Source organism: Phycisphaerae bacterium, assembly GCA_024102815.1.
In the GTDB taxonomy this organism is placed as follows: domain Bacteria; phylum Planctomycetota; class Phycisphaerae; order UBA1845; family UBA1845; genus JAGFJJ01.
This window is the reverse complement of record JAGFJJ010000069.1, coordinates 115,344-173,014: the sequence shown is the minus strand read 5'-3', so window position 1 is coordinate 173,014 and position 57,671 is coordinate 115,344. Positions and strand designations below refer to the sequence as shown.

Annotated in this window: 45 protein-coding genes and 1 riboswitch (2 of these 46 cut by a window edge); of the genes, 20 read left to right on the top strand and 25 right to left on the bottom strand. The window is 62.0% G+C overall.

Annotated elements, in window-relative coordinates; genetic code table 11:
- Positions 1–334, bottom strand: partial view of a hypothetical protein gene (locus J5J06_16910; GenBank protein ID MCO6438777.1) — the 5' portion only. 488 nt of this gene lie to the left of the window's left edge; the window shows 334 of its 822 coding nt (coding positions 1–334); the start codon lies at positions 332–334; its stop codon lies beyond the left edge, outside the window.
- A 315-nt stretch (positions 335–649) separates the two neighbouring features.
- On the opposite strand from J5J06_16910, the gene J5J06_16905 reads away from it, so the two are divergent.
- From J5J06_16905 to J5J06_16875, 7 genes are all read left to right on the top strand, one after another.
- Positions 650–2,914 carry a DUF3352 domain-containing protein gene (locus J5J06_16905; GenBank protein ID MCO6438776.1) on the top strand — a complete coding sequence of 755 codons (2,265 nt, stop codon included), beginning with the start codon at positions 650–652 and terminating at the stop codon, positions 2,912–2,914.
- Positions 2,915–3,043: 129 nt separating this feature from the next.
- Positions 3,044–4,048 (top strand): DMT family transporter, encoded by a 1,005-nt coding sequence (locus J5J06_16900; GenBank protein ID MCO6438775.1) that lies wholly within the window; start codon positions 3,044–3,046, stop codon positions 4,046–4,048.
- Positions 4,045–5,196, top strand: coding sequence for a saccharopine dehydrogenase NADP-binding domain-containing protein (locus J5J06_16895; GenBank protein MCO6438774.1), 1,152 nt, complete (start codon positions 4,045–4,047; stop codon positions 5,194–5,196). The genes J5J06_16900 and J5J06_16895 overlap by 4 nt, the downstream gene beginning before the upstream one ends.
- A 123-nt stretch (positions 5,197–5,319) precedes the next feature.
- A riboswitch (cobalamin riboswitch) is annotated at positions 5,320–5,535 on the top strand.
- A 210-nt stretch (positions 5,536–5,745) separates the two neighbouring features.
- Positions 5,746–6,852 (top strand): hypothetical protein, encoded by a 1,107-nt coding sequence (locus tag J5J06_16890; GenBank protein ID MCO6438773.1) that lies wholly within the window; start codon positions 5,746–5,748, stop codon positions 6,850–6,852.
- 6 nt (positions 6,853–6,858) lie between these two features.
- The gene (locus tag J5J06_16885; protein ID MCO6438772.1) at positions 6,859–8,046 is read left to right on the top strand and encodes a hypothetical protein; all 1,188 of its coding nucleotides are present in this window, start codon (positions 6,859–6,861) and stop codon (positions 8,044–8,046) included.
- A complete protein-coding gene (locus J5J06_16880) occupies positions 8,043–8,858 on the top strand; it encodes a prepilin-type N-terminal cleavage/methylation domain-containing protein (protein ID MCO6438771.1) in 816 nt (271 codons plus the stop codon). Before J5J06_16885 ends, J5J06_16880 begins: the two co-directional genes overlap by 4 nt.
- A 114-nt stretch (positions 8,859–8,972) precedes the next feature.
- On the top strand, positions 8,973–9,752 hold the full coding sequence (locus tag J5J06_16875) for a hypothetical protein (protein ID MCO6438770.1): 780 nt from the start codon (positions 8,973–8,975) through the stop codon (positions 9,750–9,752).
- Between the two features lie 7 nt (positions 9,753–9,759).
- On the opposite strand, the gene J5J06_16870 is transcribed toward J5J06_16875, so the two are convergent.
- The 7 genes from J5J06_16870 to J5J06_16840 all read right to left on the bottom strand — a co-directional run bounded on the left by J5J06_16870 (position 9,760) and on the right by J5J06_16840 (position 18,140).
- Positions 9,760–10,254, bottom strand: coding sequence for an NUDIX hydrolase (locus J5J06_16870; GenBank protein MCO6438769.1), 495 nt, complete (start codon positions 10,252–10,254; stop codon positions 9,760–9,762).
- A 257-nt stretch (positions 10,255–10,511) separates the two neighbouring features.
- The gene (locus J5J06_16865) at positions 10,512–11,744 is read right to left on the bottom strand and encodes a hypothetical protein (protein ID MCO6438768.1); all 1,233 of its coding nucleotides are present in this window, start codon (positions 11,742–11,744) and stop codon (positions 10,512–10,514) included.
- Positions 11,745–12,541: 797 nt separating this feature from the next.
- Positions 12,542–13,333 (bottom strand): uroporphyrinogen-III C-methyltransferase, encoded by a 792-nt coding sequence (cobA, locus tag J5J06_16860; GenBank protein ID MCO6438767.1) that lies wholly within the window; start codon positions 13,331–13,333, stop codon positions 12,542–12,544.
- A gap of 16 nt (positions 13,334–13,349) precedes the next feature.
- Positions 13,350–14,147: a hypothetical protein gene (locus J5J06_16855; protein ID MCO6438766.1), complete on the bottom strand. Its 798-nt coding sequence runs from the start codon at positions 14,145–14,147 to the stop codon at positions 13,350–13,352.
- Between the two features lie 21 nt (positions 14,148–14,168).
- Positions 14,169–15,905, bottom strand: a complete 1,737-nt coding sequence (locus tag J5J06_16850) for an NADPH-dependent assimilatory sulfite reductase hemoprotein subunit (protein MCO6438765.1) — start codon at positions 15,903–15,905, stop codon at positions 14,169–14,171.
- A 49-nt stretch (positions 15,906–15,954) separates the two neighbouring features.
- Positions 15,955–16,671: a phosphoadenylyl-sulfate reductase gene (locus J5J06_16845; GenBank protein ID MCO6438764.1), complete on the bottom strand. Its 717-nt coding sequence runs from the start codon at positions 16,669–16,671 to the stop codon at positions 15,955–15,957.
- 362 nt (positions 16,672–17,033) lie between these two features.
- Positions 17,034–18,140, bottom strand: a complete 1,107-nt coding sequence (locus J5J06_16840) for a response regulator (GenBank protein ID MCO6438763.1) — start codon at positions 18,138–18,140, stop codon at positions 17,034–17,036.
- 381 nt (positions 18,141–18,521) lie between these two features.
- On the opposite strand from J5J06_16840, the gene J5J06_16835 reads away from it, so the two are divergent.
- Together J5J06_16835 and J5J06_16830 are read left to right on the top strand one after the other, a co-directional pair.
- A complete protein-coding gene (locus J5J06_16835) occupies positions 18,522–19,025 on the top strand; it encodes a chemotaxis protein CheX (protein MCO6438762.1) in 504 nt (167 codons plus the stop codon).
- The gene (locus J5J06_16830; protein MCO6438761.1) at positions 19,022–19,402 is read left to right on the top strand and encodes a response regulator; all 381 of its coding nucleotides are present in this window, start codon (positions 19,022–19,024) and stop codon (positions 19,400–19,402) included. The genes J5J06_16835 and J5J06_16830 overlap by 4 nt, the downstream gene beginning before the upstream one ends.
- A 99-nt stretch (positions 19,403–19,501) precedes the next feature.
- Here J5J06_16830 and J5J06_16825 read toward each other — a convergent pair whose 3' ends face one another.
- The 5 genes from J5J06_16825 to J5J06_16805 are packed head-to-tail and all read right to left on the bottom strand — an operon-like array spanning position 19,502 to position 27,361.
- Positions 19,502–20,290, bottom strand: coding sequence for an SIMPL domain-containing protein (locus J5J06_16825; GenBank protein ID MCO6438760.1), 789 nt, complete (start codon positions 20,288–20,290; stop codon positions 19,502–19,504).
- Between the two features lie 34 nt (positions 20,291–20,324).
- Entirely contained in the window at positions 20,325–21,344 is a 1,020-nt protein-coding gene (locus J5J06_16820; GenBank protein MCO6438759.1) for a MoxR family ATPase, read from the bottom strand.
- Positions 21,345–21,350: 6 nt separating this feature from the next.
- Positions 21,351–24,515 carry a VWA domain-containing protein gene (locus J5J06_16815; protein ID MCO6438758.1) on the bottom strand — a complete coding sequence of 1,055 codons (3,165 nt, stop codon included), beginning with the start codon at positions 24,513–24,515 and terminating at the stop codon, positions 21,351–21,353.
- Positions 24,512–25,522: an SMP-30/gluconolactonase/LRE family protein gene (locus tag J5J06_16810; protein ID MCO6438757.1), complete on the bottom strand. Its 1,011-nt coding sequence runs from the start codon at positions 25,520–25,522 to the stop codon at positions 24,512–24,514. Before J5J06_16810 ends, J5J06_16815 begins: the two co-directional genes overlap by 4 nt.
- Positions 25,523–25,552: 30 nt before the next feature.
- Positions 25,553–27,361, bottom strand: coding sequence for a hypothetical protein (locus J5J06_16805; protein ID MCO6438756.1), 1,809 nt, complete (start codon positions 27,359–27,361; stop codon positions 25,553–25,555).
- Between the two features lie 397 nt (positions 27,362–27,758).
- Between J5J06_16805 and J5J06_16800 the strand changes: the two genes are divergently transcribed.
- The 4 genes from J5J06_16800 (at position 27,759) to J5J06_16785 (ending at position 32,843) form a co-directional block, all read left to right on the top strand.
- Positions 27,759–29,663 carry a carboxypeptidase regulatory-like domain-containing protein gene (locus J5J06_16800; protein ID MCO6438755.1) on the top strand — a complete coding sequence of 635 codons (1,905 nt, stop codon included), beginning with the start codon at positions 27,759–27,761 and terminating at the stop codon, positions 29,661–29,663.
- The gene (locus J5J06_16795; GenBank protein MCO6438754.1) at positions 29,660–30,586 is read left to right on the top strand and encodes a hypothetical protein; all 927 of its coding nucleotides are present in this window, start codon (positions 29,660–29,662) and stop codon (positions 30,584–30,586) included. Before J5J06_16800 ends, J5J06_16795 begins: the two co-directional genes overlap by 4 nt.
- A gap of 212 nt (positions 30,587–30,798) precedes the next feature.
- Entirely contained in the window at positions 30,799–32,340 is a 1,542-nt protein-coding gene (locus J5J06_16790) for a menaquinone biosynthesis decarboxylase (protein MCO6438753.1), read from the top strand.
- Complete coding sequence (locus J5J06_16785; GenBank protein ID MCO6438752.1) at positions 32,337–32,843, top strand: DinB family protein; 507 nt, start codon at positions 32,337–32,339, stop codon at positions 32,841–32,843. The genes J5J06_16790 and J5J06_16785 overlap by 4 nt, the downstream gene beginning before the upstream one ends.
- 27 nt (positions 32,844–32,870) lie before the next feature.
- Here the strand turns inward: J5J06_16785 and J5J06_16780 are convergent, their stop codons facing one another.
- From J5J06_16780 to J5J06_16740, 9 genes are all read right to left on the bottom strand, one after another.
- Positions 32,871–34,082 (bottom strand): ABC transporter permease, encoded by a 1,212-nt coding sequence (locus tag J5J06_16780; protein ID MCO6438751.1) that lies wholly within the window; start codon positions 34,080–34,082, stop codon positions 32,871–32,873.
- Between the two features lie 27 nt (positions 34,083–34,109).
- The gene (locus tag J5J06_16775) at positions 34,110–34,904 is read right to left on the bottom strand and encodes an ABC transporter ATP-binding protein (protein ID MCO6438750.1); all 795 of its coding nucleotides are present in this window, start codon (positions 34,902–34,904) and stop codon (positions 34,110–34,112) included.
- A 31-nt stretch (positions 34,905–34,935) separates the two neighbouring features.
- Complete coding sequence (locus J5J06_16770) at positions 34,936–36,291, bottom strand: HlyD family efflux transporter periplasmic adaptor subunit (protein MCO6438749.1); 1,356 nt, start codon at positions 36,289–36,291, stop codon at positions 34,936–34,938.
- Between the two features lie 191 nt (positions 36,292–36,482).
- Complete coding sequence (gene ald / locus J5J06_16765; GenBank protein ID MCO6438748.1) at positions 36,483–37,595, bottom strand: alanine dehydrogenase; 1,113 nt, start codon at positions 37,593–37,595, stop codon at positions 36,483–36,485.
- Between the two features lie 227 nt (positions 37,596–37,822).
- A complete protein-coding gene (pckA, locus tag J5J06_16760; protein MCO6438747.1) occupies positions 37,823–39,463 on the bottom strand; it encodes a phosphoenolpyruvate carboxykinase (ATP) in 1,641 nt (546 codons plus the stop codon).
- Between the two features lie 159 nt (positions 39,464–39,622).
- Complete coding sequence (locus tag J5J06_16755; GenBank protein MCO6438746.1) at positions 39,623–40,036, bottom strand: acyl-CoA thioesterase; 414 nt, start codon at positions 40,034–40,036, stop codon at positions 39,623–39,625.
- Positions 40,037–40,086: 50 nt separating this feature from the next.
- Positions 40,087–41,925: a M20/M25/M40 family metallo-hydrolase gene (locus J5J06_16750; GenBank protein ID MCO6438745.1), complete on the bottom strand. Its 1,839-nt coding sequence runs from the start codon at positions 41,923–41,925 to the stop codon at positions 40,087–40,089.
- A 175-nt stretch (positions 41,926–42,100) separates the two neighbouring features.
- On the bottom strand, positions 42,101–42,367 hold the full coding sequence (locus tag J5J06_16745) for a hypothetical protein (protein ID MCO6438744.1): 267 nt from the start codon (positions 42,365–42,367) through the stop codon (positions 42,101–42,103).
- Between the two features lie 141 nt (positions 42,368–42,508).
- The gene (locus J5J06_16740) at positions 42,509–42,949 is read right to left on the bottom strand and encodes a YkgJ family cysteine cluster protein (GenBank protein MCO6438743.1); all 441 of its coding nucleotides are present in this window, start codon (positions 42,947–42,949) and stop codon (positions 42,509–42,511) included.
- Between the two features lie 293 nt (positions 42,950–43,242).
- On the opposite strand from J5J06_16740, the gene J5J06_16735 reads away from it, so the two are divergent.
- The 3 genes from J5J06_16735 to J5J06_16725 all read left to right on the top strand — a co-directional run bounded on the left by J5J06_16735 (position 43,243) and on the right by J5J06_16725 (position 47,459).
- Positions 43,243–44,571, top strand: a complete 1,329-nt coding sequence (locus J5J06_16735) for a S41 family peptidase (protein MCO6438742.1) — start codon at positions 43,243–43,245, stop codon at positions 44,569–44,571.
- Between the two features lie 114 nt (positions 44,572–44,685).
- Positions 44,686–46,194, top strand: a complete 1,509-nt coding sequence (locus tag J5J06_16730) for an asparagine--tRNA ligase (protein ID MCO6438741.1) — start codon at positions 44,686–44,688, stop codon at positions 46,192–46,194.
- Positions 46,195–46,508: 314 nt separating this feature from the next.
- Positions 46,509–47,459, top strand: a complete 951-nt coding sequence (locus tag J5J06_16725) for a hypothetical protein (protein MCO6438740.1) — start codon at positions 46,509–46,511, stop codon at positions 47,457–47,459.
- A 67-nt stretch (positions 47,460–47,526) separates the two neighbouring features.
- On the opposite strand, the gene J5J06_16720 is transcribed toward J5J06_16725, so the two are convergent.
- Positions 47,527–48,909 carry a PQQ-binding-like beta-propeller repeat protein gene (locus J5J06_16720; GenBank protein MCO6438739.1) on the bottom strand — a complete coding sequence of 461 codons (1,383 nt, stop codon included), beginning with the start codon at positions 48,907–48,909 and terminating at the stop codon, positions 47,527–47,529.
- A 32-nt stretch (positions 48,910–48,941) separates the two neighbouring features.
- A complete protein-coding gene (locus J5J06_16715; GenBank protein ID MCO6438738.1) occupies positions 48,942–49,634 on the bottom strand; it encodes a Crp/Fnr family transcriptional regulator in 693 nt (230 codons plus the stop codon).
- 128 nt (positions 49,635–49,762) lie between these two features.
- Between J5J06_16715 and J5J06_16710 the strand changes: the two genes are divergently transcribed.
- From J5J06_16710 to J5J06_16700, 3 genes are all read left to right on the top strand, one after another.
- Positions 49,763–50,185 (top strand): nitrous oxide-stimulated promoter family protein, encoded by a 423-nt coding sequence (locus J5J06_16710; GenBank protein MCO6438737.1) that lies wholly within the window; start codon positions 49,763–49,765, stop codon positions 50,183–50,185.
- Between the two features lie 215 nt (positions 50,186–50,400).
- Complete coding sequence (gene sulP, locus J5J06_16705) at positions 50,401–52,146, top strand: sulfate permease (protein ID MCO6438736.1); 1,746 nt, start codon at positions 50,401–50,403, stop codon at positions 52,144–52,146.
- Positions 52,147–52,233: 87 nt separating this feature from the next.
- Positions 52,234–52,926: a pyridoxamine 5'-phosphate oxidase family protein gene (locus tag J5J06_16700; GenBank protein ID MCO6438735.1), complete on the top strand. Its 693-nt coding sequence runs from the start codon at positions 52,234–52,236 to the stop codon at positions 52,924–52,926.
- Positions 52,927–53,240: 314 nt separating this feature from the next.
- Here the strand turns inward: J5J06_16700 and J5J06_16695 are convergent, their stop codons facing one another.
- Positions 53,241–55,136: a hypothetical protein gene (locus tag J5J06_16695; protein MCO6438734.1), complete on the bottom strand. Its 1,896-nt coding sequence runs from the start codon at positions 55,134–55,136 to the stop codon at positions 53,241–53,243.
- Positions 55,137–55,477: 341 nt separating this feature from the next.
- Here J5J06_16695 and topA point away from each other — a divergent pair, with 341 nt between their 5' ends.
- Positions 55,478–57,671, top strand: the 5' portion of a protein-coding gene (gene topA / locus J5J06_16690; GenBank protein MCO6438733.1) for a type I DNA topoisomerase. It continues 890 nt past the right edge of the window; the window shows 2,194 of its 3,084 coding nt (coding positions 1–2,194); the start codon lies at positions 55,478–55,480; the stop codon falls past the right edge of the window.

Genomic DNA, 57,671 nt, shown 5'->3' with positions numbered 1-57,671 from the left:
ATGAAAGTACAAGCACCGAAAGCATGGGCGCGACGCATACCAAGCTGATTTGCGCGGGCCCGTGGTAGCTCGGTCTACTGTAGAGGCAATAAAGGCCCAACCCGTACACCAGCGCGTTGCTCACCATCATCGTTGCTGTGAACCCCAAGAGCCGAGCGACCCACCGTCCACGAGGCGTGCGAAGAGTCTGATCAATGCTCATTCCGCACTCCGGGCAATGCCTCGACACCGGCAGCGTCTTGAGGTTGTACCCGCAGCCGATGCAGGGTGTATCCAACGCCACGCAGGCGTCGGGGGGAAGCTGGGGCTCATCGCTCATGGGCTTGTCGAGCATGGTTCGCCGATCCGCACGTCCGCCGATTCTACCTCGACCCCGGCAGCGTTTCCTCGCCGGTCCGCGGTTCCGACGGACGATGCTCCGCAGAACTTGCAGAATGCGCTTAGCCGCTGCCGCTCCTGCCCACACTTCATTGCACCTTGGCCCCGCTTGCAAGAACTTGTTTCCGCCGACAAGCTTGTACTGTCTCCGGACGAATCCATCGGGTAGATTTAACGGGTGTTGAAGAGAATTTGGAGCGAGGATCGGGTTCAGCTCGCACGTCAACGCTCGGTGCGTCGCAGCGTTTAACCATTGGAAGGACGGTTCATCATGTCACGTGCATCAACGGGTCTGCGGACAATCACATTGGCGCTGGTTGCGGCCATGCTTCCGCTCGGGGCGGGACCGGTCCAGGCGGCCGGTCAGAAGTTCACACTGCCGGAGGCGGTCCCGGCCGACGTCTTCCTGTGCGTCGCGGGGCGGACGGACAAGGAAAGCCAGTTCGTCGAGGAGTACTGGGGCGAAGTCTTCGAAGCCTTCCACAATTCCGGCATCCTCGAGGACCTCATGGGCATGATGACCGGCGCCCTCGGCAGCAGCCAGCAGGCCCAGGTCGACGAGTACCGGACCATGATCCACGACCTGATCACCGGCGTGGACTGGAGCGGACTCGCGGCCAAGGAAATGGTCTACGCCCAGCGGATGGCAAAGGTCCGGCAGCAAGGGGACAACATCTCCATGGGCCCGCCGGACATGCTCTGGCTGTTCCGCGGCGAGAGCGACAGCGTGGCCAAAAACGAGCAGGGCCTGAAGGCGATTCTCAAGACGCTGAAAGACGAGGTCGCCAAGCTTGCTCCGGACGACCCGATGGATATGGAAACCACCAAGGTGGAGGGAGCCGACGTCACCGTTCTGCGTATACGCGACATGCAGCCGCCGATGTCGATTTCGCTCGCCCGAAAGGACGATGTGATCGTCCTCGGCTTCGGCGACATCGCCAACGAGGCGCTGGCGCTAATGAACAAGAGCGGCGGGAAGTCACTCGCGGCAACCGACCGCTACAGGAAGGCCTTCGAGCCGCTCAAGCCCGCCGAGAGCGCGATGGTCTTCTTCGACATGCAGACCATGCTCGAGCCGCTGCGGGGTCTCGCGGAGAAGGTTGTCGCCATGCAGCAAGGCGGCGGCGAGGATCATCCCGTCAACGCGGAAATGAGCGAGGAGGTCAAGGAACTCCACCAAGCCGCCTTCGCGGCCTACGACGCCAAAGATTACAAAAAGGCGTTGGCGCTCACTCAGAAACAATACGACCTGGCTCCGAACAACTCCCTGGTCATGTACAACCTGGCGTGCTTCCACGCGCTGACGGGAAACAAGACGGAAGCCCTTCAATGGCTGCAAAAGTCGGTGGACGCCGGATTCTACGCCCCCAACCAGATTCGCAAGGACGAAGATCTTGCCAGCCTGCGCGGCGAAGAGGCCTACAAGGCGGCCATTGCCGCGGCGGAGCGCCAGTCCCAGCGTTCGGCGGTGGCCGGTGCATTTTCGGTTGCGGACCGTGTGTTGAGTGCCGTTGGCATCGTGGATTACATCGCCTCAACAACCTATTCCGAGGGCTACTCGGTGTTCGAGGATTCGCGGGCCGTGCTGGTCAAGAACGCCTCCGAGCGCGCCATCTACCCTGTTTTCGGAAAGCAGAAGATGATGGCGAAGTTCGATCGCTACGTGCCCAAGGAGACGGCATCATTCTCACTGAGCACGGGGCCGAATCTGAACAGCCTGTACGAGTTTCTGCGAAACACGGTCAAGTCGTACGGTCCGGAAGGCGAGGCCGTGCTCACACAATGGGAGCAGATGCAGCAGGGTCTCGGGTTCAACGTCCAGCGTGATGTGCTCGACTGGGTTCAGGGAGGATCGATCTCCCTTACCCTTTCCGAAGAGTTGGGCTCAGCCAACGTCTGGATGATGAAAGTGACGGATGAAGCCAAGGCCAAGGAGAAGATCGGCCAGGGTATCGCCGCGATCAGCTCGATGGTTCAACAGCTCGCCGCTCAGCAGCCCATGCTGGGAATGCTCCGCATGCAGGTCTCCCCGGAGACCTACGAGGGGCTCGATGGCTTCAGCCGGATCACGATGGCGATGTCTCCCGCGCAACCATTCGTCTGGGGAACGGCCGACGGCTTCGTCATATTCGGCACCTCGGCCGAGGGCGTCCATGCCGTGCTCCAGACGGCCAAAGGCGAGCATCCCAGTGTCGCGAAGAATGAACGCGTCATGGCGGAAGCCGTGCTGCCCAAGGGTGATTTCTGGTCGATGAGCTTCACGGATCAGCGGCGTCTCGGGTCGCAACTCGCGGACGCCGTCGGTGGCGCGAGCATGGGCTTGGGGATGGCCGCCATGGCCATACCGGACCCGCAGGGGCAGCAGATGGTCGGCAAGCTTGTCGGCATCCTTGGCAAACTCGGGCCGGTCTTGCGGAAGATCAACTTCTACCGGTCAATGGCCTCCACCAGCACTTTCGACGGTTCCGAATGGAGAACCCTCAAGGTAACCAATTACCAGCCTCCGGACGAGCGGAACGCCAAGGCCACGAATTAGTCTCCGCCCGGGATCCGATCCCGACAAAGAGCGGCCGCCGCCTCGCATGTCGAGCGGCGGTCGTTTTCTTTTGCCGCCACGGGGCAGGATCGGTTTACGATTTTGCAGTCACCCCGGTACGATAGGGGCATGCCGGCCGGAGCTGCATCACTTGCTGTTGACGATCATCTTGCCGAAACGCGCCGCCAGCGTATCGGTATCGTAGTCCTCTTTCTGGCCGGGCTGTTCTGGAGCCTCAACGGCGTTCTGATCAAACTGGTCTATGACGAAGGACGCGGCCCGGGCGGCGTGACCATCGCCTTCTACCGTTCGCTCTTTGCTGGGCTGTTTCTCATTCCGCTGGCCTGGAGAGGCTTTCGCACGTTGCGTCGCCCTCAGCGCGCGCAAAGCCAGGCGCAACCCCTGCTATCGCTCAGACCGGCTGCGTGGAGCTGCGTTCTTTATTTCACGCTCATGACCGTTTGCTTCGTCGTGGCCAATACGCGGACCGAAGCGCTCAACGCCATCATCCTGCAATACACCTCGACATTCTGGGTGTTCGGCCTTTCCCCATGGATCCTCAAGGAGCGCGCCGCCGGCCGCGACATCTGGATACTCGTTCTCGCCATCATCGGCGTGGGCATGATCTTCGGAGGCGGAGCAAGCGGCGATCTCTTCGGCCTGATGAACGCACTCGGTGCGGGGCTTTTCTTTGCGTTGCTGACGCTTATGATTCGTCGCATGAAGGATGCCAACTCCGCGGCCGTTACGACGCTGAACAACCTGGGGTCGGCACTTCTGATTCTGCCGTTCGCGGCATTGGTGGACGGGCTGGGCCTCTCCGCTCGGTCACTGCTCCTGCTCGTTCTGCTCGGTGTGATCCAGTTCGGACTCCCCTACTATCTCTACACACTGGGTCTGGCCCGCGTTCAGGCCTACCGAGCCTCGCTGATTACCATGGTCGAACCCGTGCTCGTCCCGGTTTGGACGTTTCTCGTCATCGGTGAAGTTCCGCCGACGTGGAATCTGGCCGGCGCCGGCGTTATCTTCCTGGCACTATTGATATTTCTGATTTCGGCGGGACGCGCGCCGCCCGCGCTGGCGCGGATCGCGGAGAGTCCGGTCCGGGCGAATGAACCAAAGGAACACCGATGAAGACCAGGGCAGTCGTGCTGGGTTGCGGGATGGTCGGAGCGACGATGGCTCGTGATCTTGCCGCCGATGCGGCGTTCGAGGTCACTGTGGCGGATGTCCGCGAGGGCAACCTGCGCCGACTCGGTCAAAACCCAACGATCCACACACGCTGTATCGATCTCGCTGAAGAGGCTCGCGTCCGTGAATTCGTGGCGGAGTTTGATCTTGTTCTGGGGGCCATGCCCTCCGCGCTCGGATTCCAGACCCTGCGCGCTGTGGTCGATGCCGGCAAGCGCTACGCGGACATATCCTTCATGTCCGAGAACGCCTTCGACCTCTCGGACCGCGCGAAGGCGAGCGGTGCCGTCGCCGTGATCGACTGCGGCGTCGCCCCCGGCTTTTCGAACATGATCGCGGGTTACGAGGCTTCTGTTCTTGATAAGACGCTCCGGGCCGACATCTTCGTCGGCGGGTTGCCCAAAGCCCGCATGCTTCCTTTCCAATACAAGGCGCCTTTCGCTCCGAGCGATGTCATCGAGGAGTACACGCGCCCGGCGCGCCTCGTGGAGAACGGTCAGGTCATTACCCGCCCGGCGCTTTCTGAATCGGAGCCGCTCGACTTCCCGGCAATCGGCACGCTCGAAGCCTTCAATACCGACGGGCTCCGCAGCCTGATCTTCACCATGAATATTCCCCACATGCGGGAAAAGACGCTGCGCTATCCCGGACACATCGACCTGATGCGGGCGTTCCGGGAAACGGGTCTCTTCGAGAAAGAGCCGATCGACGTCGCCGGCATCAACGTCCGGCCGATCGATCTGACCGCGAGACTCCTCTTTCCGAAATGGACCTATCAACCCGGCGAGGAGGAGTTCACCGTGTTGCGAGCGTACGTCGAGGGCGTTCGCGGAGGTCATTCGGTCCGCATCGCATATGACCTGTACGACGAGACCGACCGCCCCACGGGTACGACTTCGATGGCTCGAACCACGGCCTTCCCCTGCACGGCCATGGCCCGCATGTTGGCATCCGAGCGCTTTCACGAGCCAGGCGTCTGGGCGCCGGAGCAGGTGGCGGCACGTCCCGGCCTCTTCGAGACTGTCTTGCGGGAGTTGCGCGATCGCGGCGTTCGCATCTCGCGCGAGGAATCCGTCCTCCCGCACGGATGATGTCATTGCAGGATGCCCTCGTTCAGTGTCGGCCGAGCCGTGCACGCAGGATTTCTCTTGACGCCGAAACTCCACCGGAGTAGAGATTGCGATCGGCAGGGTGATCCCCGGCCGTTGACAATTGCATAGTTCGCGATGACTGGTGCGCCCGTGCTCGTCACGGGTCAAAAGGGAAGGTGGTGCAAATCCACCGCGGACCCGCCGCTGTAATCGGGTACGAACACCACGAACCGCCATTCGCAGGAGCCGGGCAGATATGGCCCGGGCATCCTTCGGAGAAGGCGTGGTCAGTAGGACGATCCGTAAGCCAGAAGACCTGCCGGTCGAAATCGCGTTGATGTGGTGCCTTCGGGGACTGAGGCGCCGCGTTCCGCGCTTTCCCTGGTGAGATGCAATCTCCACCCTGTCCGCAGGGGCTGAATGGCTGCTCCACATGGTGAAACGATGAACCCGGCCCTCGATCCGTCGAGACGCCGGGTTTTTTCTTTCCCTTGTTCGTCGCTCAGGCCGCGGGTCATCGGCCGCCCGGCGGAGAAAGGAGCAGATGCAGTGGACGTGATCTCGCGGCGACGCACGAGGCTTCGAGCGGTCAAGGCTATTCTCCTGGCGGGAATAGTCTGGTCGATCCGGACAAGCAGCGCGTTGGGTGGAACGTTCGATGGCTATCACCTCACCGGATCCTTTACGCTTCCGCCTGGTACGTCGACATTCGACGTGCATCCCGACGGGCGCATCTTCTCCCTGGCGGGCGCGACGCTGTACGCGGAATCGCAGGCCGGCTCCCGGCTGTTCAACCCGCTGGGTCAGTTGCCGCAAGCCGATATCAGCAGCTTCGGCGCGGGATTTCTTCGATTCTCCCCCGACGGCGAGGCGTTCGCAGTCGGCAACGGGGGCGGGTCGAGCTTCACCAACGATCAAGTCGGCGTTTTCGAAACGGCTACTCTCGATGGCCGATGGCTTTCGGCAAGCCATTTTGATGCCCAATGGTCGGATGCCAAGAATCTGGCACTTACAGCCGGCGAGTTCGGACAACCGGCCTACGTCAGCCTGCTGGACACCGCCAGCGCCGACCCCGTTCATCCCGTCAATCCCATCGTGGTGGAAGCAGTTGGCGGCGCTTCCGGCGGTATTGCCTTCGACACCGCGGGCAACCTCTACACGAGCAACGGCTTCGCGACCACGGGCCCCAGCGGCACGGGGGAGATTCGCTACTTCCCCTTCGCCGACTGGCAGGACGCGGTCGACGCTGGCAACCCGCTGGACTTCGAGAACGATGGGGCCACCGTCGCCGATACCCTCTCGGCCGCGCCGATGGTCTTCGACGGCGAGGGAAATCTCCTGATCGGGGGAGGCGACTACTTCGGAACCGATATCGATTTTGCGGCATTGATTCGCGGCGATGTCGTGCTGCGGGCCGCTTCGGGCGGAGCCCCGGCCGACCCGGCGGACGCAGGCGAACTTCGCCGGCTCGACCCCGATGACCTCTCCGATCTCAATGTCTACGATGTGAATTACAATCTTCCAAGGGGCGAACTGCTCCTTCGCGACGGCGACACGGTCTACGTCTACGCGGTTCCTGAGCCCGCCAGCGCTCTCCTCATCATCACGGGCAGCTTGGCGCTTTCCATCCGGCCTCGCGCGCGGAAAGGACGGTAGATTCCGATGAGTCGCTCCCACCGCGTGAGCGTATTCGCAACCCCTCCTGCCCGCAGGAAAGGCCGCCGTTGCGCTCTAACGCTCGCAGCTGTTGCTCTGCTTGCCGTCGAATCCTTCGCCCAGACTCCCTTCGCCGTCGAGGTGATCTCCTACGATCCGGCTCCCGGACAGTTCGTCAACGACCCGGAGCTGAATGATCCCTCCCTGGCCCTGGGCCCGCCCGAGGGCGGCGGGACATTCGCCCCGGCATTCAGCTCGTTGGTGACGCTCGGCGGATTCGGAGGATCGATAACGCTCCGTTTCGATCATGTCGTGCAAGATCATCCGCTCAATCCTTTCGGCATGGATGCGATCGTCTTCGGCAACGCCCATTACGTATCGGACAACGGCGAGCGCCGCTGGGCCGAATGCGCCACGATCGAAATCGCCCTCGATGCCGACGGAAGCGGTCTGATCGAAGCGGATCGCGGCGAACGATGGTACCTCATTCCCGGCTCCCACCTGCATGTCCCCGATGATCAACGCGCCGAGAAAACGTGGGACGATAACCCGGCTACTCCCCTGCCGCCGACACTGCTTTCCTGGATACCGCCCGGGCAAACCGGGGCGTGGGAGACCTCCGGGTTTCTGCTCCCCGCGGATATCTTCGCGATGCCGGTTGTCGAGAATCCGTCCCCCGACCCCGCGGTGGAGGGTATCTGGGGTTACGCGGAGTATACGCCAACACTCCTTTTGGGTGACCTCGATGGCGATAACAACGTCGATGACACGTCGATGACACCGGACGAGTTCTACACCGTTCCCGACGATCCCGGAAGAGCAGGTCTCAGTCCCCGCTGCGGCGGAGGAGATGCCTTTGATATCGCCTGGGCGGTCGACCCCGAAACCGGGGTATCGGCCAACATCGGCGGGTTCGACTTCATTCGCCTGACCAACGCCGCCGACATCGTCATTGAGGTTATTGGTGAGAAATCACCCGAGATCGATGCCGTTTCGGACGTCGCCCCGGACCGGTTCGGCGATTGCGACGGCGACTTGGACATTGACTTGGCCGATGCTGCGTGTTTTCAGCGCTGTCTGAATCATGCAGGTCCGATGAACGCGGAATGCCCATTCCTGGACGACGACAATGATGACATCGTGACCCTTGTGGACTGGTCTGCGTTCGTGCGGCGCCTCGGAGGACAGCGGTGATTCCTCGACCAATCCAGGCAGGCCTCCCCCGCTTCCGCGCGGCCTTCTCCCTCCTGGAGATGCTGGTCGTGATAGGGATCATTGGGGCCTTGCTTTCGATCCTGATCCCCGGCTTGACCTCCGCCCGGCGGCAGGCGTACAGAACCGTCTGTAGTTCGAACATCCGTCAATTGAATATCGCCAATGAGCTCTACGCCCAGTCCAGCCAGGGACGCTATTGCCCCGGCATGGCCGAACGCCGCAAGAACCTCCATCGCTGGCACGGATCGAGAAAGCGCGTCAATGATCCATTCGATCCGGCCTCTGGTCCGCTCGCTTCGTTTCTTGGGGCGGATGCGCTGATCCGTGAATGCCCGGCCTTTCCCGCCGAGGAAATTGCACGGTCCAGCGGCGGCTTCGAACGCGGCGCCGGAGGATTCGGATACAACTCGTCCTACATTGGAACGGAATCACGCTACTTCCCGACCGGTGAGGCCGTCATCGTGAACGATCGTCTGGGCGTGCTCCGAGACCGCGTTGCCCGCCCGGCCGAGACGCTCATGTTCGCTGACACCGCGTTCGCAGCCAATACACTCATCGAGTACAGCTTCATTGAACCACGCTTCCATCCGCAGTATCCGACGGCACGGCCCGATCCTTCCATTCATTTCCGCCACGCCGGCAAGGCAAATGCAGCCTGGTGCGACGGGCACATCGACGCTCACGAGCGGACGTTCACGTGGTCCAGCGGGTTCTATCCTGCCGACCCCGCGCGATGGAACATCGGCTGGTTCGGCGAGCGGGACGACAACAGCCTCTTCGACTTGAATTGACTTTTCCAACCGGCATAATGGCAAGTGGCGAATCGGAGCCGGCGCCGGACCAATTGGGACCGCGCGCGAGTCTCTTGCCGTTGCAGAAATATTGAAGCGAACCGGAGAATCGGAATGCTACCTTGGAGAGCGATTTGCGCAGCGCTTCCGCTGATGCTGACGGTCGTTGCCTGTCGGCAGGAGAGCGAGAAGCCGGCCGCTGCGGATCACCGGAATTCGGAATCGACGCCCGCCGTTTCAACCGAACCCGCAGGCGATTCGGGTTCCCGCGCGACAACCGCTGCTGGCTCGGAGGAGAGCAAGACGGAATCGCCCGCGAACACGCCGACGCCGAAGGCGCCCGAATCTGAATTCGCGGGGATTCAAACCGCCGAGGGCGAACAATGGAATGCGATCGCAAAGTCGCTGGCGGCAAGCGGCAAGCTTGCTGGGAATTCGACGGATGAGGCCGTGGCGATTCTCGGCCCGGCCTACAGGTACCTTCATCGCCTGATCTACGCTTTCCCTACCGTGGAGGGCTCACACGACCGGACACCTGAAATGCTCGTGAACCTCAATGTCGAGGGAAGACTCGAAGATGTCGGTTATGTCGGATACCTCAAGAACGTCCAATCGGCGCCATTTTCAGAAGAGAAATGGTCCACCGGAGGCGAACTGGCACGGTTCCACATGGCCATCGACCTATCCAACCGCAATCCCCTGAAAGGCAAGACGCGCGAGGAGGTGCTCCAGATCCTTGGAGAGCCCACACGAGAGATCGGTCCCGCGTTCTTGTACTACACCCCCGTTCGCTCCGAGGAGGGCGGTCTCACGCCGGATGAAATGGGCAGTTGTCTGCGGCTGGAAGTTGAGGACGGAAAGGTCTCGGAGGCTCGGTTTATCGATCGTTCCTGACGCGCGCTCACGCTATCGGTCCGGTACACGGCGCAGGCAACGGCGCTGACTTCCACTTCCGGTTCATCCGGCGCACCGACTCGTCGGTATCGAGAACGTCGATTTCCTCTCCGGTCATCCAGGCCAGGGCGAAAGATTCCTCGCTCCTTTGATAAGCCTCGCTCCCGGTTACGCGAAGAAGAAAACGCACGTCGAAGTGCAGGTGTGCGGGGCGGTCACCGCGCGCCGGAATTTCATGCACGTCCACGTCGAAAATCGCCGTGTGAACCGCCTCAATCCCCTGAATGCCCGATTCCTCCCGCGCTTCGCGCATGGCCACGCGAAGCAGATCGGGATCGCCGTCCGCGTGGCCGCCGAGCTGAAGCCATTTGCCCAGCTTGCGGTGCTGATGGAGAAGCACGCGCCGACCGTCCCGGCTGAGCAACCAGGCCGCACCGGTCATGTGCCCCACCGCGTTGGATCGCTCGAAGCAGCCCGGCGTCTCGCGCACGAAGCGGATCATCCGATCCAGACTTGCCCGCTCGGCGGCATCGAAAGCTGCATGCCTTTCGAGCAACTCCAGCAGCGGCTGTCGGTGCATCGCCAGCACCTCCCTGGGTAAATGAGCATGAAGCGCCCACGTCATGTCGCGCCTTCGCGCTGCGCCTTCCGGAGTATTATTTCCGCGTTGCCGCCTGATGGAAACCCGGTCAATAAAAAGAAAGGGTGCCGGCCGAGAAAGACTCGGCATCAGCACCCTCTCCATTGGTCGCGTGAACGTCAGCCGCCGAAGCTGATGGAAAGACTTCCGATCTGCTCCGCCGTCAGCGGCTCACCATAGAGCATTTGTGTGAGGTCGGCGCCGGTCTTGAGGTACTCCCACAGCGCCGGATCCGTATCCGGGATCGGCGTCATAGGATCGCCCGTGTAGTCCAGGAAATCCAGCAGAAGCGACGTCTCCCAATCCGGCGGAATCGGGATCACGCCCGACGGGCCCGTCAGCGTGCGCGTGTCTTCGTCCCACGACGTAACCGTGATCATGCCCGTATCGTTGTATTCCTGCACGGCCGCGTTCCCGTGGCAATCCCCGCAATTGACTTCGGCCGTCACCGTGTGGGCGTAGTACGGAGCGATTACGTAGAACGACTCGCCCTGATACGTCAGCGACTGGAACGTCGCGGTGTGAACCTTGTCGCGGAAATTGACCAGGAATTTGAAGTCCTTCCGCGGCGGCGTGAAGAACCGCTTCCCGGTGCCCACGACCTCGCTCTCGAAGTGGCAACTGTAGCACGAAATCACGGACTGCACGTGACACGCGGAGCAATCGACGCTCGCCGTGTGAATGGTGTGGGCCGAATTGGATGGCGGCGGATTGTGGCAGTTCTCACATCGCGTGACCATCGCCCCGTCATCCAGCAGCGAGTTGTACTCCGTCCCGTCGCCGTGCATTTCGCTCAGCGCGTGGCAGCTCATGCACGTGAAGCCCATGTCCCGGTGTACGTCACTATAGAGGCCTTGCTCGGCGCCCTGACGGGAGTGGCAGCCGAGACAGGTGCTGTCGGCCACCTCCCCGGGATCCCCCGGGTCGGCATGGCAATCCGCGCAGCTCGGAACGTACGTCTCGGCATCGACCGGCGTGCCGTCGGCCAGGGTGGCAGCGTGGCACGCCTGGCACTCCAGATCATCCATGGGAACTTGCGTGATCGTCTCGAACCCGCCGTTCTCCTCGGCATAGAAGTACGCCTTGCCGGTGCGCTGGAAGTGCAGGCTCGTCGGGAAGGTCTGCGCCGGACCCGGCTCCCCGTTGTCGTTGTCGTTGTCGTTCACGTTGGTGTTGTCGTTATCGTTCGTATTCGTATTGTCGTTCGTGTTCGTATTGTCGTTGTCATTCACGTTCGTGTTGTCGTTGTCGTTCCCGGGCGGCACGACAACGGGACAACCGGCCAGCACGACAAGTCCGACCGCACACAACATCACCGTCAACCACGTACTTGATGACTTGAATCGCGTCATGGCGGGCATCTCCTGAGCCGGTATGTCTTCCGCACCGCACCCATGAACGAAAGGCGCGGCCTCCTGCGCGCAAACCCCGACCGGTCTGCAACTTACATGGCCGGGCAATTGGCATGCCTGCCGCCGCAAACCCATCCGCATGCGACACTTCGTTCACCGCGACCGAAACGGCCAATGCACCCCCAACTTCTTCGTTATGCAACTTAAAGACCGACTTATCCTGTGAAATCTCCGCCAACAATTCCCAGGATACCCACCCGGATAATCCCCGACTTCTCAGAATTACCAAGTCCTCAGGGATGACCGCGCTTGCCAGCGCAGATTCTGCGCACCCGCTTGACGATTATCTCGCTGAAACAACGTACCGCGGATTCTCGGCGCAGAGAACGCATTCCCAGATCTTGGAACGCCTGTGTGTCGCGCAGGCCAGTTCCTTGACGCTCGGTTCCGTGTTCGGTGGCACTGCCACATGCTCGCCGAGACCCCTCTCGGCGGGCCTTCGATCTCTTCGAAAAGTACGGCCGGTCCGCGATGACCGGCCCATCGACCTCAACCGCTGAATCCGCCTTCAATTCGCCCCCCGGATCGCCGCCACTCGCAACGGAACTCGCCACGTTCTGCGCCTCGGTCTCGGACATGGAGTGGATACTACAGCCATTGGAACCCGCTTCACAATACTGCTACGCCGTCCCGGACGCAGGGCGCTCACTTCAATCGCGCGGCCGACTGAGCGCCCTTGCGCGTTATTTCCTGTAGAGGACATGCGGCGCGACGACCGGCGCCGCCCGCAGGTTCGATCACGGGGAAAGCGGGGATTGGCTGGACTGCTCGACCATGAACATCGCACAGACATCCTTGGCCTCTTCCGCCAGCGCCGCCACAGGACCGACCACGATGACCGTCGGAGAGGTGAGGCCTTCGCGATCGGCGACCGCCGGAAGGTCGACCAGCGTCGACACGATCACGCGCTGCTCGGGCGTCGTAGCACGTTCCACGCAGGCAGCGGGCGTGGCCGGATTCTTTCCGGCCTTGATCAGTGTCCGGGAGATGGCACCGAGGTTCTCGCGGCCCATGAGCACCACGAGCGTGTCCATCGACGCAAGCGCCGCAAAATCGATGGGCGGCGCTTCGGCGTCGGGCGAAATGCGTCCAGTGACGAAAGCCACCGTGCGAACCAGGTTGCGATCGGTTAGTGGAATGCCCGCGGCGGCCGGTCCGGCAATCACGCTTGAAACCCCCGGCACAACCACGCACGGAATGCCCGCATCGCGACAGGCCCGGACCTCTTCGAACCCTCTCCCGAACACGAACGGGTCGCCGCCCTTGAGCCGGACCACGGTCTGCCCCGCGGCCGCGTACTCAACGAACAACTCGTGGATGCGGCTCTGGCGCGTGGCGGAATCCGAACCGAGGGTGCAAACGGCGATGCGCCGAGCGTCACGATGGGCAAGCGCAAGAATCTCGTCCGTAACCAGACGGTCATGGAGAATCACGTCGGCTCGGCCGAGCAATTCAAGCCCGCGGACCGTGATCAAACCCGGATCACCGGGACCGGCTCCGACGATGTACACGACGCCCCTGCGAGGTATGGCTGACGTGTCTGCGTCAAACGGCATGGGGTTCTGCTCCACGCATGACCGGCGCGTCTATTCCCTCTCGAACCAGCGATTCGATGATCCCGAGGATGCCGGGATGCGTTCCGATCGGTGCGTCACAGACGACCTGACGCCCGCCGACGAGTCCGGAGAACGGCGGCACCGCACCCGGTTCCGACGGAAGTCCGAGCGCCGCCGGAACATCTTGAACGGCATGCGGCCCTGCGCCAATCAGAAACGGGATTGCAATGACATCCCGCCCCTCCGTTCGACCCAGGACCGACGAAATCGCCGGTTCATCGTCGATAAACGCGGTGATGACCTCGTTGCACCGCTGCCCTTCGCCCAGAAGTTGCGCGGCCGATTCCGTCGCCCGGCGGCTCGCCCGGTGTCGCGGAGTTCCGTGACCCACCAGTGCGATGACGGCTTCGCTCAACCGAATGTCGAATGCAGATGCCATTTGCCCGGCCCGATCCGCAATCAACGAAACGACATCGCGATGGGTGCCAACTGGCCGCGTGATACGTACGTCCATCGAACCGAATCGCCCATTCCTGGCCAGCTCGGCCGGCAGAAACTCGCTGGCAAAAAACCCCTCGCTCGTCATCACCGGTACGACCACGCCAGCCTCACCGCCGATGCCATCCAGCACTTCGCGGAATTGTGGCGAACCTTGGTGGAATGCAGCAAGAACTTCCCGGGCAACGCCGCGGTGGCGCAATTGACCCGCCCAGTCGCTGATCTGGGCATTGACGGCCGGCTCCGCGTAAGAGCCGTGAGCGGCGAGGATGACAGCCGTTGTACGCATTTGCAGCGCGATGTCGTTTCCTCAAAGAAGCGGGCGCAAGGTCTCCATCGTGGGCTCTTCGCCGCCGGTCAGCGTCGTGCGGATGTCCCTGCGCTGAAGGAGCCGCTGGTAAAAGTCCCCCAGCCCCTCGCCGGCGCTGCGGCGCTTCGCCCAGCTTTGAAGGAGCGGGCGAACGAGTGGAACAATCCCGTCCATCTCCACGTCGGCGGCGTACAAGTCGGACAGGCGATCTCCCGAGAGACTCCCGCCCACGTAGACGTGATAGAGCCCCGGGCGCCGTCCCACGAGTCCGATGTCGGCGCTGTACGGCCGCGCGCACCCGTTCGGGCACCCCGTCATGCGAATGGTAATCGGCTCTCCCTCGAGTCCCAGCTCGGCCAGCGCTTCCTCGAACTGCGACATGACGCCCGGCATGACCCGCTCCGAATCCGCCATCGCCAGACCGCACGTTGGCAGCGCCGGGCAGGCCATGGAGTCCAGACGGGCAAGCGGCAGTTCCCCGGCCGTCTTCATTCCGTTCGCGTGGAGAATGCTCTCAATGTCCGCGATTTGGGTTTCCGAAAGATCGGTCAAGAGGATGTTCTGCTCCGCGGTCACGCGCAGCCCCGGCTTGTGCCGGGATACAATCTCGCGAAGCGCCGTCTTGATGCGCGCGTGATCGAAGTCGCGGATACGACCGTTGTCGATATAGATGCCGTAGAACAGTTTCCCGCCGCCCTGCTCATGCCGGCCGAGGTGGTTGTGGAAACCCGGACGGGGAATCTCCACCCACGGCTCGAGCGGGAACGAAGCCCGTTTCCGGAATTCCTCGCGGAAGCGCTCCATGCCCCATTCGGCAATAAGGTACTTGAGGCGCGCGTGACGACGGTCCGCCCGGTTTCCGTGGTCGCGAAAGATGGCCGCGATCACGCGCGTCGCCTCCACGGCGTGCTCCGGCCCGACGAATCCCAGCGGCTGCGCGATCTGCGCGAACGTGTCGGCCTTGCCGTGGGTCATGCCCATGCCCCCGCCGACAAGCACGTTGAAGCCCCGCACGCGCGAACCGTCGAGCAGGAGCACGTGGCCCACGTCGTACGAGTAAATGTCGACACAATTGTCGTCCGCCAGGCCGACGCCGGTCTTGAACTTGCGCGGCAGATAGGTTTCGCCGTAAAACGGCTCTTCATCCGCCGAGGGCTCGCTCGTAAGGTGCTTTTCTCCGTTGAGCCAGATTTCATGATACGCGCGTGTGCTCGGCCGAAGGGCGACGGCGATTTCGCGCGAAACGCGGCGCAGCGTCTCGTGCGCGGCATCCGGCAGCGGTGCCGGGCAGGCCATGACGTTGCGCTCCACATCGCCACAGGCGGCAATGGTGGTCAAGAGGGCGTCGTTGATGCCCTTGATCGTGGCCTTGAGGTTCTTCTTGAGAATGCCGTGAAACTGAAAACCCTGCCGCGTGGTCGCTCGAAGCGAGCCGCCCCCGTAGCGCTCCGCCAATGCATCCAGTGCGAGATACTGGTCGGCATCGAGAACGCCGCCGGGAATGGCCACGCGAACCATGAACTGGTAGGCCTCCTCCAGCTTCTGCTTGCGTCGCTCGTGGCGGACGTCGCGGTCGTCCTGTTGATACGTTCCGTGGAACTTCAGCAGGGGCTCGTCCTGCTTGGCGAAGTGGGTCGCGTCGGAAGCGAGCGTCTCGGCGATCGTCCCGCGGAGGTGCCGGCTGGCCCGCTTCACCGCTTCGACCTTGGATTCCTTTTCCTGCGGGCTGTCGCTCATTCCATGGCCTCCCGATCAACGCCAATTCTTCCTGTCCGATTTCGCTTGCTCAGATACCGGCACCGCCGTGCAGACCGCACTCGGTCTTGCCCTGGCCGGCCCAGCGACCGTCGCGCGAGTATTCACCCACTTTCGATCCTTCGACCGGCTGCGTGCAATGCGTGCATCCCACCGTCGGATATCCCTTGAGATGCAATTCATTGAAAGGCACATCGTGCTTCTGAATATACTCCCAGATCTGCGGACGTTCCCAGTTGGCCAGCGGGCTGATCTTCAGGACATGGTACTTCCAGTCCCAGTCGATCAGCTTGATGTTCGCTCTCGTCGACGATTGGCTCCGCCGCAGCCCCGTGATCCAGACGTCCACACCTTCCATCGCCCCGAACATCGGATCGACCTTGCGGATGCGGCAGCAAAGGTCCGGCTGGCTCTTCCACAGGGCGGGTCCGAATTGCCGTTCCTGCTCTTCGGGCGTGAATTCCGTGCCCTTGTTGACGAGCGTCAGGTGCGGATAGCGCTCGGCCATCCGGTCACGAAGGCGATACGTTTCCTCGAAGAAAAACATCGTATCGAGATAGATCACGGTCAGGGGCCGCCCGTGCCGTGCATACATGTCGATCAGGGCGCATCCTTCCATTCCGAACGACGTCGTCATCACCATGTTCTGGCCCGCGAAGCGTTCCAGCGACCAGGCAATGAACTCATCGGTCGGCGTGTCCTCGTTGATGGACAGAATCGGGCGCGATTCTCGAAGCTCCATTTCCACGGCTCTTGCTCCTCTTTTCCCCCCGGCGGCGAGGCGACCCGGTCGCCCGGGTCGGTGTTCCGGTCGGCAACCCCGGATCCGAACACAAAAAAACCCGCAGGAACCATCCCGCGGGCCATTCGTCTAAACGCTCGATCGAATCTTCCAGCCTTCGGGAGGTTCCTTAAGCCCCATGACAACAACAGCAACAGGCGCAACGTCCCGCAAGGCGCTGGATATGAAGTTGGCGCTGGCTCGACATCGAAATCGCCCGATAACGCTACGGCCGGAATCCTGACCCGAAATCCGTCAACGCGGGATAGTACAAAGACCTACCGGGCGAGTCAAGCCGTCAGGGCAGAGGTTTCCGCGATTGGGGCTGTTTATTCCGCCCGGGTGCTGCTGCGGGCCTGCATGCAGAGTCGAATGAGCTGGGTGATGTCATCTCCCAGGGTCTGGAGTGCACTGCCCGCAAGAACCGCTTTCTCGATCTTGCCGGCGGCGTCTGTGATGGGATCGAACCCGAATCCACTGCCCTGCGCCTTGAGCATGCGGGCCACCTGCTTGACCCCTTCCAGGTCGCCGTGCATGCGGGCCTCTTCCAACACGCGGATTCGCCCCGGCAGACCCTGCACGAATTCGTCGATCAACGGTTCCATGCCGGGGCTGTCCATCAGGCTGCTGAACAGCGGCTCCTCGCGGAGCGATGCCATGACCGTGGCCAGCTCCGTTCTCGAAACAGGTTTGGCCAGATAGCGGTCGAACCCGGCGGCCAGGCAGCGATCGCGATCCTCGGGGGCCGTCAGAGAGGTCGCGGCAACCACCGTTCCGCTGTATCCCCTCTTGCGGAGTTCCTTGACGGCTTCGATGCCGTCCAGGTTCGGCAGAAGGATGTCCATGAGGATCAGATCAAACGTGTGACTCTGGACCATTTCCAAGGCCTGCTGCCCGTCGCCGACGATTTCGACTTTGGCATTGAGTTTCTGCAGGTGGAACGCCAGCAGCTTCGCTTCCGAAGGATCGTCCTCGACCACGAGGACACGGGAGTCCACGGCCTCGGCACAATAGACCGAGGGGTCGACGTGCTGGTCAAAGCACATCATGACGTCGTGGATGTTGTTGGAAACGTAACGGCAACTGACGACCTCACCCGCCGCGTTGTTCCAAGTACCGTGCGGCGTGATGAGCTGGGCCATGCAGCGCGTGCCGGGATGGATGAATCCGCCGAACAGAAAGCAGAGGTCGACGTGAGAGAGCTTCCGGGTGGGCACGAGATAATGAAAGGTCTCGCTGGCTCCCAGTTGCTGGATGTGCAGAACCAGCGCCTTGAGCCGATACCGGTAGCGGACCACGCTGGCATCGGAACCGTTGGTGACATCCGCTTCGTCGAGCGTATCAAGGATTTTCCCCACGCCGACGTCATCCAGCCGAACGGTGCGGATGACATGCTGCGTGGCGCTGCCCTCGTTCATGTAGGCCATACCCCCCATTGTCGAACTCGACGAAGGACGATTGCGGGCGCAGCGCCCACGCTCCGGGAATGCGCCCGAAGACCACGTCTTCCGCGAGGCTTCGGAAGCTCCCGCCCCGGTCATACGCCATTCCGGCAGATCTATTATCGACGCGTTTGGATCGCTGGTTGGGTCCGGAGATTCATTCCGGACCTGGGCAGATAAGGGCATGTACTAACCTGCATTCCCGGGCCTGAAACAGCTCCGCGTGGGCCGGCCGACGGGAGAACGGGAAACAGCCGGAAACTCCGCTGCCAACGATTTCAGTCCCTGCGGTGCGGCGTCGATACAACCGAAGCCGGCCGCTACGAGCATGCGGACGGTGGGATTGTCAGTCACGCATACCAGGAAATTCCCAGCATGGACGTCCGATATATCAACGCGTTCGCCAAGTCGATCCGGAATACGTTCGAGACCATGTGCTCCCTGCCGATCACCATGGGCAAGCCGGAGCTGAAAACGGGCGTTGATCCGTCCAGCGACGTAACCGGTGTCATCGGGTTTTCCGGTGATGCGGCGGGCAGCGTGGTTCTGCACTTCCGATTCGACGCGGCCTCGAAAATCGCGAGCCGTTTCGCGGGGATCGACATCACGCCGCAGCATCCGGATTTTGCCGATGCGGTCGGCGAACTGGCCAACATGGTGGCGGGCGGGGCCAAGGCGCATTTCGAGGGCCTGGACATCAGCATTTCGCTGCCGAGCGTCATCGTCGGGGAGAAGCACAATGTCTCGGCGTCGAGGAGTTCGCCGCGTCTGATCATTCCCTGTACGACGGAAGCCGGCGTGTTTCACGTTGAGGTCGGCATGGTTCTCAAGAAGGCGGGCGCAGCAGTGGCCCCCGCAACCGCAGGAGCAACGGCGTGAAAATCCTCCTGGTCGACGACTCGCGGACCATCCGCAACATTCAGAAGAACGTGCTGAAGCAGCTCGGCTTCACCGACGTGGCGGAGGCCGAAGACGGCGTGCAGGCCCTGGCCCGGTTCGCGGAGAGCAAGCCGGACCTGGCGCTGGTGGATTGGAACATGCCGAACATGGACGGCATCACGCTGATCAGGAAGATCCGCGAGACGGACAAGTCGACGGTGCTGATCATGTGCACGACGGAGGCGGAGAAGAGCCGCGTGCTGGAAGCGATCAAGGCCGGGGTGAACAACTACATCGTGAAGCCCTTCACGGTCGAGTCCCTCGGGGAGAAGATCACGCAGACGATGGCAAAGCGGACGGCCGGGGCGGGGGCGTAAGCACAACGAAAGATGGTTCGCGAGGCGGCCCCAACGGACCTCGCGCTTCCAACCCTTTGATCCGAGGCTAACTCCGGGACAAACTGGACCGTCTCTCACTCAATGATCGCCGGGGGTTCCTCCCGGTCCCATTTCAAATCTCACGCTCACGCTCGCCGTTACGGAAATCGTCCCGGGCGCTATGCCCTCTTCGCCACCAATGCCAGGTCCGGGCGCGTTCATGATAGAATTCTGCGACATGGTGGATACTCGTCCGCCCCCCCACCAGGAACTCCCGTACCAAGACCACCAATTCGAACCGCCTTCATTGATATTGAGGGGGCGGCTAACCACTTGCCCCAATTCGCCGGCCAATGCATCCGCCTTTTCTCGTGCTGCGCGGATCGCCAAAGAACGAGCTCTGTCACGGTGCTTGCGAAGTTCAGAAGTCCGAAACTGGATTTGGTGAATGTGGGTTGCTCCGTTCTCCAAAGCAGAGACGACCAAGTCGTCGAATCCCTCGATCTTGTCGAGCGTGATGGCTAACGTGATGCGGGCCCGGTAATAGAGCAGCTTCCGTTGGGGGTGACCGTCGTGGTAGTCGTATACCGGTTCGATCTCAAGAAAATCGGTTGCAATCTGCCGTGGCTCGACGCCGGATTCTTGGGCCAGTGCAATCAACTTCTTGACGCGCTCTGCGTTAATCCTGCGGGCGTTGGCAATTTCATCATCGGTTGTCTCGACGCCGAGTGTCAGTACAACGATGTCAGGAACAACCCGCACCTCTGCTTCGCCTGAAACTGTGATATAGGGAGTCTCCGTCTCACCAGTTGCAAGTGTATTCGTTGAGCAAACCGCGATAATCGACAAGGTCAGTGGATACCATTTCTTCATACCTGTTGGTTTCATATTCAGTCCTCCGTCAGCATAGGAAGAACAGAAGCTACGCCGCCGCTTCCGTCATCGTCGGCGTCTTTTCGAGGATCTCCGTGAGCACGTCGTCGGTGCCGATGCCCTCGGCCTCGCCTTCGAAATTCAACAAGACGCGGTGGCGCATGGCGGGGAGGAAGACCTTGCGGACGTCGGTGAAGCTGGCGTTGAAGCGGCCGTCGAGCAGGGCCTGGAGCTTGGCGCCGAGGGCGATGGTCTGCACGGCACGCGGGCTGGCACCCCAGCGAACGTACTTGTTGGTCACATCCACGGCGAATTCACCTCGCGGGTGCGAGGCCATGGTCAGGCGGATGGCGTAGTCCTGCACGTGCGGAGCCATGACCACGCGGCGGACGAGCTGCTGGATTTCGATGATCTCCGCGCCGGTGGTGACCTTGCGGATATCGGCCTTGTGGCCGGTCGTGGTGCGGTCGAGGATCGTGCGGAGTTCCTCCCGGCCGGAGTATTCCACGACGAGCTTGAAGAGAAAGCGGTCGAGCTGGGCCTCGGGGAGCGGGTAGGTGCCCTCCTGCTCGATGGGGTTCTGCGTGGCCATGACGAAGAAGGGCTCGCGGAGTTCGTGGCGGGTGCGGCCGACGGTGACGGAGTGCTCCTGCATGGCTTCGAGCAAGGCTGATTGCGTCTTGGGCGTGGCGCGGTTGATCTCGTCGGCGAGGACGATCTGGGAGAAGAGCGGGCCTTTCTGGAACTCGAAGGTGCGCCGGCCGGTGGCGGGATCCTCGGTGATGATGGTGGTGCCGATGATGTCCGCAGGCATGAGGTCGGGCGTAAACTGGATGCGGGAGAATTCGAGGTCGACGGCCTGGGCAAGTGTGCGGATGAGATAGGTTTTGCCGAGGCCGGGGACGCCTTCGAGAAGGACGTGGCCGCCGACAAAGAGCGCCGTCATTACGCCTTCGATGATGTCGTCATGCCCGACGATGGCCTTGCCGATCTCGCTGCGCAGGGTGGCGAACTTTTCGCGAAAGGCCATGGTGGCTTTTTCGACGGCCGGGTCGATGTTGCTTGCCATTTCCGCTTACTCCTTCTTGTCGGTATCCCCCCGTGCTCGGCGCTTGGCTCGCAGCAGTCGGGAAGTTGACGTTTCCTCCGCGCCCTTCGGCGCGTCCTTCTCGGATTTGTCGCCTGACGATTCGCCCTCGGCGCCGCCGAGTGATTTCGAGAGATCGCCTGCGGGCTTCTTGGCGCCTGCGTCGCCTACATCGTAGCGTCGCCGCGCGGCACGGTCTGTGGCATCTTCCATCGGCTGGGCGATACGCTTGGGGGCGTCGCCCAACTGACGCTCCTTCTCCTGGCGGATCCGCTCCCGCGTTTCGCGCAGTTGCTCGAGGGCCGCGGCTCCACGCTCGCCCGCCTTCTCCAGTGCGGCGGTCCCATGGGTGAGAATGTCGAACAGCACGGGAATATACCGGAAGCGAATGGTCCAGCCGATGAGTTCGGCAAGAAGAATCGCGCCCAGAATTCCCCACAGGGTTCCATAGGCCAGGCCGACACCGTAGAGAAGAACGACGAGCACCACGATCTCGACAACGATCGACAGCGCCAGCCAGTTGGCCAGTCGCCGAACGGCGACGTCCAGCAGGAATGCGGGCAGAAGCAGCCAGGCGAGCACCCATTCCCAGGCGGGGCGGCGGGCTTCGGTGGACGGACGGTCCTTGGCGAAGATATTCGCCTCGCGGCCGGGCATGTCCAGCCACCGGCCTCCTGTGATTTCGGCGACCTGTCGCAGGACGGATTCATTCGTGGCCAGGTCGCGGTATTCGGGCGAGAACGGCACGGAGACGCCTGTACGAACCGTGCCGAGCGGCGTGTTTCCTTCGTAGAGCTGGACGTTGGCCAGGTATTGTCCGGCGCGGGCGGCGTCGAACTCGGCCTCGTATTTTCCGGGGCCGGTTTGCGTGAAACGGATATCCAGGGGGCGATTGTCCGGGCCGACGAGACGCGAACGAAGGGTGAGGTTGTTCAGATAACCCGCGTCCTTGTCGAGGGCGTCGATGACGATGTGGGCCCTGTCGCCTTCAATGCGCGTGTAGGTGTCGAAGTTTGCCGGGGTGTCCTGTCGCATGGTCCAGCGGACGATCTGCGACCAGAGCTTGGCGAATTTGCTCCACTGGGTCCAGGCGGTTCCCCACTTGGGCCAGTAGCCGCTGGTGAACGCGGCCGTCTTGCCCAGCTCATATTGCCAATGCGCAAGCAACGGGTCGAAGCCGTCTTCCGTGGACTTGACCAGCGGAACGAAGACGTTGGGGTTCTCCCGGCGCGAGGTGAGGACGAGGCCGTCGAGCTGAGGGATGAAATTGCCCGGAGATAATCCGGCGAGGAGAGCGCTCTCCGGCTGAAGAACCTGGGGCGAGAATGGGTCTTCCACGATCAGCGGGCGCCGTACGACCTTGGACTCTTTGGTGAAGATCTGCGGCAGTTGGCGGGGATCGCGGGGGGCGTAGAAATTGCCGCCGGTTGCCGTGGCAATCTGGCGCATGGTCGTCTGCATGACGTGTGCGCCCCATCCAATACCGATTGTGCTGACGGTGATCTTGGCTTCGACATACTGGCTGAGGAGTTGTGGCGTTGGGGCTTGGGGGTCGCCGTCGCTAAAGATGATGACGTGTTTCTGTGCGGCGTCCTGCCCGCGCCCCTTGGTGAGCTCGTCGTAGGCGAGGCGCATGGTGGTGTTGAAGTCCGGCATGTCTCCGATCTGCATGCGGTCGATGCGCGCCTTGACGGCCGCGCGATTCGTGTTCAAGTCGAGCGGAACTTCCCAATTCTCTCCGCCGGGCGAATACGTATACGCTAGCACGCCGACGTAGTCCTGGGTGGAGACGGTGTCCACACTCTTCTTGGCCATCTCCTTTCCCCAGTAATTTCCTCGAGCGGCTTCGCAACTGTGCATGATGAGCACGAGGGCGCCGCGGGGAATGACCTTCTTGTGCTTGATTTCGAATTGAACGGGCATGACTTCTTCGACGGGACTGCCCAGCCAGCCGCCGGCGCCGAAACCCTCGTCGCCGCCCGTCATGATCAGACCACTGCCCATATCCTTTACGTATGACGCCAAGGCCTGCTGCTGGTCGTCGGTGAAGACGGTCGCCGGGACGTTCGCCAGGAGAATCGCCGAGTAGCTCATCATGTCCGGTAGAAGGAACTCGCCCAGTTCCTCGGGCGTCTTGACGTCGACCAGCACGTGCTCGCTGCGCAGCGCATCGACCAGCGGCTGGTCATACTGCGGATTCATGCTGACCACGAGGAGGCGGCTCTTTCCGGACACGAAGGTAAAGGCACGGGCGCTGTTGTTCATCGCCACGCCGTCCAGGCTGTCATCGTCGGGACGGAAAACGACTTCGTAGGATTGGGTCGACTCGGACTGGACGGGCAGTTTGAGCACGAAGAGCTCGCGGCCCGGCTTGATATTCACCCTTGATGCATCGGGCGGTAATTCGAGCAGTTCGCCGTTGACGTAGACGGACAAGGTTCCGCTGACCGCCTTCTTCGACGATCCCAGCAGCATGCGCAGCTCAACCTGCTCCCCGGGCTCGGCGAACGTGGGGGCGAGAAGGCGTTCGAAGTAGACCTCGTTGGGGCGCTCGTAACGTAGCGGAACAACGTCAATGGGGATTCCACTGGCGCCGGCGCGGCGGGCTTCGCCAATGACATCGCCCATGTTGTCGTTGCCGTCGCTGAGGAGGACGATGCGGCGGGCGGTATCGTGGGGGAACATGGCCATGGCGAGGCGCAACGCCGCGCCCATGTCCGTGCGATCGTTGTTAGGCATCTCCGGCAGGCGGCCTTCGCCAATGAAATAGCCGCCGCGCATGGGCAACTGCTGGAGGAAGGCCTGCCCGGCGAAGTCGATCATTCCCACGCGGTCGTCTTTGGGGATGTCCTCCGTGGAATTGACGATGAAGTCTTCCTCTTGCCGCTCGAGCGCCTCCACGCTGTGCGAGCGGTCCATCAGGTAGATCACGGTCAGGTCGTGGGTTCGGCGCACGTACTCGATGCCAGCGAGGGCGGCGATCAGAACGATGACCACAAAGCAGCGAACGACCAGGGCGATGGCGCGCCGGGCGGGCTCCAGCCCCGCCAGACTTCGAAGTGATGCCAAGACGAGTACGGGAACGAGCAGCGCCAACCAGAGCCATTGCGGCTCGGCAAAGTGAACGGGTAAGGCCAGAGCGAGCAACATCATGGCCGGAGGATCTGAATACGACTATTGAGCGAATCGACGACGTAGATCATGCCATTGGCTCCGTACGCGGCGCCCCAGGGGGCGTGCAGTTGTCCGGGCTCACGACCGCTTCCGCCCCACGTACCCTGTGCGTGTCCCTCCTGATCGAACCACTGCAATCGATCGCCGCCGTATTCGCAAACCATGATCCGCCCGCCCGGCGCCACGGCAATGTCGTACGGGTAGCGCATCTGCCCCGCCTCGCTACCCATGCTGCCAAAAACACCGAGCAGCTTCCCATCTCGGGAGATGCGCAGAAGACGGTGATTGCAGGAGTCGGCGATCCAGAGCGTCTGCTCCGCGTCGAAGTCGACCGCCGAGGGGCGGCTCAGCCCCAACCCTGCGACTTCACCGGAAACAACTACACGATCGAACATCAGTGCGGGAGACCAGCGGGTGATGCGATCGTTCCCGCCGTATTCGCTGACGAAGATGTTCCCGTCGGAGTCGAAAGCGACGTCCGTGGGCATGCGAAACTGGCCGTCGCCATCTCCTTCGGAGCCGAAGGTCGTGAGCTGTTCGCCTTCGGGGCTGAATATGACGACGCGGTGGTAGTGGGTGTCGGCCACGAAGACGCGGCGATCGGGATGGACGGTCAGGCCGACCGGTTTTCCTGCCTCGGTCTCGGGCATGCGCCATCCGTCGATATACTTGCCCTCAGAGGAAAACCGTTGGATCCGGCCGCTCTTGTCCACGATCAGGACTGTCCCGTCGGGGTCGGCGGCGACGGCGCGGGGATAGCTGAAATCGCCGGGACCCATGCCCAGTCCGCCAAACACGCCGACAACGCGGGGATCCCGATCATGCCGTGACCTGCACCCGAAAGGAAGCAGAAGCACCACGAGCGCGGTGACCAGCATCACCAACCGACCCAGCGCCCGCGGCCTCTCCCCTTCGTTGCTGTTCGGCGCGGACATTCTGTCGGCGAATTGGTGGATGATCGGACGTAGGCTGTTTGGCCGTGGCACGACACGTTCCATCGAGATACTGCCGCGACCCTACTTGGGCGGCGATGCGGTGGACGGACCGGAGGATTGTGACCCGGATGGGTTCGATCCGCCAGCATTGTCCGTGGGGGAATCGGGCTCCTGGGCGGGACCGGGGGCGGTCGCGGGCTGACCCGCATCGGGCTTGGTCGAGAAGTACTCCCGAATGGCTTTGTGGTATTGGCGGGGAATGCGGTCCCGGTTGATCCGGTCGCTGGCATCGCGCTCCGCCGCGGCGATGACCTCCTGGGGGGAGGCGGCTGCCTCTCCTGCAATCTGCTCACCCTCGACGAGCGTCTGCCCGATGATTGCCCCCTGGCCGGTGTGGACTTTCCCTTTTTCTATCTTGAAGCCGACATCGGTGACTTCCTCGGGAGCGATGCCGCCGCGACCCTGCCCGGGCTTGCGACCCATGCCCGGGCCCTTTCCCTGATCCGAACCGCCACACTGTGAACAGCCCTTTCCGCCGCAGGATTTACATCCCAGTTGACTGCGGGCGTTCTGAAGCTGGGCCAATGCCGCTTCCATCTGGGCCATTTCCATTTCGGCCATTTCCAGGTCGCTGAGCATCTGCTCGGCCTGGCTCATGCCCGCCATGGCATCACCGGATTGCCCCGCTCCTGCGGCGCCGGACTTGAGAGCCTGCGCCAACTTCTGGGCCATGGCCCCGGCGGTCTGCTGCTCCTTGAGCTGCTGAGCCATCTGCTCGATCTGTTCCTGCGTCCAGCCCTCTTTTTCGAGCTGGTTCTTGAGCTGATCGATGTCCTCCTTGCGGAGATTCTCGAGCATGCGCTTGAGGTCTTCTTCCTTGACGCCGGCCTGGGTGAGCTTCTGCTCCAGCGATTTGTTCTTGGAAAGCTCCTCCAACTGCTTGGCGACTTCCTCGATCTGCTTGGTCATCTGCTCGGCCGCAGCCCGCTGCTCGGGAGACTTCAGCGTGGCGAGCTGCTCACGCAGCTTCTGAAGCTCCTCCTTGGCCGCCTGGAAGTCACCCTGCTGAAGGGACTTGGCCAGCTTCTGTGTGGCCGCCTCCTCCGACTTGGGCGGATTGAGCCGTCGCAGCATTTTCTTCAGCCCCTGGACGCCTTCCTGCTCCGCCTCGGTCCGCTTCTGCTTGAGGAGATCCTCCATGCGATCAATTTTCTTCACGGCCTCGTGGCGGATGCCCGAAGGGGTCTGGGGGGATGATGCTTCGGGTTTTTCAGGCTTTTCCAGGTCGTCACGGAATTCGGCCAGCGCCGGCGTCTCGTCGGCCAGCTTGCGAATCTCATCCATCTTCTTGCGAATCTGGAGATTCGTTTCCTGCACTTCGACCTGCCGATCGGCGGCGGCCTCCGCGCTTTCGGATCGCAACCAGCCCAGGGGCAGGAGAAACGCGAGCAGCGCCACGAGAACCGAGCAGCCTGCCCAACCCAAACTGCGCGGGACCGCCAGCCTGAGGTGACGGCGCACGCTCAGGGCATTGCTGACCTTCTCCGCGTCGACGACAACGGCCCGGGCGAAGGGGTCGTCGGCGCCATCGAAGTATGTCGCGGTGCTGATGCGCTCGCGCAGACCGGCGGCTTCGTCCAGGCGCGCCGCCGCTTCCAGCCGGGATTCTCTCCGGACCCAGAGCATGATCAGCGAAGCGATCAGCGCAGCCCCCGCCACGACGCCGAATACCGGTGCCGGTGAGACGGCCCATTCCAGCCCACGCTGCACGGCGATAAACGCGGCGAACGTCAGACCCCCGATCGCGACGCAGAACGAAATCAACTGTAGCCAGCGGCTCAACCACAGGCGGCGCTGGGCGGCGCGGATTCGCTGATCCAGGGGGCTCATGCGACCTGCTCCTCTCGGCGGACCGGACTATGCTTCCCGTGACACTTGGCGAATGGCCACAAGCATCGAGTGTGTCGCCCGGTCAGGATTGAGTTGACTCATTTCAATACTATCTCACTCGCGCAACTGCGGCAATTGACTCCCGCACGAAGGTGTCGACCATTATACTGGACTCCAAGATGGGGACCGCCGGTTAATATGATGGTGACCGTTACTATGTGTTCAGCATCCTGGGCATTACAATTCCTGACAACCGAACGGAGCCTGAAACGACGCCGTGAGACAGCAGACTCGCCAACTTGAAGACGCTCAGGGCGGACCGGCGTTAGCACGACGGCGAGGGATTCCGCTGTTGTGCGGCGCACACGGCCGGGCGCGCAGGCACGGCGAGTCAGCGTTGTCCCGATGGCGTACGGCATTTTTATCGGCACTGCTGTTCTGTTCCGTCCTGGCCACTGCGCCCGGTCAGCTGGCAACGCCCGAAAACGGCGACAAGACGGATGCCGACGTGGACAAGAGCCCGGCGGTCGTCGTCGTATCGGGACAGGTGACGGATGACCTGGGACAGGGCCAGCTCGATGTTGCCGTTCAACTGTTCCCCACACAGGACTCCGAGAGTGGCAAGGAGCCCGTCCTGGAAGGGACCACCGACGAAATGGGCGACTTCACCTTGCGCGCGGCCGAGCCGCTCGAGGGCGCCTTTGTGCTCGTACTCACGAAAGCGGGTTATGCCCCCTACCGGGAGGAGCTTCATCTCGAGAAGGGGAAGCCATCTCCTTTCGTCGGCGTCACGCTGGAAGGTGCCCACGAAATCAGCGGCGTTGTTCGAAGCGCCGCCCCGGAAGAACCGGTCGCCGGCGCGAGCGTTGTGGTGCAGGCCTTTTTCCGAGAATGGCGGGGGCGGACGGATGAGCAGGGGCGATTCCATATCGAGCGACTTCCCCCCGGCCGGGCTCAGGTTGTGGTCGAAGCAGAGGGCTACGCCAAAGAACAGCGGACGATTCAAGTCGGGGCTGAGCCGGAGGCTCCGCTGGAATTCGTGCTGAAGCCCGAGCGGATCGTTGAATTCGACATCAAGGGCGATACGGGGGAGGCAATCGCCGCAGCCACAGTGGAGATTCTCGATCGTGAGCACGATGACTTCCGGACGCTCGCCACGGATTCCACCGGGCACGTTTCGTTTCGCGGTTTGTCGTTTGACGCGAAGCAATTGCTCGTTCGGTTGTCGCACACGGAATATGTGGCCGGAGAGGGTTTCTCCTTGACGGTCGAGCTCCCCCCGGAAAAAACGCGATCAAAACATGAATTGACCATGTCGCGGGCGGGTCGTGTGGCGGGGATTGTGCTTGATGACGAGGGTCGGCCGCGAAACGGAGCGCGCGTGACGGCAGGCGGCGGAAGCGCATCGGAGGGGCCTCGGGCGTGGACGAACTATGAGGGCCGGTACGAGGTCAGTGGGGTAGCTGCCGGAAGCACACCGATCACCGTCTATCTTTCGGGTTTTGCGCCCGAACTGAAGGTTGCGGACATCAAACCGGGCGAGACGGCCTCGGTCGATTTCCGGCTCCGACCCGGGGGCACCGTGGAGGGCGTCGTTGAGAAAGAGGACGGAACTCCCCTTCCCGGCGTAACCGTGGCGGCGGTTCGCTGGCGCGCACACGACACGCTCGGTCTTCGGGCGCTGACCGATCCATCCGGACGGTTTGTGCTCTTCGACACTCCGCTGGATGAGTTCGAGATCGCCATCCAGGGCCTTGATCCGGCCATTGTTCCGCCCGTGCGCGTGTCCGGCGGCGCGACGGAGCCCGTCCGTCTGGTGGTTCCCGAAAAGGCGTTCGAGGCGAGTATGCGTCCGGGATCGCGGTGGAAGCCCGGTGACGCACCGCCGGAGATTACGGTGAAGACGCTGGACGGGGATGAAATCAAGCTGGTGGATTTGCGCGGGAATACCGTATTGCTCGACTTCTGGGCGACCTGGTGTGGACCATGCCTGATGGAAGTCCCATCGCTCAAGAAGCTTCATGAGAAGTACAAAGCGCGGTCGGATTTTGTCATGATCGGAATCAGCCTGGACCACGATGAGCAGGCCCTGCGGCGCTATATCAAAGAGGCGAAAATCGACTGGCCGCAGGTGTTCGGTGAGAATGGCGGCGCGGCCGGGGCGGCGGACAAATTCGGAGCCAACGCCCTGCCGTCCACGTTCCTGATCGATGTAGACGGTCGAATTGCCGCGGTCAATGTGTTCGGCGAGGATATCGACGAATCGTTGCAGAAGCTGCTTGGCGAGGGGAAACGGGATTGAATACTGCATCGGCCCAACATGATGGCACAACCGCGGCCGCAGCATCCGCTCAACCGGCGATGTTCGAACCGGATGATGAGCATGCTCAGCTTGCACGGAAGGCGGTTGAAGAGAGGCGCCTGCACGATGCGGAGCGCCATTTGAGGGCGGTTTCCGAAGATTCCCTGGAGACCCAGGCCTGGACGCTTTGGGTCCGTGGTCGCATCGCTGTCGAACGCGAGCATTCGGCCGAGGCGGAGCCGTACTTTCTTCAGGCAGCGGTGCTCGCCCTGATCGCCGCGAACGACGGGGGAGTCCCTCGGAGGTCCGCGCTGCTGCGGCTGGCCGCTTCCAGCCTGGAGCACGCCGGACGCGTGCAGAGACGCCGGGACCGGTTGACCAACGCCGAGCGCATGCACGAGCAGGCCCTTCGTCTTCGCGAAGCGCACGGAACGGTCGAGGAGCAATGGGAGACGCGGATAAGCCTCGGCCTGGATGCCGCGGTGGCCAAACGTCTGCAGGACGCCCGCGGACACTTTTCCCGGGCCGCCGATTTGGGCCGCATGTGCTCCGTTGACCCGGACCGATGTTCGGCTGTCGCGCGGGCACATCTCGCCACGGTTCTGGCAGGCATAAAACTGCACGCCGAGGCGGTGATCGAAGCTCGGGAAGCGCTGGCGGCCGAGCGAAAACACGATCCCGGTTCGGAGCAGGTCGCGCGGGCGGAGATGCTGCTGGGAAGGTTGCTCCTGGCCCATGCGGAAGCGATATCGGATGAGAACCCGCCGGGATGCGAGGCTGCCCTTACCGAGGCCGAGGAACTCCTCCAAGCGGCAGGAACCGAACTGCCTGCCTTTTCCCCCGTCAATACGCGCGATGCGGAGGCGTGCGCCGAGTTGCTGGCCATCGCCGCGCGACTCCGAACGTCTATGGCACGATCGTAGTGTTCTCCTCGCTGCGGTGTCCACGAGTGCAATTCGGGTGTCTGGGTTGCCTTCCCCTGTACTGCTCAGGGATCGGAGACACGGCCCGGATTCAAGCGAGTGAGTGGAGCGCGGCATCTCGGGTGAACCGCGCTCATTGGTGATCCTGGAATTGCTCGCGGAAACGGGCGTGCGACACTACACTCCCTCCACACCAGATTGGAAGGAGCCGAATCGTGTTCACCGATTTGCAATCCTTTTTGCGGGAGCTCGAGCGACGCGGGCAGTTGCGGCGCGTGGCCGTCGAGGTCGACCCGGCTCTCGAAATCAGCGCGATCGCCGATCGTGTCTCGAAGTCGCCCGCGGCCGGCAACGAGGATCCTCCGCGCACCGACCCGGTTCACGGCCGGTATGGCGGACACGGCCTCGTCTTCGAGAACGTTCGCGGCTCCCGGTTCCCCGTTGCGATCAACGTGTTCGGCAGTTACGCCCGCATGAAACTCGCGCTGGGGGTGGGTGATTTCGAAGAGCTTGCGGATCGCGTCCAGCAACTCGTCAAGCCGGAGATGCCGACGACGCTGCTGGACAAGATCAAGAAACTGCCGCAGCTCGCCAAGCTGGCGAGTTTCGGTCCGCGCATCGGCAAGCGCGGGATCTGCCAGGAAGTCGTCCGAACTGACGATGCAAGCCTGTTCGACCTGCCCATCATCCAATGCTGGCCGCATGACGGGCTCGCGGGTTACGCCGGTAAGCCGGCCGAGGCAACCGAGGGCACCGGTCGCTACATCACATTTGCCGGAATCTACACCAAGGACCCCGATTCCGGTGAACGCAACGTGGGTATGTACCGCGTGCAGGTGTTCTCCGAGAAACTCGCGGCGGTCCACTGGCATATGCACCACGACGGCGCCCGCCATCACCGCAAGTACGCCCGGCGCGGCGAGCGCATGCCGCTGGCCATCGTGTTCGGAGGCGAGCCGGTGCTGCCCTATGCGGCGACCTGTCCCCTGCCGCCGGATGTCAGCGAGCTTCTCTTCGCCGGTTTCCTCAACGACGGCGGCATCGAGCTTGTGCCCTGCAAGACGATTCCCATGGAAATACCCGCCAATGCGGAGATTGTCATTGAAGGCTGGGTTGATCCCAAGCGCAAGCTGATCGAGGGTCCGTTCGGCGACCACACGGGATTCTACTCCCTGGCGGATCGTTACCCGGCCTATGAGGTGACCGCCATCACCCACCGACGCGATCCGGTGTATCCCACGACGATCGTGGGCAAGCCACCCATGGAGGACTATTACCTCGGGAAAGCCACCGAGCGCGTTTTCCTTCCCCTCCTCAAGATGCTTATTCCCGACATTGTGGATTACAGCCTGCCGATGTTCGGAGCGTTTCACAATTGCGTGTTCGTGAGCATCCGCAAGGAATACCCCATGCAGGCCCGGAAGGTCATCAGCAGCATCTGGGGCGCCGGGCAGATGATGTTCTCCAAGATGATTGTCGTTGTGGACTGCAACGTGAATGTCCACGACGAGCAGGACGTTCTCTTTCACATGGGCGCGAACGTCGACTGGCGGAGGGACATTATGGTGGTCGACGGGCCGTGCGATATTCTCGACCACGCCACGCCGGAGTACGGATCCGGCGCGAAGATCGGTATTGACGCCACGCGCAAGATCCCCGGAGAAGGCCGTGTTCGCGACTGGCCTGACGAACTCGCCATGAGCAGCGAAATCGTCAAACGGGTCGAGCAGCGCTGGAAGGAATATGGGATATGATCGACCTGCTCAAGACCGTGATCGGTCATCAATATGACGCCGCCCTGGCCATGCTGCACGATTGCCTGGAAACCTGCCCCGCGGTGTTGTGGGACGGTCCGGTGGCGCGCTATCCATTCTGGCAGGTGGCGTATCACACGCTGTGTTTCGCGGACCTTTACCTCGCTCCGTCGGAAGAACGTTTTGAGCTAACCGAAATGCATCCGCAGGGCTGGGCGGAGTTCGAGAACGAGTATCCGAGTCGACGGTTCGAGAAAGGCGAATTGACCGCCTACGCCAAGGCGTGCCGCGCCAAGGCGCGGCGGACAATTGCCAACGAGACCGCGGAGACCCTTCAGGGTCCGTCCGGGTTCGCGCGGCGTAATTTCACCCGCGCCGAATTGCACGTGTACAACATCCGGCACATCCAGCATCATGCGGGACAACTCGGCGCATATCTGCGGCGTATGGATCCTTCGTTGCAGGAAGTCGGGGTGCTGCGTTGGATCGGCACGGCAGATTAGACGACGCGGGATCCCTGCGAGGCGCCCTTACTCGTACCGGAGGGATTGGACCGGGTCGAGCCGCGCCGCACGAATGGCCGGGTAGATCCCGCTGGCGATTCCCACGAGCAGGGCCATGCAGAGTGAAAACAGGACGGTCGTCAGTTCCGTGCGCGTCTTGAGCACTTCGGTGTATTTCTCGAGGAAGTTGCAGATGGCCCAGCCGCAGACGATGCCCAGCGATCCACCGAACATGCTGATGATGCTCGCCTCGGCCAGGAACTGGCGGAGGATGTCAAACCGCCGGGCGCCGACGGCAATGCGTACGCCGATCTCCCGCGTTCGTTCCGTCACGGAAACGAGCATGATGTTCATGATGCCGATCGCCCCGACGGCGATGGAAATCCCCGCAATGCTGTAAAGCACGATGGCGAAAATCTGCGTAACCTGCCCGAACTGCTGCTTGAAATTCTCCTGCGTGAAAATCGTGAAATCGTCATCTTCGCCGGCGCGAATGCGGTGGGCCACGCGGAGTGACTTCTTTACCCGCTCGATGCACGATTCGAGCATGGACGTATCCGCGCACTGGACAACCATCATGGTCAGATATCGCTGTCCGAACATGCGGTTCATGGCCGTGGAAAGCGGAATGATCGCCTGACGATCAACTTCGGAGAATCCGAGGACCCCCTTCTCCTCCATGACGCCCACGACGACGAAGCTCTTCCCGTTGATCTTTACGGTTTTGCCAATCGCGGGGAGGGCACCGAACAGCTCGCCCTTGAGCTTGAAACCCAATACACACACCATGGTCATGCCGCGAACGTCCTCGCGGGTGATAAAACGCCCATCCTGAACGAAGTAATTGTTCATTGGAGAATAGGCATCCGACGCACCCAGGAGCTGGGCGACTGCGTTGTTTTCGAAATACTTGATCTGTGCTGCGCCCTGCCATTGCGGAGAAACGCGAACCACGCGGTCCGGGTTTTCCTCCAGAATCAGGTCCGCATCCTCGGGCAGCAGCGTCTGGAGATTCACCGCCCGGCCTCCATGCCTTTGTGCACCGTTGAAAACCATCACCTGGTCGGCGCCGAGGGATTCGAAGCGCTCCAAGACGTCTTGCTTGGCGCCTTCCAAAATGGATACGGCCGAGACCACCGCGCCCACGCCGATGATCACACCCAGCGTGGCCAGCGTGGAGCGCAGGAAGTTCTGCCGCAGGCTCAGCAAGGCGATCATGATGAGGCGTAAGTGAAACATGAGACGGTCGGTACCTCGGCCTGTCGGTTATCCCTCTCCCGCGGCCAGCGGGCTGCGGTGCCCCCTGGGCGCGGCCGGCTCGGGAAGTGCACGGTCACGCATCTGGAATTCCTGCTCGTTGGTAATGAGCATGCGGCGCTGGGCCTCGGTAATGGCGACGTCCTCGATGATATTCCCGTCGCGCATGCGGATCATGCGCTGGGCCTGGGCGGCGATGTCCATTTCGTGCGTGACGAGCACAATGGTGATCCCCGCAGCATGCAGCCCGTGGAAGATATCCATGATCTGCTCGCCGGTTCGTGTGTCCAGATTGCCCGTCGGCTCATCGGCGAGGATCAGCTCGGGGTTGTTCACAATGGCCCGAGCGATGGCCACGCGCTGGCATTCGCCGCCGGACATTTCGCTGGGACGATGGCGCGATCGGCGAGCCAGTCCTACTCGCTCCAAGGCCGCCATGGCCGCCTTTCGCGAGAAGGACCGCCGCGTGTACACCAACGGTACGACGACATTATCGAGAGCACTGGTGCGATTGATGAGGTTGAACGTCTGGAAGACGAAACCGATGTGGCGGTTGCGAATGCGGGCGAGCTGTCGCTCGTTCATGGCGTCGATCCGCTCGCCGCGAAATTCGAGTACGCCGGCCGTCGGCCGGTCGAGGCAGCCGAAAATGTGCATCAGTGTGCTCTTGCCGCTGCCGGACGCCCCGACGATGCTGACGAATTCTCCCGCGTGAATTTCCAGATCGACCCCATCGAGCGCGTTCACCACCGACTCGCCCATGCGGTACTGTTTGCGCAACTGGCGGGCGCGGATGACGCACATGGAGTTTGCCGACGGCTTGTCTTGCATTCGCCTAGCGATTGTCGTCTTTCTTGGCGGGAAGCTTCGTATACACCTTCATGCCCTCTTTGAGTCCATCCCGAATTTCGGAGAAGGCACCGTTATCCAAACCGAGCTTTACGGCGACGAATTTCGTTTTTCGCTCTTCCTCGCTGGACGACGGATCGGGAATGTACACGCCAAGCTTGCCCTCGGGACCCTCGCGGATCGCCTCGTTGGGGCAGAGCAACACGTCCGACACATACTCCGCCGTGAAACGCACGTCGGCGCGCATTCCCGGAAGGAGCATTTCGCGGTTTTCACTCGTGATGACGACGTCGACGAGGTACGTGATGACATTGTTGAGCGTCTTGGGTTCGGGAAAAATCCGCTCAATGACTCCCTTGAATTCCTTATCGGGGAAGGACTCGACGGTAATGGTCGGCTGCTGATCCTCCGGCATGGAAGCAGCCGCGTCCTCCAATTTTTCGGGCATGGTCAATTCGCCCTCGTGACCGGGCTTGGCCCACGCGGGGGCGATGGCCAGAACGCGTCCAATGTCCGACTCGTCCACTTCCGCCCGGACGACGAGCCGGTCCGTATCAAGGACGACAGCCAAGACCGTCCCGCCGGTAAACGTCGTCTTGCCACCCTGGATGACTTCACCGATCTGCGTGAACACATCGGCAACGATTCCGCTGATGGGCGAATCGATATCCGTCTCCGAGAGCCGCTTCTGGGCGTCGGCCAGGCTGGTCTGGGCCGCTTCGACGGACGCCTCATTCTGCCGCACGGATTCCTCGAAACGCTTGATGTTGAGCTGGGCGCTCGTCATTGCGGCTCGCGCTTCCTGTAATTGCGCCTGCTGGCTCTGGAAATTGGTCTCGAGCTGGACCAGTTCGTCCTCGCTCCTCTGGCTCTCTTCGATCTCACTCCACTTGTCCCAGCGGTGCTTGGCCAGTCGCACGGCGGCCTCCAGTTGCTGAATCCGCGCTTTGGCCGCCTCGAGGTCGGCCGTCCTGGCCTGATCGAGCGCAATCTTGGCTTCCGCAAGCCGGGCCTGAGCGACGATCAGTTCCCGCTCGGCGCGGTCGACGCTGCGCTGCTCATCGTCGGGTTGAAGCCGGATCATCCGTTCGCCTTCCCGAACGCGCTCGCCGGGCTGGGCTCCGATTTCCATGACTTCGCCGCTGGCTTCGGACTTGATCTCCACGCGCAGGGCCGGGCGAATCGCGCCGGTGGCATTGACCGGCAGGCTCAAATCGCCGCGAACGATATCCGCAGTCTCGCCAACGAGGTTATGGAGGTTCATGCGCAGCTTGCTGGTCGCCGCGATGTACAGCCCGACAACCGACGTGATCACCAGGACGAAAATGATGACGTTTTTCATGCGGCGTCTCCTTCTCCGGCATCCTCACCGGAGGTGGAACGCGCCTGATTCGAAAGCAGAGTGGGCGGACCGCATTCGGACGGTCCCGAATCAGGCTCACGTGACAGGCCGAGATTGCCTCGGCCGGTTCCAGCATGACGCAATCGACGCGGAACCGCCGAGCCAAACCCGATATCTAAACGGAAAGGTCGTCAGCGGGCAACCGATGACGGTGTGTAATCCAGTCCAAAAGCGTCGGCAACGGGCTTGTTGGTCACTCGACCGAGCTCCATGTTGATTCCCGCGGCCAACCCCGGATCCTGCCGGCAGGCCTCCTTGTAGCCCAGTCCGGCCAGCTTCATGGCGTAAGGCAATGTGGCATTGGTAAGGGCGAAGGTAGAAGTACGTCCCACCGCGCCCGGCATATTGGCCACGCCATAGTGCACGACATTGTCGACAATGTACGTGGGATTATCGTGCGTCGTCGGGCGGATGGTCTCGAAACAGCCCCCCTGGTCGACGCCGACGTCGACCACCACCGCACCAGGCTGCATGAGGGAGAGCATTTCCCGCGTTACCAGGATCGGACAGCGGGCGCCGACCAGCAATACCGCGCCGATGACCAGATCGGACTGGGCGAGGTACTTCTGGAGTTCAAGCCGCGTGCTGTAGACGGTGTGAACGTTGGCGGGCATGACATCGTCAAGGTAGCGAAGACGATCAAGATTGACGTCCATGATCGTCACATTTGCGCCGAGGCCGGCGGCGATCTTCGCGGCGTTGGTGCCCACGACACCACCGCCGATGATCAGCACCTCGGCGGGATGCACACCGGGAACACCGCCGAGGAGAATTCCCCGCCCCATCATCGGCTTCTCGAGATACTTCGCCCCCTCCTGGATGCTCATCTTCCCGGCCACTTCGCTCATGGGGGTGAGGAGGGGCAAGTGCCCTTCATGATCGACTATGGTCTCGTATGCGATGGCGATGGACTTGGTTTTCATGACGCCCTCGGTCAGTTCCCGATCGGCGGCAAAATGAAAATAGGTGAACATCACCTGGCCCTCGCGCATCATCGCCCGCTCCGGCGCCAGCGGCTCCTTGACCTTGATGATCATTTCCGCCTTGCGAAAGACGTCTTCAGGCGTGTCCAGGATCGTGGCTCCTACCGCGAGATAGTCGTCGTTGGTGAAGCCGGATCCGAAGCCCGCATGATTCTCCACCAGCACACTATGCCCTCGACGGATCAGCTCGTCCGCTCCCGTCGGAGTCAGGCTGACACGGTACTCATGCGTTTTGGTTTCCTTGGGGATGCCGATGATCATGATCGATCTACCTTGCGAGGGGGACGGATCGTCGAGGCGATAGCGCAGGACACCGGCCGATCCGCCGAACCACGGACAGCCCGGCACACCAGACCGGGGAGACTACGGGCATCGTAGCCGCGCTTAAATTGGCAGGCAATTGCCGTGCCCGACGGCCCGGGTGATTGCGGATCACACAGGCCTTGGCGGATCCTCTTATTGAAACGGAGTTTGAACCCGCGTCAGGTTCAGGCTTTTGGAGCCGCGGCCTCGACCTCGGGGGCAACCATCTCAAAGCCCTTGACATTTTCGGCAAAGAGGGCGCTCAGTCGGCGCGCGGCAGCATCGTACGCGGAACCGTCTTTCCAGGTTTTCCGCGGCGTGAGCAGCTCCTCGGGCACGTCGGGACAGGACTGCGGAACGGCGACGTGAAAGACCGGATCGGTCCGGTAGGCAACATCATCCAGCTTCCCGCCCAAGGCAGCCTTGACCATCGCCCGGGTATGCCGCAGGTCGATTCGCTCCCCGACACCGTGGCCGCCACCCGTCCAGCCCGTATTGACGAGCCAGCACTGCACACCGTGTTGCGCGAGGCGCTCCCCCAGCATGACCGCATACCGCTCCGGCGCCAGAGGCAGAAAGGGCGACCCGAAACAGGCGCTAAACGTGGCCTTGGGCTCCGTGATTCCGGCTTCAGTCCCGGCCACCTTGGCGGTGTACCCCGCGAGGAAGTGATACATCGCCTGATCAGGCGTCAGGCGGGCGATCGGCGGGAGGACCCCGAATGCATCGCAGGTCAGAAAGACGACGTTGCGCGGGTGTCCGGCCGTGCTGGGAATAACCGCGTTGTCAATGAAATCCAGCGGATACGCGGCGCGGGTGTTTTCGGTAAACTCGGCCGAGTTGAAATCGATGTCGCGCGTGTCGCGATCGACGACGACGTTTTCCAGCACCGTCCCGAATCGCACCGCGCTGAAAATCTGCGGTTCATGCTTGCGCGAGAGCTTGATGCACTTGGCGTAACATCCGCCCTCGATATTGAACACCCCGTGGTCATTCCAACCGTGTTCATCGTCGCCAACGAGACGGCGATGGGGATCGGCCGAGAGCGTGGTCTTGCCGGTTCCGGAAAGCCCGAAGAACAGCGCCACGTCTCCGCCACGGCCGACATTGGCCGAACAATGCATGCTGAGCACGCCCGCCCTCGGCAGAACGTAATTCATGATCGTGAAGATACTCTTCTTGATCTCTCCCGCGTACGCGGTCCCGCCGATCAGGACGAGCTTCTTCTCGAGATGGACCACGACGAATGTGCTGGAATTCGTGCCATCCTCATCAGGGACGGCCTGACAGGAAGGTACGTTGATTACCGTGAACTCCGGCTCATGCCGGCGGGTGGACCCGGGCACGGGTCGGATGAACAACTGCGAGGCAAAGAGGTTGTGCCACGCCGTCTCGGTCACCACGCGGATAGGCACACGGGTCCCCTCGTCGGCGCCGGCGAACATGTCCCGCACGTAGAGCTTTCGCCCCCGGCAGTGGCGCATGACCCGCTGATGAAGGGCCTTGAAGTGTGCCTCAGAAATCGGCTTGTTGATCTTTCCCCACCAGATGTCATGCCGGGAAGATTTCTCCTCCACCAGGAATTTGTCCGTGGGGGCCCGGCCGGTGTGCTTGCCCGTCCGACAGACCAGCGCTCCGTTCTCGGAGAGCGCCCCTTCGCCTTGCCGAATCGCATGCTCGTAGAGTTCAGCCGGAGGAAGATTCCAGTACAGGTCGCCGAGATCGGTCAGGCCATGATGCTCCAAACCGAATCCGCTGGGGGAAAGGCCGTAGTCGGACACGCTTACCTGCTCCGCCGCGCCCCGTCCGGAAGGCTGACAAATCATTCACCCCGCGCCGCACCACGCCGCTCGCCGGACGAAACTGAACGAAGGTGGAATGACCCAAACAGCCCTATTTTAGCATCTTTGCGGCAACTGGAAAAGGCCGAACCCTTCGAGGCGGGAAGCGGATTCGGGACAGGGGCTGGCCGGCGTGGGGACTCTTCAGGTGCTTACCCAAAGCACCTCCGGCATGGTAATCGGCCGGCCGTCACGCCCCACGCACGCGAGGGTCGACGAGGCTTCGGTCGTCCGGCGACCATCCACGTAAACCTCGTAATCGTGATCCACGCGCGTCCGGGTGATCCGGGACACGCGGACCAGTACGCTGGCGATGTCGTCATATCGGATGGGGGCCAGATACTTGATCTGAGCCTTGTATACGACGAAGAACACGCCCTCGCGCTCAAGGTCCCGATAGCGCACCCCGAGCCGGCGGAGCAATTCCGTCCGGGCTTCCTCGAAATACTCCCAGTACCGGCCGTGGTAGAGATAGCCCATCGAGTCGCACTCGCCGTAGCGAACGCGAAAATCGATCGTGAGCGACTCCCCGATCCTGCCGATGCTCGTGGTACTCACGATTGTGTCATCACGCTTCAGAAAGGACCCGCATCGAGCCCGCACTCAGCCTACCTGGCCGCGGCCAGCGTCACTGACAATGCCGTTTCTTCTCCGCTGCGCAGAACCACGACCGACACGGCGTCGCCGGGCTTGTTGTCCCGGGTCGCGGCCATGTAGTCATATATGTTTGCCACGGGCTTCTCGCCGATGCGAATGATGCGATCTCCGGCTTTCATGCCCGCCAGATCCGCCGGTCCTTCCGGGTTCACCGCCTCGACCTTCATACCCGGGTTGCCATCGTCCACATACCCCGGCGTGAGTCCCATGACCACGCGGAAACTCGGCGTCCCGGCCACCTGGCTTTCCCCCTTGGCCTTGACGAGTTCGTACTCGGGACGGTCGGGACGATCCGCAAGATCGCGCGCCACGGCATACACCAGTCGAGCAACTTTTTCGCCGCCGGCTGCATTGATGAGATCGGCGTCGTCCTCCGGCGCGTGGTATTGCGCATGATGGCCCGTGAAAAAATGAAGCGAGGGGATCTCCTTCCGAACGAAAACGGCATGATCGCTGTTCCCTCCGGCATCCGGCGTCGCCCCGATTTCCAAGGCGAGCTTCTCTGCCTCGGGCTCGAGGATCTCCATGAAGCACTTTCCCGTCTTCGTGCCGAAGACGGTGACCTTGGACGTTCCTTCCGGCATCCGGCCGATCATGTCCATGTTGAGCATGGCGACGATGCGGTCGGGTGGGAATCCCAGGTGATTGATGAAATGCGTGCTTCCCTGGAGGCCCGTCTCTTCGGCCGTGAACGCGATGAAGAGTACAGAGCGGTCCGGTGCCCCACTCCGTTGGAACATCCGCGCGATCTCCAACAACCCGGCGACTCCGGAGGCGTTATCATCCGCGCCATTGTGAATCTGCGGAGCAAGGGAAGCCGTTACCAGCTTTCCTTCCCGGAAGACGCGCTTCATCGGCCGGCGGATGCCCAGGTGGTCGTAGTGTGCCCCGACGACGACGATCTCGTCCGCGTGGGGTCCCGTTCCGGGAAGCATGCCGACGACGTTGTGTGTCGGCACCTCGACCGTCTTGAAGACGGCCTGCCCGTCGGCACGAACGCCGCGAAGCGTGGCCGATGCGAATGTCCCCCCGTCCAGTTGCGCCTGGAGCTCGTCGAGCGATGGCAATCCGCCTTCTTTTAGCACGGCATCCGCGACCGAGCGCTTGATGTGAAACGCCGGTATCCCGTACGAATCTGCCAATTCCTTTTCGAATGGGACGAGGTCGTCCGTTTCTCCCTCGGCCGGCGCGGCGCTCACGAGGAGAACAGCTGTCGCGCCGCGGTCCTTGGCGTTGTAGACCTTGTTGCGAAACATCGCGTGCCGCGTGGGATTGCCATTCTCGTCCGCCCACGAAGCCGGCTCACCGCGCAACATCAGAGCGACTTTGCCGGAGAGATCGAGATGAACGAAGTCGTCCACGCCGCGGTCCGGATCGACAATTCCATAGCCGCAGAAGACCACCGGCCCGGAGAATTCCTCGTCCGATGAAAACGAGAACGGAAGGTAGTCTTCTCGAAGATTCAAACCGTCGATCGAGGGCGAGAAAGCGAGCCTCGTCTCCGTCTGGATGGCCCGGTCGGTCGGCATCGTGAACGACTGGAAGTAGGACCCGTCATCCCCGGCGGGCCGAAGGCCATATCGACGAAAATGATCGGCGATGTAATCCGCGGCGAGTTCGATGCCATGGGAACCGATTCCCCGACCTTCCAGCTTGTCGCTCGCCAGATAGTCGACGTGGTGCTGAAAGCGCTGCTCACCAGAAGTGGCGCAGCCCCATCCAAAGAGTACTGCACCGGTCAGCGCGGCGCAGACGAGCCCCATCCTATGCGACGAGATCTTCGAAGCCACGAAGCGCTCCTTCAAAGAATGCCCGACAACGAGAATGCCAAGGGGGCATGATGATCCGAGCCGGGCCGGGAATCAACCAGCAACCGCAGCGTCACCCGCTGCGGAATGCGGTATGGAAGTGCAATTCTTCAGGCCAGCGCCTTCGGAAACGCGGCGGAATCAGGTGCGGCAAGGTCTATCGATCGTGCCAGCGATTCAGACGGGTCGGTCGCTCCGTCTGGAAAAGGAGATCGATGTCCTCCGCAAGGCCCTTCTTGTCTGCCTGGAGGACCCTGTAGACGCGGAAGCTATGCTCTTCGGGTGTTTCCGTGTATGTGCTCATCCGGGCGTGCGGGTAGTACCAAGGCGCCTGCATCTTGTCGCGGCTGGCACATCCCATCGCCATCATCCCAGCGAATGTAGCCACGCAAACCGCTGCCAACCACCTGTTCCCACGAACCATGCGCATCGTCCTTCCGTTGCGACCCCTGCCTCCGCTGATCCGGTGGACGGCCGGGGCATTCCACGCCACGCATCCTAGCCAACCGATCATCCTCGTCAACCGCCCGGGTCTTCAAACGGCGGCTCGCTCCATGGCCCTCTTTCACGAGGACGGCAGCTTGCCGCGGCGGATCGATTCGATTTGTACGAAAGTGTATTCCCGGCCACGGTTCATGCCAGGGCACTTCTCGCCGGCCGCCTGCCAGTCGCTGGGGTTTCGCAGATTCTGGTTCCAGAAAGGCCAGGTGCGACATTGGACGGGCCGGACCGGGTAGATGGAGCACATGGACTTGCCGTCCTCGCGCCGCAGAAAGATGCAGTCGCCGTCCGGGCGCTCGGTCAGGCTGTAGCGAAGCCCCACCCGTCGAAGCTGTGAGCGATCCAGCGTACCGTCCGGACGACCCAGGAACGCCGCGATCCGGGCAATCTCATCGCGCGTGACCCAAACATACCCCGGCTCGCCGCTACAACAGTTCCCGCACTGCGTGCATGAGAACTTCAAGCCTTCCTGGTACCATTTTTTTCGCAAGGCGGTACGTCCCATCCCGGCTCCTAACGGTCAACGATCGATTGTCCCCGGGCAAGGCGGCTGCGCCCGCTTGTGATCGCAGTGCCACGAAGAACCGGCCCGACAGACGATCCTATCGGTCCCTGCCGCAGGCGTCCAATTCACAGCGTCCAATCGTTGGGCCTTCCTTCGGGGCCGCCCGCGGAACTCCGATAAACAAAGAGTGGCGCAGCATGTGAGCTCGAACGTCCCCGTCCATGGGGCGGGGAATAAGTCGGCACGACGAGCGAATACGGATCAATGCAGACCGCAGGGCCAAGCACGGACGCATGACGTACACGAGTTACAGAATTATCCGCATGCTCGTGCTTGTTCTCGTCGTGGCCATGCTGTTGCATTTGCCACCGAAGATCGCCCGCCAGGACGTGGTCTGGAAGACCTACCGTGCCCTGGTGGAGGTTGACGCTCTGGCCCGGCAGCACTTCATCGAGCCGATCGCCGAGCCCCGTCTGGTTGACGGCGCCATCCGCGGGATGATGCTCCAATTGGACCCTTACAGCGGGTATTTATCCCCTGCCGAACTGCAGGCTTTCGAGCGTCGCAACCGCAGCCATTTCGTGGGCATCGGGGCTGAAATTGGGGCGAGAGATGGTTCGCTTGTCGTTATCGCTCCGCATGAGAACGGCCCCGCCGCCCGCGCCGGGCTTCGACCCGGCGACACGATCCTCCGCATCGACGGGGGCGACACGGCCGGCCTGTCCGTTTTCGATACCGAGGAGTTGCTGCTCGGAGATCCCGGCACGTCCATCGAATTGCTCGTAAAACGCAACCACGTCCACGATCCCGTAACGGTTCACGTTGTTCGCGCCGACGTCGAAAACCTCAGCGTACGCGGCGTAAGAGCTGGGGCTGACAGCATCGATGACTTTCTTCTCGACGGAGAACCTCCCGCTGCCTACCTTCGCATCAGCCGGTTCAACGAGGACACGACAGCCCAAGCTACACGAGCCCTGCGCATCATCGACGAGGCGGGCGTGAGGTCCCTTGTACTCGATCTGCGCTTCAATCCCGGTGGACTGATCGAACAGGCGGTTGGCGTCGCCGATCTCTTCCTCGACGGGGGGCTGATCGTCTCCACCGTGACTCGAAATCAGGTCATCCGGAACTTCACTGCCGGCACAGAAACACCCGCGCTCGGCTGGAGCGTCGTCGTGCTGATCAATGGCGCCACGGCCAGCGCGGCCGAGGTCCTCGCGGGGGCTCTCCAGGACCATGGCCGGGCGGTTCTCGTGGGAGAACGAAGCTTCGGGAAGGGGTGTGTGCAGCGGCTTATCCATCTGGAAAGCTTGCCAGCAGCGATCAAGCTGACCTACGCCTACTACCGGCTGCCCGGCGGCAGGATCATCCATCGCGGCATTTCGCCGGAGACGACCGATTGGGGCATCCATCCCGACGTCGAAGTTCCGGCCGAATTGCCTGTCGCCGACGGGAAGCGAGGAGAGGAACCCTCAGAAGGGGCATCTTTGGAGAATCTGGCGGTCATCACCGCCAGTCTGCCGGAAACTTCGCCCGAGGCCGACAACCAGCTTCGCGCCGCGCTGGCCATACTCCGGGGGCAAGGCCAACCGGAGCAGAACGTGAAGCTTTCCGGCCGGTAGTCCGAGTCCCATTGGGCACAATGAGGGACCACCCACCCGAATCGGCCCGGTTCAACGGGGTCCGCGTCTCGACGCTCATTGAAGGTCGCCTTCCGGATTCGTACACTTGCCCCCATGGAAACAAAAACCACCACGATCAGCAGGCTCGCCGACCACGTCGGTGAGGAAGTAACGCTCGGCGGCTGGCTCTACAACATCCGATCAAGCGGAAAGATCGCCTTCGTGATTCTCCGTGACGGCACAGGCCTGTGCCAGTGCGTGCTGGAGAAGTCCGAGGACCGCCCGGAGGTATTTGATACCGCCCGGCACCTTGGGCAGGAGTCCGCGGTTCGCGTTCGCGGGGCCGTAGCCAGGGACGAGCGGGCGACGGGCGGCTACGAACTCAAGCTCAGCAATCTCGAGGTCATCCACGAAACCCGCGAATACCCCATCACGCCCAAACCGCACGGCATCGAATTCTTGATGAAGCACCGCCACCTTTGGTTCCGATCGCTGCGGCAGTGGCACATCATGCGCATTCGTGCCACGATCATTGATGAGATAAGGGGTTTCTTCAATCGCAACGGCTATGTTCTGATCGACACACCGATTTTCGCCCCGGCCGCGGGCGAGGGCGCCCAGACACTCTTCAAAGTCGACTACTTCGGTGAGCCCGTCTACCTCGCTCAAACCGGGCAGCTCTATCTCGAATCCGCGTGCATGGCGCATGGGAAGGTCTACTGCTTCGGCCCGACGTTTCGCGCCGAGAAGAGCAAGACGCGCCGACACTTGACCGAGTTCTGGATGGTTGAACCTGAAATCGCCTACGCCTCGCTCAACGACGTGATTGCCGTGGCCGAGGACTTCGTTTGTTCCCTGGTGGAACGCGTGCTGCGCGAACATCGCGAGGGGCTGATTGAACTGGGGCGCAACATCGAGGAGCTCGAGGCCATCAGGAAGCCCTTCTGTCGCCTGACCTATTCCGAAGCCGCCGACCTGCTCCGCGGGCCCAAAGCCAAGGAACTGCTCGAAAAGGACCTGGCGGAAAGGACGGCACGGCTGGAGGCCCTGGACGTCACCATCCAGGAGCTCGAAGCGGTGGCCAAGAGCGGCGAGAAGCAGTGGAAAAAAGACAAGGCCGCCGCCGAAGCCATCGAGGCCCGGGAGGAGCGTGCCGAACTTCAAGAGCAGATCACGAACATTCCCCGGCACATGGAGCTGGCGGCGAACTTCGAATGGGGCTCGGACCTCGGCGGAAGCGACGAGACGATCATCTCGCGCCTGCACGATCGGCCGACGTTCGTTACGCACTACCCCCGCGACTGCAAGGCGTTCTACATGCGCCAGGACCGGAAGGATGGGCGCATCGTGGAAAATTTTGACCTGCTCGCTCCACAGGGTTTCGGGGAAATTATCGGCGGATCGGCCCGAGAGGAGGATCTCGATCGCCTGGTGACGCGCATGCAGGAGGAACACCTGCCGCTGGAGGATTACGAGTGGTATCTCGATCTGCGTCGTTACGGGTCCGTCCCGCACGGCGGCTTCGGCCTGGGCGTGGAGCGCACCGTCGCCTGGATCTGCGGACTCAAGCACATTCGGGAGACAATACCCTTCCCGAGAATGATGGGAAAGTTCTATCCGTGACGACTGGAAGGGTGCTGCGATAGCAAGGCGATCGCGGGACAGGCGGAGCTATTATCGGGTCATTGGTTACTGGAATTCTGGCCGGATGGCAGCTTCGCGATCCGTTTGCTTTCACACCTGCTGAATCGTAGCCTCCACATTGGGACGCTTTCGATGCTCGGGAGCCCGCCGATCCCCCCTTCTCATCCATCGCCGGACGCGCGGCCGGTGACGGACTTGAGGCTCCCGCCACGAGCGGCGATCGTGTCGGATTCCACACATCTATCGGCGAGCGACCAGCTTGCCCACGAGCCGGGTCAGGGGGGAAAGAAGCCATGCATCGCCCGCTCACTGTCTGCATCCTGCTGTCATTTTTCGGGACCACCGGCGTCGCGTTCGCGCAAATGAACGAACCGCCGGAGTTTCCGCCGTCACCGCCGGGCGCCGTCGTGCAGCATTCGGGGGACGGCTGCCTGCTCATCGCCAGCGGCGACATTGTCCCGGGCGATGCCGACTGGCTGGAACTCAATCTCCCGTTTGACAGCGAGTTCACCGTTGTCGACGTCGACATTGAGGGTCTGGTCGGGGAAAGCCTGCTGAGCGTCCATCTCTCCGACGGCCGCGTGCTGTTCAGCACACGGGACAACAACAACTCGACTGATGGAACCTGCGGGACGGGTCCCGCGAGCAATCCGTTGGGCAACCGCCGCGACTCGGCCATCAGCCTCGGCGCCACGTCGCGGAACCTGATGATCGAGATCGGCGTCACCGGATACCCCGACTTCGCACTTTCGGGGGCCCACACACAGGCCTTCCATTATGACGTCTGGGTGTATGCACTTGGGCAGGGAGGATGCATCGACGACTTCGAATGTGATGACGGCGTGGACTGCACCGTGGATATCTGCAACGTTGACTCCGGGGAGTGTGAATACTGGCCCGACAACGACTTTTGCAATAACGGTTTGTTCTGCGACGGTGTGGAACGCTGCGACATGAATGAGGGCTGCGTGGCGGGAATCGTGTTCGACTGCGACGACCGCGTGGATTGCACGGAAGATTTCTGTGACGAGCGAACCCAATCCTGTTCGCACTGGCCGCGGCATGACTTCTGTGACGACGGTGTGTTCTGCAACGGCGGGGAACTCTGCCATCCCCGGCGGGGTTGCCAGGCGGGCCAGCCACCATGTCCCGATTTCTGTGATGAGACCTATGGCTGCTCCCGCGGAAGATTCCCCGCCCCGCCCTATTGGAATGGGGGATCGTCAAACGGCCGAAAGCGCTAGCCCGATCGCTCCGGGAAGGATTGCTCCGCCCTTCCCGGAGGTTCGGGCGCGGCGAAGCCCGGACCACCTATTCCGAAATCGCGAACACGTGCTTCTGTGTCCGAATGAACAGCGTTCCCTCCGATATGGCCGGAGTGGCCATGCAGACCTCCCCCATGGGATTCACGGCCAGCTCCTCGGCTGAGCGGTCGGCCTTGATCACGTACACATCGCCGTCTTCGCTCGCGTAGTAGAGTTTGCCGTCTCCGGAGACGGCCGACGCCGTAAACCCGGTTCGCCCGCCGCCAATTCGCTTCCGCTCGAACGTCTCGCCCGTTGCGACGTCGAAGACGCCAAACACGCCATTGTCGTTGCAGGTGAACAGCAGGTCGCCAACGACGATGGGCGTCTGCATATACGTACCGTAACCGCGCTTCCACCAGGCGATGAACTCGTTGGATTCTCCGGATTCGGGTGCGGTAACCGTTCCGTTGATTCCCGTTCGAAGGGCATACAGGGGCCGAGGTTCGCTATGGCTCGACGTGACGAAGATAAGATCATGCGCCACGATCGGGGTCGGCACGGGAATATCCGCCCCACCGGCGAACCGCCAGAGTTCCTTTCCGGTCCGCGGATCGTACCCGCCGATATGCCGATAGCCGTTCACAATCAGCTCGGCTCGCTCGGGCCCCTCGTACACGGTGGGTGTTCCCCACGTGGGCACATCCGCCCGCGGCGTACGCCAGACTTCCTTCCCCGTGGCAACATCAAGTGCCGCGACGAAGGAGTTCTTCTGCACGTCGCACTGCACGATGACCAAGTCATTCCAAATGATGGGCGAGCTGCCGAAACCCCACTGCGCGTCGGGCACCATGTAGAAACCGGCATCCAGTTCCCCCAGATCCTTCTTCCACAAGAGCCGCCCGTCGAGATCGTAGCAAAACAATCCTTCGGAGCCGAAGAAAACGACGAGGTGCTCACCGTCGGTGGCCGGGGTGCAATTCGCCTGCGTCGCTTTCGTATGGCGATAGAACGTTGGAACACCCTTGTGTGCCGTGCGCTCCCACTTAATCTCGCCGCTCATCTTGTCCAGGCAATAGACCTTCCACTCGTGCTCGCTCTTATCCAGAACCGGCGAAATGTCCCCGTACAGGCCCACCTTGAGCGAGTCGCCCTTGGCGCTGATCGCCGTCGTCACGAACAACTTGTCACCCCAGATGACCGGCGATGAGTGTCCCAACCCCGGAATCGGCGCCTTCCAGCGCACATTGTTCGTTTCCGACGCGTTCCAGCGCGTTGGTAAAGCGAATCCTTTCGCCACACCCCTGGCGTGAGGCCCGCGAAACTGAGGCCAATTGACGGTCTTTTTTTCGCTGCTTGACGGACTGTCGGCATTCGCCGCACTCAGCCCATTCGCTGCAATCGCGGCGCAGAGAACAACACCACCGAAGAATCTCCGGCCCACGGTCATACGATAATCTCCTCTATTCCCCGACCACTGGGTCACGCGAATTCCGCCGGAGCCAAACCATGCGCAACCGCCTCCAGCGCCGTATTGTTGAGGATTTCAACGTCCTGCTCACGCAGATCGATCAAACCGCAATCAAGCAGTCGTCGAAGTGTCCTCGACAACGTCTCGCTCGTCAGATTGAGATGGCTTGCCAAGTCGCGCTTGCGCATCGGAAGCGTGAAGCGCGAACCGGCCTCCGGTTTGTCTGTCTGCAGTAGATAATGGGCCACGCGAGCTGTGGCATCGCGCAGGACCAGATCTTCCAGCAGGCCGACAAGTCGATGAACCCAAAGCGACATTCCGGTCATCATCTCGATGCAGAATGCATGGTCGTCCAGCATGATTTGCCGAAATCCGACCTGCGGCACCAGAACCGACGCGCTGTCCTCCACGGCCTCGGCGTACGCCGGGCATGGAAATCCCCCGATGGCCGCCACCTCGGCAAAGGTCGAGCCGGGCCGCGCGAAGTGCAAAACGTGCTCCTTACCGTTGGGCGCAATCTTGTAGATGCGTACCGCCCCCTCGGCCACGACGTAGATGCCCGGACACTCATCCCCTTCGCGAAAGACCACGGTCCCCCGCCGATGCCGCACCGCCCGTGCGATACCTGCCACTTTCTCGAGTGAAGCCGGCTTGAGCCCGCCGAACAACCCGCATTGCCGCAAGACGGCGCGCGAATCAGACACAGAAGTCCTTCCCAGTCGGGGTACGCCCCGCGCGGCTTGATCTACATCAAGGCAAACAATCCTGACCGGCCCGAGAATCAAGTATGGCCCCGAACGCGGAGCTGCTCAAGTAGCGGAGCACGGCCAGCATGATTTCACTCAACATTCTACAAACGCCCCGCCGGGGTCTTCCGGTGGTCTCTCGAACCCGGAAATCACGGCGCGATGCGATCCTTCGCCACGATCTTCGCCGCCTGGCCCGCTTTGTGGAACTGTATTGCGACGGGCATCACAAGCACCGTGCACGCCGGAATTTCCAGCTGAAATCGTTCGCCGTCGCAGATCTTCTCGGGCGGCCGTCGCGCCTCTGCCCCGCTTGCAGCAAGCTGCTGGCACATGCCTTCGTCAAACGAACCCATTGCCCGTTTGATCCCAAGCCGACGTGCAAGCATTGCCCGAAGCACTGCTACGCTCCAGCCTATCGGGCCGGAATACGCGAGGTCATGCGTTACGCCGGACGACAGATGATCTATCGAGGGCGAGTCGACTTCCTGATTCATTTGCTCTTTTGACCGCCTCTTGCTCAAAACGCTCCGGAGAGGAGTACACCTCCACGTTCGGGCCTTTTTTGGATCAGACATGCCGGAAAGCATTGGTCGGCGCAATCACCGCGCCGTGGGCGCGCCCGCGGGGACTTGCGTATCGCCGGATTCCATCCGTAGAATTCCGCGTTTTCGTCACTGAAACAGAAACTGCTGACTTCCCGCGGGAGTCGGCGAGCGTCCCTATGCTCTCGCAGTTCACCCCGAAGCTGCTGATCTGCCTTCGCGAAGGCTACTCCGTTCGTACGTTCACGCGCGACTTGTTGGCCGGGATTACTGTCGGCGTGATCGCTCTTCCCCTGGCCATGGCGTTCGGCATCGCGTCGATTCCGGAGAACGTGGCGGCTGAGGCAGGAATGAGCCCGCCGGCCATGGGACTCTATACGGCGGTCGTCGCCGGATTTCTGATCTCCGCCCTTGGCGGGAGCCGCGTTCAGATCGGCGGTCCCACGGGCGCTTTCATCGTCATTGTTTACGGAGTAGCAACCCGCCACGGCTATGCCGGACTTGCCACGGCAACCGTCATGGCCGGGGTGATCATCATGATCATGGGTTTTGCCCGTCTGGGCACCATGATCAAGTTTATCCCCTACCCCGTTACAACCGGCTTCACCGGCGGCATCGCCGTGGTCATCGCGTCCTCGCAACTCAAGGATTTCCTCGGGCTGGACATGGGGCCCGTCCCGCCTGATTTCGTAGCGAAGTGGCAAGCCTATGCGGAAAACATCGCCCGGTGGAACCCGACCACGGCTGCCGTCGGTGCCGGGTCGCTTGCCCTCCTGATCCTGCTCCGCCGTCTCGTGCCCCGAATCCCGTGGGGAATCGCAACCGTGATCGTGGGATCATTCGCGGTCTGGATACTTCAGCTTCCCGTCGAGACCATCGGCACAAGGTTCGGTGAAATCCCGCGGACTCTGCCCACGCCGCGATTGCCTTCGCTGGACCCGACCCTGATCCGCGAGCTGATTCCCGAAGCCACCACCATTGCCGTCCTGGCGGCGATCGAGTCCCTCCTCTCCGCCGTCGTGGCCGACGGAATGACCGGCGGGCGGCATCGCGCAAGTTGCGAACTCGTCGCACAAGGTCTGGCGAACATCGGCTCGGTCGCGTTCGGCGGGATACCCGCCACGGGCGCCATCGCTCGCACCACCGCCAACGTCAAAAGCGGTGCGAAAACGCCGGTCGCCGGCATGATACACGCCGTCGTCCTCCTGGGAGTCATGCTTTTCCTTGCTCCATTGGCCAGTCACATCCCTCTGGCAACGTTGGCGGCCGTACTCCTTATGGTCGCCTGGAACATGAGTGAAGTCGGCCATTTCCGCCGCATTCTCCGCGCTCCGCGAAGCGACGCCGCCGTGCTCCTGACGACGTTCGGCCTCACCGTGCTGTCCGACCTGACGATCGCCGTGGGGGTCGGAATGATCCTTGCGTCGATGCTCTTCATGAAGCGCATGGCCGAAGTGTCCGAAATCTCGGACCTCACAAGCGAGTTTCGGGATGAGGGTGACGAGCTCGCTCCATCCGACGACCCACAGGCAATTGCACTGCGCCGCGTTCCTTCGGGTGTGGAAGTATTCGAGATCAACGGTCCGTTCTTCTTCGGGGTTGCGGACCGCTTGCAGGACGCGCTGCTCGGGTTGGAGCGCCCGCCGGCCGTGTTCATACTGCGGATGCGTCGCGTTCCGACGATTGATGCTACCGGACTGCACGCCCTGGAGGACTTTCACCGAAAGTGCCAGATGCGTGGAACAAGCCTCTTGCTGTCCGGCGTTCATGCCCGCCTGATGGCAGCCATGCGGCGTTTCGAATTTGACCGCAAGGTCGGCCAGGCAAATATCCTGCCCAACATCGATTCGTCCCTCGCCCGCGCCGTTGAAATCATCCACGGCGGTCGCGCTGCAACTCCTGAAGGAGGCCCAACCCGGCCTTAACGCAGGGGTGATTTACGGAACGACCCTTCCCTTACTACACTGCGTCCTTGGGCAACCACTCGAATTTCACCCGGGCAGGAGCTGATCATGACTGAGCCAGCGCAAGGCAGGAATGAGTCCATCTCACCGTCGGACCGCGCCACGGTTCGCCGCATGCCTTCGCGGGGCATTTATGACCGGGCCGCGATCAACGCGATTCTCGACGAGGCCGTAGTCTGTCACGTAGGCTTCATTGACGAGGGTCAGCCATTTGTCATCCCGAGCATCCATGTCCGCATTGGCGATCGACTTTACATGCACGGCTCGCCAGGCAGTCGAATGCTACGGAGGGTGGCCGAGGGGGAGCCCATCTGTGTCACCGTGACCCTCGTCGACGGCCTGGTTCTTGCGCGTTCCGCATTTCACCATTCCATGAACTACCGCTCGGTCATGGTCTTCGCGAGTGCTTCGGAAGTGATCGATCCGGGTGAAAAGCGCCGCGCGTTTCACGCTCTCGTCGAGCATATCGTTCCCGGGCGGATGTCCGAGACGCGGCCACCGAACGAACGCGAATTGGCGGGGACGATGGTCGTTTCGATGCCCATCACGGAGGCATCCGCCAAGACTCGCGTGGGTCCGCCCAAGGATGACGAGGCGGACCAGGAGCTGCCAGTCTGGGCGGGTGTCATTCCGTTGTCGCTCCGGTCCGGAGCGCCGATTCCGTGTCCCAGACTGCGCGGCGGAGTCATGCCCCCGGACTACGCGGTGAACTACAGTCGCCCTAGCCCTCCCAAATTCTAAAGGCGTCGTTCGCCTATTTTACGAAGGAGAGCCGCAGCTCGCTTGGGTCTGCTTCGGCGCGGAAATAATTCGAAGTCTCCGCGAATTTGATTTCCAGGAGCTTCGCGTATTAGATCAGGGTAGGCTGGGATCTCATATGAATTGGCCAAGATTACATGGCAATGGAGCGGAGAAAGTGAATCCGGTGCCGAGGGTGGCGCATGTAAGAACCCTTCGCGTGGGAGGGAAACCGATGACACCATGCGTCACCTTCGGCGCCTTTCGATCAATGCCAGCGCCGGGGGGAATACTCGCAAGGACCCTGCCACTGCGAATCAACGCCTGACGAGTTGGAAGTCAAGTCGGGCGTGAATGTTATCCGGATCCAACCAGCGAGACACGAGTTCCTGTCGCCGCCCGAGCGTCAGTTCATTCATGAGCTGCTCGCGCATGGCATCATATTCAGCCAACGTAGCCCTCTGGGTCGCAACCCACTCAACGACAAGTGCCGTAGCCCGGTCCTTGAGCTCCTGAACAGCCCGCTTGTCCAGCGTATATTCCAGACTGAACCACTGATCGACCACGTCCGGCGGAACCGTGCCAACCCCCCACCCCGCTGAGATCGGCGTGCGCTGCCCCATACCGACGTCATGCCGGTTCATCCGCGCGACCGGTGAAGGCACGAAGTAGCCGATCTGGCCGCCTTTGGGGGTCTCCTTGGCATGCTGCAGCGACTCGCTCTGCGCAAACGCATCTTCCAGCCCGACCTGAGCGGCCTGATGAAGAAGGTCCTCTGCGTGCTCCTTGGCTACCATGAACGCGTCATGCAGCCGCAGATCCCGTACGATCGCCTCCCGGACCTCCTCGACCGACTCTGCGGGGTGCGGCTCCTTCACGTCCATGATCCGAAAAACGAAAAGACGCCCTGCGTTGTCCGTGAGGTAATACGGCGAGGTTTCCTTCAGGGCGATATAGTCGCCGCGATCCGCTGTATTCTCTTTCGGCATCTCCGGAACGACCGGCTCGCTCCGAAACGCAAGGGTCGCGAAGGCTTTCCACATGCCCGTCGGCGGGCGATACGTTGTCCGCCCGATCATCGGCGTCGCCCCCGCATTGCCCTGCTGGAAGAACTCGGTAGCCCCGACGACAGCCGCTTCGGGATATGAGATCTCGGCCGGAATCTTGTCGACAAGCCTGAGGTAGAAATCCTCTTCACGAATGTCGGCCGGAATCTTGCGGTAGCCGTTGTCTTTTCGCTCGACCACGCCGAGCGCATCCTGTGCCGCCCGCACCAGCCAGTTCGCGATCCGCTCCGCCGCCTCTTTGGCCTGTTCGGATTTGACCGCATCTTCCGCCAGCGCTTGAGCCTCTTCGTAGGTCATGTAGGGCGATTCCTTCTCGGCCGAATCGCCTTCTTCGGTTTGCGGTGGAACCGGCCGACGGAATCGGGGATCGCTCTCGCGATTCTCCTCATAATAACGCTTTGCCTTCCGTTGCAGATCCGGCACGCGAATCTGCTCGGTGATGGTCTGCGGATCGATCATGATGTACTGCGCGCGCAGGGCGATGGGCTGGAAGTATCCGAAGTTCAGACCCTGACCCGGTTCCACATCGCGGTACTTTTCCCACTGTGCCCGCATCTCCTCGGGCGAGAATTCCTGGCTTTCAATCACGAAAGCCGCCGCGGGAATGACCACGGCGTGAACTTGAACCTTGTCGAGAACCTGCTGGGCCGTGGACCGAACCTCGGCTTCGCTGGGCATTCCGGCCGCCCCGATAGCCTGGGCCGCCAACTGAATCGAGCGGAGTTTGGCGACGGCGCCGTAAACGCCTTCGACCTTCATGCGGAAACGATCGGCCACCGCCGCCACGGCCGCAGCCACGCCGGGTTCTTCCTCGGACCGGGCCCGCACCGCCTCAGCGGATACGCCCATACCCATTTCCGCCGCCTCTCGCGTCAGGAGCGTCCACTCCCACTCTGTCAGCGGCTTGGACGCCGCCCGATCAGGGAACTTCCAGTTGAGGCCAAGGCTGGTCAACAAATTGGTCGCGCCGGCACTCTGCTGTTGATCCACGGCGTATATCGCCCCGACGCTGGACTTCGCGACGAGCGGGTTGGAGCGCGGCCTGACGAGCTGATCAAACGCGGAGCCGGCCACGAAGACAATCATGAGCAGGGTCATGAAAATGGCCAGGAGATGCTTGTTATACTTTCGCAACAGCTTCATCATTGGAGTGTAAGCTCCATGCAGATAAACATTTACGTTGGAATCAATCGCCGGGCGCTCCCCGGCGAGTCGCGAAAGCCTAGCAGGTCCGAACCCCAGGGACAAGTCTCCTCCTTTGACATCGCGGCATCCAATTGCTAAGCGTCATGGGGGTCGGACTTCAAGTGGGTACCTATAATCGCCCGATTGGAGGCCCGGCGGGCGACGGTCGATAGTTAGACGCGGCCAAAGGCGGCGTCGAATCGAGTCGCTTATGCGGCCTCGCGATTTTGGCCGAGAAGAACAGTGATAGTGATTAAATTACATTTTCCGTGCAATAGCCGTCTGCTGGAGTGAAATTGGGAATGGCACGCGCCAAGAAGCAAAATTCCGGCAAGAGGCTGGTGATCGTCGAGTCTCCGGCCAAGGCCAAGACCATCAATCGCTACCTCGGCTCCGATTACGAGGTCATGGCCAGCATGGGCCACGTTCGCGACCTCCCGCCCAATGATTTCGGCGTGGATCTCGAAAGAGGATTCCGGCCTACCTACGAAACCCTCTCGGAGAAGAAGAAGGTCGTGGCTTCGCTGCGCAAGGCGGCGGCCGGGGCTGATGACGTCTATCTGGCTACCGACCTCGATCGAGAGGGTGAGGCAATTGCCTGGCACCTCGAACAGGCCCTGGAGCTACAGCCGGAAAGGACGCGGCGGGTGGTCTTCAACGAGATCACGAAATCGGCCATCAAAGCGGCGTTCGAGCGACCGCTTCAGCTCGACATGGACAAGGTCAACGCCCAGCAGGCGCGCCGTCTGCTTGATCGAATCGTCGGATATCAGCTCAGCCCGCTTCTTCAGTCGAAGATCGCCCGGGGGTTGTCGGCCGGCCGCGTCCAGTCCGTCGCCGTCCGCTTGATCGTAGAACGCGAGAAGGAAATCCGTGACTTTGTTCCGGAGGAGTCCTGGCAGATTCAGGCGGTGTTCTGCATAGACCAGGCCAAAGCGAACAAACTTCAGACACAATGGCAGTCTTTCATCAGTGGACATGAAGACCGAGCCGGAAGAGGCAAGAGTACGGCCGGCAGCGCCGATTCCTCCACTGGTCCGACCGTTAAGGCCAAGAACGCCTGGCTGCAACGGCATGATTGTTTTGAAGCGGAGCTGGTCAAATTCTCAGGCTCCGACTTTCGTTCGACAAAGGCAACCGAGGCACGGGAAGTCGTGGAATCGCTCGGCGTGGTCGTGGAGAGTGTACGAGAATCGGCGTGGGAAGCTTACGCGGACAAAGACCTGAAGATCATCGAAATCGTCGGAACGCTGGATCCTGAGGCGGCACCGGAGTTCACGGTCCGCGACATTCAGAAGCGACGCACCACAACGAAACCGAACGCCCCGTTTACCACGGCTTCGTTGCAGCAGGCCGCTTCGAGCGAGGTCGGCTTTTCGCCCTCTCGAACCATGCGCATCGCCCAGCAGCTTTACGAGGGCGTGGACATCGGCGCCGGCGAGGGACCGGTCGGTCTGATCACCTACATGCGAACCGACTCGACGAATCTCAGCACCGAGTCGGTCGGCGCGGCGCGGAAGTTGATCTCGGAGGAGCACGGGAAGGCTTATCTGCCTGATGCGCCGAACGTCTTCGGCAGTTCGAAGCGCGCCCAGGAAGCGCACGAGGCTATCCGCCCGTCGGACGTGACCATTCACCCCGAGCGCATCCGCGACCACCTGACGCGTGACCAATACCGCCTGTATGACCTGATCTGGAGGCGGTTTGTCGCCTGCCAGATGACGCCCGCCCAATGGGACGGCACGACGGTGCTCGTCGGCGCCGCGGCAGGCAAGGGAGAAGCCATCTTCCGCGCGACGGGCCGACAACTGGCATTTGACGGCTTTTACAAGGTGATGGGGCTTCCGTCGGGCGACACGGTGATGTTGCCGGAGTTGCGGGAATCCCAGCCCTTGACAGCGATTGACGTTCGCCCCCGCCAGCAATATACGTCGCCGCCCTCGCGGTACAGCGAAGCGGCGCTGGTCAAGAAGCTGGAAGCCGAAGGCATCGGTCGGCCCAGTACGTATGCGGCGATCATCCAAACGATACAGGATCGCAGTTACGTCGAGCTGCGCGACCGGCGCCTATTCCCCACGGCACGAGGTGAAGTTGTCACCGAGAAACTGCTGCAGCATTTTCCGCAGATCATGGACCTGAAGTTCACCTCCTACATGGAGGAAGAGCTGGACAAGATCGAGGAAGCCCATCTCGACTGGGTCCACGTGCTCAATGAGTTCTATGAGCCGTTCAAGGCTGCATTGGAAAAAGCGCAAACGGAGATGGAGCGCGCTCGGGCGGAACCGAGCGAGTACACCTGCCCCGAATGCGGCCGGCAAATGGTCTACCGCCTGGGCAAGAACGGGCGGTTCCTCGCCTGCAGTGGTTACCCGGAGTGCAAGGCGTCGATGAACGTCGATGCAGAAGGCAAGCCCGTCGCCGAGGTCGTGGCCGAGGAGCCCTGCCCGAACTGCGGCAAGCCCATGGTTCTGCGCAAGAGTCGCCTTGGCCCGTTCC

Bases quoted from the DNA above. Each gene is read 5' to 3' on its own strand.
- J5J06_16865 (MCO6438768.1), bottom strand. From the start codon at position 11,744: ATGACGCGATTCAAGTCATCAAGTACGTGGTTGACGGTGATGTTGTGT.
- ald (MCO6438748.1), bottom strand. From the start codon at position 37,595: ATGATCATCGGCATCCCCAAGGAAACCAAAACGCATGAGTACCGTGTC.
- J5J06_16875 (MCO6438770.1), top strand. From the start codon at position 8,973: ATGCTACCTTGGAGAGCGATTTGCGCAGCGCTTCCGCTGATGCTGACG.
- J5J06_16730 (MCO6438741.1), top strand. From the start codon at position 44,686: ATGGAAACAAAAACCACCACGATCAGCAGGCTCGCCGACCACGTCGGT.
- J5J06_16745 (MCO6438744.1), bottom strand. From the start codon at position 42,367: ATGGTTCGTGGGAACAGGTGGTTGGCAGCGGTTTGCGTGGCTACATTC.
- J5J06_16775 (MCO6438750.1), bottom strand. From the start codon at position 34,904: ATGTGCGTCATCCGCGCCCGCCAGTTGCGCAAACAGTACCGCATGGGC.
- sulP (MCO6438736.1), top strand. From the start codon at position 50,401: ATGCTCTCGCAGTTCACCCCGAAGCTGCTGATCTGCCTTCGCGAAGGC.
- J5J06_16870 (MCO6438769.1), bottom strand. From the start codon at position 10,254: ATGATCCGCTTCGTGCGCGAGACGCCGGGCTGCTTCGAGCGATCCAAC.
- J5J06_16785 (MCO6438752.1), top strand. From the start codon at position 32,337: ATGATCGACCTGCTCAAGACCGTGATCGGTCATCAATATGACGCCGCC.
- J5J06_16780 (MCO6438751.1), bottom strand. From the start codon at position 34,082: ATGTTTCACTTACGCCTCATCATGATCGCCTTGCTGAGCCTGCGGCAG.
- pckA (MCO6438747.1), bottom strand. From the start codon at position 39,463: ATGATTTGTCAGCCTTCCGGACGGGGCGCGGCGGAGCAGGTAAGCGTG.
- J5J06_16885 (MCO6438772.1), top strand. From the start codon at position 6,859: ATGAGTCGCTCCCACCGCGTGAGCGTATTCGCAACCCCTCCTGCCCGC.
- J5J06_16725 (MCO6438740.1), top strand. From the start codon at position 46,509: ATGCATCGCCCGCTCACTGTCTGCATCCTGCTGTCATTTTTCGGGACC.
- J5J06_16815 (MCO6438758.1), bottom strand. From the start codon at position 24,515: ATGATGTTGCTCGCTCTGGCCTTACCCGTTCACTTTGCCGAGCCGCAA.
- J5J06_16900 (MCO6438775.1), top strand. From the start codon at position 3,044: ATGCCGGCCGGAGCTGCATCACTTGCTGTTGACGATCATCTTGCCGAA.
- J5J06_16905 (MCO6438776.1), top strand. From the start codon at position 650: ATGTCACGTGCATCAACGGGTCTGCGGACAATCACATTGGCGCTGGTT.
- J5J06_16700 (MCO6438735.1), top strand. From the start codon at position 52,234: ATGACTGAGCCAGCGCAAGGCAGGAATGAGTCCATCTCACCGTCGGAC.
- J5J06_16840 (MCO6438763.1), bottom strand. From the start codon at position 18,140: ATGGGGGGTATGGCCTACATGAACGAGGGCAGCGCCACGCAGCATGTC.
- J5J06_16835 (MCO6438762.1), top strand. From the start codon at position 18,522: ATGGACGTCCGATATATCAACGCGTTCGCCAAGTCGATCCGGAATACG.
- J5J06_16805 (MCO6438756.1), bottom strand. From the start codon at position 27,361: ATGAGCCCCCTGGATCAGCGAATCCGCGCCGCCCAGCGCCGCCTGTGG.
- J5J06_16820 (MCO6438759.1), bottom strand. From the start codon at position 21,344: ATGGCAAGCAACATCGACCCGGCCGTCGAAAAAGCCACCATGGCCTTT.
- J5J06_16740 (MCO6438743.1), bottom strand. From the start codon at position 42,949: ATGGGACGTACCGCCTTGCGAAAAAAATGGTACCAGGAAGGCTTGAAG.
- J5J06_16895 (MCO6438774.1), top strand. From the start codon at position 4,045: ATGAAGACCAGGGCAGTCGTGCTGGGTTGCGGGATGGTCGGAGCGACG.
- J5J06_16855 (MCO6438766.1), bottom strand. From the start codon at position 14,147: ATGCGTACAACGGCTGTCATCCTCGCCGCTCACGGCTCTTACGCGGAG.
- J5J06_16710 (MCO6438737.1), top strand. From the start codon at position 49,763: ATGATTTCACTCAACATTCTACAAACGCCCCGCCGGGGTCTTCCGGTG.
- J5J06_16735 (MCO6438742.1), top strand. From the start codon at position 43,243: ATGACGTACACGAGTTACAGAATTATCCGCATGCTCGTGCTTGTTCTC.
- J5J06_16770 (MCO6438749.1), bottom strand. From the start codon at position 36,291: ATGAAAAACGTCATCATTTTCGTCCTGGTGATCACGTCGGTTGTCGGG.
- J5J06_16720 (MCO6438739.1), bottom strand. From the start codon at position 48,909: ATGACCGTGGGCCGGAGATTCTTCGGTGGTGTTGTTCTCTGCGCCGCG.
- J5J06_16825 (MCO6438760.1), bottom strand. From the start codon at position 20,290: ATGAAACCAACAGGTATGAAGAAATGGTATCCACTGACCTTGTCGATT.
- J5J06_16850 (MCO6438765.1), bottom strand. From the start codon at position 15,905: ATGAGCGACAGCCCGCAGGAAAAGGAATCCAAGGTCGAAGCGGTGAAG.
- J5J06_16695 (MCO6438734.1), bottom strand. From the start codon at position 55,136: ATGATGAAGCTGTTGCGAAAGTATAACAAGCATCTCCTGGCCATTTTC.